The sequence below is a fragment of the Flavobacterium pallidum genome, assembly GCF_003097535.1.
Classification (GTDB): domain Bacteria; phylum Bacteroidota; class Bacteroidia; order Flavobacteriales; family Flavobacteriaceae; genus Flavobacterium; species Flavobacterium pallidum.
Map to the genome: position 1 here is coordinate 2,537,544 of NZ_CP029187.1, position 57,671 is coordinate 2,595,214.

General features: G+C 44.4%; 46 protein-coding genes, 2 tRNA genes and 3 rRNA genes (1 of these 51 only partly in view). 29 read left to right on the forward strand and 22 right to left on the reverse strand.

The genetic code is table 11. From position 1 onward, the window contains the following. Positions 1 to 114 precede the first annotated feature (114 nt). The gene (locus HYN49_RS10405) at positions 115 to 1,134 is read left to right on the forward strand and encodes an LLM class flavin-dependent oxidoreductase (protein WP_108904057.1); all 1,020 of its coding nucleotides are present in this window, start codon (positions 115 to 117) and stop codon (positions 1,132 to 1,134) included. 151 nt (positions 1,135 to 1,285) lie between these two features. Next, positions 1,286 to 2,308: an LLM class flavin-dependent oxidoreductase gene (locus HYN49_RS10410; RefSeq protein ID WP_108904058.1), complete on the forward strand. Its 1,023-nt coding sequence runs from the start codon at positions 1,286 to 1,288 to the stop codon at positions 2,306 to 2,308. Between the two features lie 252 nt (positions 2,309 to 2,560). On the opposite strand, the gene HYN49_RS10415 is transcribed toward HYN49_RS10410, so the two are convergent. The 3 genes from HYN49_RS10415 to mnmE form a co-directional block, all read right to left on the reverse strand. Next, complete coding sequence (locus tag HYN49_RS10415) at positions 2,561 to 5,302, reverse strand: class I SAM-dependent DNA methyltransferase (protein ID WP_108904059.1); 2,742 nt, start codon at positions 5,300 to 5,302, stop codon at positions 2,561 to 2,563. Between the two features lie 155 nt (positions 5,303 to 5,457). Then, a complete protein-coding gene (locus tag HYN49_RS10420; protein ID WP_108904060.1) occupies positions 5,458 to 6,201 on the reverse strand; it encodes a hypothetical protein in 744 nt (247 codons plus the stop codon). A 360-nt stretch (positions 6,202 to 6,561) separates the two neighbouring features. Continuing rightward, positions 6,562 to 7,956, reverse strand: coding sequence for a tRNA uridine-5-carboxymethylaminomethyl(34) synthesis GTPase MnmE (gene mnmE, locus HYN49_RS10425; RefSeq protein WP_108904061.1), 1,395 nt, complete (start codon positions 7,954 to 7,956; stop codon positions 6,562 to 6,564). Positions 7,957 to 8,272: 316 nt separating this feature from the next. On the opposite strand from mnmE, the gene HYN49_RS10435 reads away from it, so the two are divergent. Next, on the forward strand, positions 8,273 to 9,106 hold the full coding sequence (locus tag HYN49_RS10435) for a universal stress protein (RefSeq protein ID WP_108904063.1): 834 nt from the start codon (positions 8,273 to 8,275) through the stop codon (positions 9,104 to 9,106). Positions 9,107 to 9,262: 156 nt separating this feature from the next. Beyond that, the gene (locus HYN49_RS10440; protein ID WP_108904064.1) at positions 9,263 to 10,627 is read left to right on the forward strand and encodes an NAD-dependent succinate-semialdehyde dehydrogenase; all 1,365 of its coding nucleotides are present in this window, start codon (positions 9,263 to 9,265) and stop codon (positions 10,625 to 10,627) included. Between the two features lie 84 nt (positions 10,628 to 10,711). Here HYN49_RS10440 and dnaN read toward each other — a convergent pair whose 3' ends face one another. From dnaN to HYN49_RS10465, 5 genes are all read right to left on the reverse strand, one after another. Beyond that, the gene (dnaN, locus tag HYN49_RS10445; protein WP_108904065.1) at positions 10,712 to 11,830 is read right to left on the reverse strand and encodes a DNA polymerase III subunit beta; all 1,119 of its coding nucleotides are present in this window, start codon (positions 11,828 to 11,830) and stop codon (positions 10,712 to 10,714) included. Positions 11,831 to 12,043: 213 nt separating this feature from the next. Continuing rightward, positions 12,044 to 13,708: a gliding motility-associated ABC transporter substrate-binding protein GldG gene (gldG, locus tag HYN49_RS10450; protein ID WP_108904066.1), complete on the reverse strand. Its 1,665-nt coding sequence runs from the start codon at positions 13,706 to 13,708 to the stop codon at positions 12,044 to 12,046. Next, positions 13,708 to 14,433 (reverse strand): gliding motility-associated ABC transporter permease subunit GldF, encoded by a 726-nt coding sequence (gldF, locus tag HYN49_RS10455; protein WP_108904067.1) that lies wholly within the window; start codon positions 14,431 to 14,433, stop codon positions 13,708 to 13,710. The genes gldG and gldF overlap by 1 nt, the downstream gene beginning before the upstream one ends. A gap of 185 nt (positions 14,434 to 14,618) precedes the next feature. Further along, the gene (locus tag HYN49_RS10460; protein WP_108904068.1) at positions 14,619 to 14,915 is read right to left on the reverse strand and encodes a putative quinol monooxygenase; all 297 of its coding nucleotides are present in this window, start codon (positions 14,913 to 14,915) and stop codon (positions 14,619 to 14,621) included. Then, positions 14,912 to 15,754: an SAM hydrolase/SAM-dependent halogenase family protein gene (locus tag HYN49_RS10465; RefSeq protein ID WP_108904069.1), complete on the reverse strand. Its 843-nt coding sequence runs from the start codon at positions 15,752 to 15,754 to the stop codon at positions 14,912 to 14,914. Before HYN49_RS10465 ends, HYN49_RS10460 begins: the two co-directional genes overlap by 4 nt. A 103-nt stretch (positions 15,755 to 15,857) precedes the next feature. Between HYN49_RS10465 and HYN49_RS10470 the strand changes: the two genes are divergently transcribed. The 4 genes from HYN49_RS10470 to HYN49_RS10485 all read left to right on the forward strand — a co-directional run bounded on the left by HYN49_RS10470 (position 15,858) and on the right by HYN49_RS10485 (position 21,302). Continuing rightward, positions 15,858 to 16,808 (forward strand): PhoH family protein, encoded by a 951-nt coding sequence (locus HYN49_RS10470; protein WP_108905034.1) that lies wholly within the window; start codon positions 15,858 to 15,860, stop codon positions 16,806 to 16,808. 286 nt (positions 16,809 to 17,094) lie between these two features. Next, entirely contained in the window at positions 17,095 to 17,277 is a 183-nt protein-coding gene (locus tag HYN49_RS10475) for a CAL67264 family membrane protein (protein WP_108904070.1), read from the forward strand. Between the two features lie 77 nt (positions 17,278 to 17,354). After that, complete coding sequence (gene ettA / locus HYN49_RS10480) at positions 17,355 to 19,049, forward strand: energy-dependent translational throttle protein EttA (protein ID WP_108904071.1); 1,695 nt, start codon at positions 17,355 to 17,357, stop codon at positions 19,047 to 19,049. A 75-nt stretch (positions 19,050 to 19,124) separates the two neighbouring features. Further along, positions 19,125 to 21,302 carry a tetratricopeptide repeat-containing hybrid sensor histidine kinase/response regulator gene (locus HYN49_RS10485; protein ID WP_146185090.1) on the forward strand — a complete coding sequence of 726 codons (2,178 nt, stop codon included), beginning with the start codon at positions 19,125 to 19,127 and terminating at the stop codon, positions 21,300 to 21,302. Positions 21,303 to 21,358: 56 nt separating this feature from the next. On the opposite strand, the gene HYN49_RS10490 is transcribed toward HYN49_RS10485, so the two are convergent. Continuing rightward, positions 21,359 to 21,910 carry a superoxide dismutase family protein gene (locus tag HYN49_RS10490; protein ID WP_108904073.1) on the reverse strand — a complete coding sequence of 184 codons (552 nt, stop codon included), beginning with the start codon at positions 21,908 to 21,910 and terminating at the stop codon, positions 21,359 to 21,361. A 184-nt stretch (positions 21,911 to 22,094) separates the two neighbouring features. On the opposite strand from HYN49_RS10490, the gene HYN49_RS10495 reads away from it, so the two are divergent. Next, the gene (locus HYN49_RS10495) at positions 22,095 to 23,012 is read left to right on the forward strand and encodes a YihY/virulence factor BrkB family protein (RefSeq protein ID WP_108904074.1); all 918 of its coding nucleotides are present in this window, start codon (positions 22,095 to 22,097) and stop codon (positions 23,010 to 23,012) included. Positions 23,013 to 23,631: 619 nt separating this feature from the next. Beyond that, the gene (locus HYN49_RS10500; RefSeq protein ID WP_108904075.1) at positions 23,632 to 23,790 is read left to right on the forward strand and encodes a lmo0937 family membrane protein; all 159 of its coding nucleotides are present in this window, start codon (positions 23,632 to 23,634) and stop codon (positions 23,788 to 23,790) included. Positions 23,791 to 24,013: 223 nt separating this feature from the next. On the opposite strand, the gene HYN49_RS10505 is transcribed toward HYN49_RS10500, so the two are convergent. The 5 genes from HYN49_RS10505 to HYN49_RS10525 form a co-directional block, all read right to left on the reverse strand. Further along, positions 24,014 to 24,538 carry a hypothetical protein gene (locus HYN49_RS10505; RefSeq protein ID WP_108904076.1) on the reverse strand — a complete coding sequence of 175 codons (525 nt, stop codon included), beginning with the start codon at positions 24,536 to 24,538 and terminating at the stop codon, positions 24,014 to 24,016. A 109-nt stretch (positions 24,539 to 24,647) separates the two neighbouring features. Then, a complete protein-coding gene (locus HYN49_RS10510) occupies positions 24,648 to 26,453 on the reverse strand; it encodes an acyl-CoA dehydrogenase family protein (RefSeq protein ID WP_108904077.1) in 1,806 nt (601 codons plus the stop codon). A 21-nt stretch (positions 26,454 to 26,474) separates the two neighbouring features. Continuing rightward, on the reverse strand, positions 26,475 to 27,656 hold the full coding sequence (locus tag HYN49_RS10515; protein ID WP_108904078.1) for an acetyl-CoA C-acyltransferase: 1,182 nt from the start codon (positions 27,654 to 27,656) through the stop codon (positions 26,475 to 26,477). Positions 27,657 to 27,659: 3 nt separating this feature from the next. Next, on the reverse strand, positions 27,660 to 30,050 hold the full coding sequence (locus tag HYN49_RS10520) for a 3-hydroxyacyl-CoA dehydrogenase/enoyl-CoA hydratase family protein (RefSeq protein ID WP_108904079.1): 2,391 nt from the start codon (positions 30,048 to 30,050) through the stop codon (positions 27,660 to 27,662). Continuing rightward, the gene (locus tag HYN49_RS10525; protein WP_108904080.1) at positions 30,047 to 30,496 is read right to left on the reverse strand and encodes a MarR family winged helix-turn-helix transcriptional regulator; all 450 of its coding nucleotides are present in this window, start codon (positions 30,494 to 30,496) and stop codon (positions 30,047 to 30,049) included. The genes HYN49_RS10520 and HYN49_RS10525 overlap by 4 nt, the downstream gene beginning before the upstream one ends. Positions 30,497 to 30,780: 284 nt before the next feature. Here HYN49_RS10525 and HYN49_RS10530 point away from each other — a divergent pair, with 284 nt between their 5' ends. Then, a complete protein-coding gene (locus HYN49_RS10530) occupies positions 30,781 to 31,062 on the forward strand; it encodes a hypothetical protein (protein WP_146185091.1) in 282 nt (93 codons plus the stop codon). 56 nt (positions 31,063 to 31,118) lie between these two features. After that, the gene (locus HYN49_RS10535) at positions 31,119 to 31,505 is read left to right on the forward strand and encodes an ankyrin repeat domain-containing protein (protein ID WP_108904082.1); all 387 of its coding nucleotides are present in this window, start codon (positions 31,119 to 31,121) and stop codon (positions 31,503 to 31,505) included. A gap of 157 nt (positions 31,506 to 31,662) precedes the next feature. Here HYN49_RS10535 and HYN49_RS10540 read toward each other — a convergent pair whose 3' ends face one another. Continuing rightward, a complete protein-coding gene (locus HYN49_RS10540) occupies positions 31,663 to 32,763 on the reverse strand; it encodes a M42 family metallopeptidase (protein ID WP_108904083.1) in 1,101 nt (366 codons plus the stop codon). An 84-nt stretch (positions 32,764 to 32,847) separates the two neighbouring features. Between HYN49_RS10540 and HYN49_RS10545 the strand changes: the two genes are divergently transcribed. The 10 genes from HYN49_RS10545 to HYN49_RS10600 all read left to right on the forward strand — a co-directional run bounded on the left by HYN49_RS10545 (position 32,848) and on the right by HYN49_RS10600 (position 43,651). Further along, positions 32,848 to 33,528: a DUF4294 domain-containing protein gene (locus tag HYN49_RS10545; RefSeq protein WP_108904084.1), complete on the forward strand. Its 681-nt coding sequence runs from the start codon at positions 32,848 to 32,850 to the stop codon at positions 33,526 to 33,528. 697 nt (positions 33,529 to 34,225) lie between these two features. Then, positions 34,226 to 35,739 (forward strand): 16S ribosomal RNA (locus HYN49_RS10560). Between the two features lie 97 nt (positions 35,740 to 35,836). Then, positions 35,837 to 35,910, forward strand: a tRNA-Ile gene (locus HYN49_RS10565). A gap of 108 nt (positions 35,911 to 36,018) precedes the next feature. Beyond that, positions 36,019 to 36,092: transfer RNA gene (locus HYN49_RS10570), tRNA-Ala, on the forward strand. A 101-nt stretch (positions 36,093 to 36,193) separates the two neighbouring features. After that, positions 36,194 to 39,073, forward strand: a 23S ribosomal RNA gene (locus HYN49_RS10575). A gap of 100 nt (positions 39,074 to 39,173) precedes the next feature. Next, positions 39,174 to 39,283, forward strand: a 5S ribosomal RNA gene (gene rrf, locus HYN49_RS10580). The 16S, 23S and 5S rRNA genes sit together here with 2 tRNA genes alongside, the layout of an rRNA operon. A 118-nt stretch (positions 39,284 to 39,401) precedes the next feature. Beyond that, positions 39,402 to 40,496 carry a protein-glutamine glutaminase family protein gene (locus HYN49_RS10585; RefSeq protein ID WP_146185092.1) on the forward strand — a complete coding sequence of 365 codons (1,095 nt, stop codon included), beginning with the start codon at positions 39,402 to 39,404 and terminating at the stop codon, positions 40,494 to 40,496. A 238-nt stretch (positions 40,497 to 40,734) separates the two neighbouring features. Beyond that, entirely contained in the window at positions 40,735 to 41,289 is a 555-nt protein-coding gene (locus HYN49_RS10590; RefSeq protein WP_108904088.1) for a hypothetical protein, read from the forward strand. Positions 41,290 to 41,460: 171 nt separating this feature from the next. Then, positions 41,461 to 42,984: a hypothetical protein gene (locus tag HYN49_RS10595; RefSeq protein ID WP_108904089.1), complete on the forward strand. Its 1,524-nt coding sequence runs from the start codon at positions 41,461 to 41,463 to the stop codon at positions 42,982 to 42,984. A gap of 37 nt (positions 42,985 to 43,021) precedes the next feature. After that, positions 43,022 to 43,651, forward strand: coding sequence for a hypothetical protein (locus HYN49_RS10600; protein WP_108904090.1), 630 nt, complete (start codon positions 43,022 to 43,024; stop codon positions 43,649 to 43,651). A 59-nt stretch (positions 43,652 to 43,710) separates the two neighbouring features. Here HYN49_RS10600 and HYN49_RS10605 read toward each other — a convergent pair whose 3' ends face one another. After that, positions 43,711 to 45,573, reverse strand: a complete 1,863-nt coding sequence (locus tag HYN49_RS10605) for a hydrolase/aminopeptidase (protein ID WP_108904091.1) — start codon at positions 45,571 to 45,573, stop codon at positions 43,711 to 43,713. Between the two features lie 28 nt (positions 45,574 to 45,601). Continuing rightward, positions 45,602 to 46,231 (reverse strand): endonuclease III domain-containing protein, encoded by a 630-nt coding sequence (locus tag HYN49_RS10610; protein WP_108904092.1) that lies wholly within the window; start codon positions 46,229 to 46,231, stop codon positions 45,602 to 45,604. Between the two features lie 130 nt (positions 46,232 to 46,361). Here HYN49_RS10610 and HYN49_RS10615 point away from each other — a divergent pair, with 130 nt between their 5' ends. After that, positions 46,362 to 48,200, forward strand: a complete 1,839-nt coding sequence (locus HYN49_RS10615; RefSeq protein ID WP_108904093.1) for a T9SS type A sorting domain-containing protein — start codon at positions 46,362 to 46,364, stop codon at positions 48,198 to 48,200. A 145-nt stretch (positions 48,201 to 48,345) separates the two neighbouring features. On the opposite strand, the gene HYN49_RS10620 is transcribed toward HYN49_RS10615, so the two are convergent. The 4 genes from HYN49_RS10620 to HYN49_RS10635 all read right to left on the reverse strand — a co-directional run bounded on the left by HYN49_RS10620 (position 48,346) and on the right by HYN49_RS10635 (position 51,449). Further along, the gene (locus tag HYN49_RS10620) at positions 48,346 to 49,074 is read right to left on the reverse strand and encodes a LytTR family DNA-binding domain-containing protein (RefSeq protein WP_108904094.1); all 729 of its coding nucleotides are present in this window, start codon (positions 49,072 to 49,074) and stop codon (positions 48,346 to 48,348) included. A gap of 72 nt (positions 49,075 to 49,146) precedes the next feature. Beyond that, entirely contained in the window at positions 49,147 to 50,067 is a 921-nt protein-coding gene (locus HYN49_RS10625) for a helix-turn-helix domain-containing protein (protein ID WP_108904095.1), read from the reverse strand. A 24-nt stretch (positions 50,068 to 50,091) separates the two neighbouring features. After that, a complete protein-coding gene (locus HYN49_RS10630) occupies positions 50,092 to 50,535 on the reverse strand; it encodes a VOC family protein (protein ID WP_108904096.1) in 444 nt (147 codons plus the stop codon). 11 nt (positions 50,536 to 50,546) lie between these two features. Then, positions 50,547 to 51,449 (reverse strand): NAD(P)H-binding protein, encoded by a 903-nt coding sequence (locus HYN49_RS10635; protein WP_108904097.1) that lies wholly within the window; start codon positions 51,447 to 51,449, stop codon positions 50,547 to 50,549. Positions 51,450 to 51,577: 128 nt separating this feature from the next. Between HYN49_RS10635 and HYN49_RS10640 the strand changes: the two genes are divergently transcribed. After that, the gene (locus HYN49_RS10640) at positions 51,578 to 53,245 is read left to right on the forward strand and encodes a T9SS-dependent choice-of-anchor J family protein (protein ID WP_108904098.1); all 1,668 of its coding nucleotides are present in this window, start codon (positions 51,578 to 51,580) and stop codon (positions 53,243 to 53,245) included. A gap of 176 nt (positions 53,246 to 53,421) precedes the next feature. Then, entirely contained in the window at positions 53,422 to 53,700 is a 279-nt protein-coding gene (locus tag HYN49_RS10645; RefSeq protein WP_108904099.1) for a hypothetical protein, read from the forward strand. Between the two features lie 145 nt (positions 53,701 to 53,845). On the opposite strand, the gene HYN49_RS15095 is transcribed toward HYN49_RS10645, so the two are convergent. Further along, positions 53,846 to 54,340, reverse strand: coding sequence for a DUF6438 domain-containing protein (locus tag HYN49_RS15095; protein ID WP_146185093.1), 495 nt, complete (start codon positions 54,338 to 54,340; stop codon positions 53,846 to 53,848). Between the two features lie 509 nt (positions 54,341 to 54,849). On the opposite strand from HYN49_RS15095, the gene HYN49_RS10655 reads away from it, so the two are divergent. The 4 genes in view from HYN49_RS10655 to HYN49_RS10670 are tightly spaced (at most 46 nt apart) and all read left to right on the forward strand, a layout consistent with a single transcriptional unit that may run on beyond the window. After that, on the forward strand, positions 54,850 to 55,452 hold the full coding sequence (locus HYN49_RS10655) for a TetR/AcrR family transcriptional regulator (RefSeq protein WP_108904101.1): 603 nt from the start codon (positions 54,850 to 54,852) through the stop codon (positions 55,450 to 55,452). A 46-nt stretch (positions 55,453 to 55,498) separates the two neighbouring features. Next, complete coding sequence (locus HYN49_RS10660) at positions 55,499 to 55,996, forward strand: DinB family protein (RefSeq protein WP_108904102.1); 498 nt, start codon at positions 55,499 to 55,501, stop codon at positions 55,994 to 55,996. A 7-nt stretch (positions 55,997 to 56,003) separates the two neighbouring features. After that, positions 56,004 to 57,182: an acetyl-CoA C-acyltransferase gene (locus tag HYN49_RS10665; protein WP_108904103.1), complete on the forward strand. Its 1,179-nt coding sequence runs from the start codon at positions 56,004 to 56,006 to the stop codon at positions 57,180 to 57,182. A 5-nt stretch (positions 57,183 to 57,187) separates the two neighbouring features. Next, positions 57,188 to 57,671, forward strand: the 5' portion of a protein-coding gene (locus tag HYN49_RS10670; RefSeq protein WP_108904104.1) for a GNAT family N-acetyltransferase. 44 nt of this gene lie beyond the right edge of the window; the window shows 484 of its 528 coding nt (coding positions 1–484); it begins with the start codon at positions 57,188 to 57,190; the stop codon falls past the right edge of the window.

Genomic DNA, 57,671 nt, shown 5'->3' on the forward strand with positions numbered 1-57,671 from the left:
GATGTTCATTCAAATTGAATATCATGACAAAAGGGCTGTTTTTACAACTTAATACAGTCACCATCGCTTTGGCACAATTTTTATAATAACAGCAACACATGCCGAAGATACATTATGGAAACAACAAACAAAAAAATCGCATACTCAATACTCGAACTTGCCATCATAGCAGACGGCATATCCATAGAGCAGACCTTTAAAAACAGCGTAGACCTCGCCCAAAAAGCCGAAGGACTGGGATATACCCGCTTATGGCTTGCCGAGCACCACAATATGCCGCATGTAGCCAGTGTCGCCACCCCGATACTCATCGGTCATATGGCCGCAAATACCAAAACCATCCGTGTGGGCTCAGGCGGCATCATGCTGCCAAACCATGCGCCGCTGATAGTGGCTGAGCAGTTCGGCACGCTGGGCCGATTGTACCCCAACCGCATCGACCTCGGACTTGGCAGGGCGCCCGGCACCGACCAGCTGACAGCCCATGCCATACGGAGTGACAGGATGCTGGCAGTACACAAGTTCCCATCGGAAATTGAGAGCATACAAAAATATTTTTCCGAAGAAAATGAATGGTCAGAAGTACGCGCCATTGTAGCGGAAGGTGTTCCGGTGCCGTTGTACATATTGGGTTCGAGTCTAGACAGCGCGCACCTCGCCGCTAAAATGGGGCTGCCCTATGCGTTCGCGAGTCATTTTGCGACAGGCATGCTGTTGGAAGCGCTACAGATTTACAGGAAGGAATTCCAGCCCTCGGTTTATCTTGACAAGCCATATACCATTGCAGGGGTCAATGTCATCGCAGCCAATACTGATGCCGAAGCCGAAAGGAATTTCACCTCCGTGATCCGGATGTTCCTCGGGATCCTGACAGGCCAGCGCCAACCCCTGCAGCCGCCGATGGAAATGACGGATGAACTGATGATGGTCCAGCACAACCCCGCTGTCCGCGACATGCTCAGGTATTCGTTTGTAGGCAGGAAAGAGGCAGTCGCCAAACAGCTGGATAAATTCCTGCAACAAACCGGCGTAGACGAACTAATGATCGTCACCAACATGCACGATCATAATGACAGGATAAGGTCATACGAAATCTTGTCTGAAATAATGAATGAAAGGAATATCTTGGTATGAGAATTTTAAACGAGTATTCTTCTTTTGTCTTGACCATGCGCAGCCGATTGAGCGGAGCTAAACAAAAGAAACGGAAAGACTAAGAAACAATACGGAAATATTGGATTCAACTTTTTTGGTATAAAGTCCACATTATAATTAATAAAACAACATGAAAAAAATAGGTTTTTTATCTTTCGGGCATTGGGCAAACCACCCTGCATACCAGGCCCGCACAGCAAGCGATACCTTGCTCCAGTCTATCGACCTGGCTGTTGCCGCTGAAGAAATCGGTGTGGACGGTGCTTACTTCCGCGTACACCACTTTGCCCGACAGCTGGCATCGCCTTTCCCGCTGCTGGCAGCCATCGGTGCGAAAACAAATACCATAGAGATCGGCACGGGCGTCATCGACATGCGTTATGAAAACCCGCTGTATATGGTGGAAGATGCCGGAGCTGCCGACCTGATTTCGGGCGGGCGATTGCAACTGGGCATCAGCCGCGGTTCACCGGAACAGGTGATTGATGGCTGGCGTCATTTTGGTTACGAACCAGAACAAGGCGAGACCGATGCCGACATGGGCCGCAAGAAGGCACTCGAATTTTTAGAACGGCTGAAAGGCGAGGGATTTGCACAGCCAAACCCAAACCCGATGTTCCCAAACCCTCCGGGATTGTTGCGCCTCGAGCCGCATGCTGAAGGATTGCGCGAACGCATCTGGTGGGGCGCGGCTTCCAATGCCACGGCCGTTTGGGCGGCACACCAAGGCATGTACTTGCAAAGCTCGACACTGAAGTTTGACGAAAACGGCAAGCCATTCCACATCCAGCAGGCCGAACAGATTAGGCTGTACAAAGAAGCCTGGAAAGAAGCAGGGCACAAGCGTGAACCACGTGTATCCGTAAGCCGTTCGATCTTCGCACTGATGAACGACCAGGACCGCATGTACTTCGGGCAGCAGGCCAAGGATGCCGACAGTTTCGGTTACATCGAAAGCGACAAACGCGCCATCTTCGGGAAAAGCTACGCGGCTGAACCGGACAAGCTCATCGCCGAACTCGCCCAGGACGAAGCCCTGCAGGAAGCGGATACGATATTATTGACGATACCCAATACTTTAGGCGTTGATTATAATGTGCATGTGTTAGATAGTATTTTGAAACATGTGGCGCCGGGGTTGGGGTGGAGGTGATGTAATAATGATTTGTGATATAAACCAGTTGGATTGCTTGGCAATCTGGCTGGTTTTTTTATTAGACAAAATTTATTTTGAGTATTGGTTACTCCTCCGCTGGTGCGAGCGTCCCGCTCGTGCTCAATATAAAAAAAGTGTTCATTATTTTTTAGTTTTTTTGACGGACACGAGCGGGACGCTCGCGCCAGCGGATAAAAAAGATCAGGTTAGTACCCTTTCGGCATGTTTATTTTAACTCTGATATAACACTCATTTTGCCTTCTTTTTAGGTTTGCCCTCCGTGAATATATTGGCGGTATATTTTTCATACAGATCAAACAAAAATTCCAAACGGCTTGCCTCGCTGACAAATGCCTGAGGCCTGTATGCCAAATCAACTGCCTTATCTAACTCATTGTGTGCTTTAACCAATTCGGGCGGCATGGCCAATGGATCGTATAAATCAGCTAATGAACTATCAGGAAACGCCGTCCTGACATCTAAAACTTTTTGGGCTTTATCTTCGATATTTTTGACGTGCTTAGGCGACGGATTTTCCGGCCACGGAAAAGTATTGTACACTACCGAATTTGAGTATCGATAATCGCTTTTCAATCGTCCACCAACAGTTTTAACCCAGTTCATGTGCATTTGTGATGTTATTATACCGTAGTCATACAAATTAGCATCAGGCACTATTAGGCATAAGTTACTTGCTATGACGTGTGACGGCATAAACCCAATGGGGATGTATTTTCGTCTTTCGGATGAAACGCTAGGGATAATGATGTAAGGTCTGTCGTTATGAGAAACGAACGCAAATTGCGAAGGATAGTCGGATAATTCCCTTGTTTCTTTCCGTGTACTTTCTTTACGAAAATCTCTGACTTTATTTAAACGGTCGCTAATAAATTTAGAAAACCGATAGTCGGTAGGACTAGCACCCTTCAACCACAGGCAAAAACGGGGGATATTGTTTATATATTCAACACTTCCAACATACTGCCGAATGAAAGGGCGAATGTTAGGTTCTTTCCTTATAGCTTCCTCTTTTTCATCTTCCGTCATCAATAAAAATCCTCCATCAATTGGCTGATTTCCGAATTTGATTTTGGGAACATTACATATCGGTTTTGATTGTGGTAGTGGAAGTATATCCTTTGCATCTACCAAATATGGATTAATATTTTTAGCCTTTATTTCATGAGGCTCGCCTTTAATATCGTCGTATCCAAATAGACGTTTGTTAGAGGAATCGTAATTTGCAAATCCAACAATAACACAGTACACAGCCGCGTTGCCCTTTGCCTCATTATTCCACTTAAATGTTTGATGTGCGAAATGTATCTTGATGTTATAGATATGTAACATACGTCCCCATAACACACTTGTTTGTTCACCTTGTACGATTGAATTGGTTGATACGAAAGCAGCTTTAATAGTTGTACCCTTGATATACTTAGCTGCCTTTATATACCATCCGGCAACATAGTCTAATATCCCACCGCCCTTTGCATCCCCAAATTCTTTTACTATCTGGTCGCGCTGCCCTTGCTTCATTATTTTAGAACCGATGAACGGGGGATTTCCAATAATATAACTAAGCTGATCTTTGGAAACAACGGTTTCCCAATTCGTTTCCATCGCGTCAGCGTGGACGATCTTTGCCGCTTTCTTTAGTGGAAGACGGACGAAATACTGCCCAAATTCATTGCTTATAAGCATGTTCATTTGGTGATCTATAAGCCACATTGCAACCTCAGCGATACGGGCAGGAAATTCCTCATATTCTATTCCGTGCATCATATCGACATCCAGCCAAATAATATCGCGAACATCTAAAAATCCCTGTCTGGTTTTGTTCGTAGCGCGTAAAATTTCAATTTCCAGTAAGCGTAATTCCCGGTAGGTTATTACTAAAAAGTTCCCACAACCACAGGCGGGATCTAAGAATTTAAGAAGGCTGATTTTTTTGTGAAACTCAGCCAGCTTATTTTTATTTGTTTTGATGCTTTCAAACTCCGCCCACAAGTCATCTAAAAACAACGGCTTAATGAGTTTTAAGATGTTCTTTTCACTGGTATAATGCGCTCCTAAATTTCGACGTTCCTGTGGATTCATTACACTTTGAAACATCGATCCAAAAATGGCGGGGCTTATTTTGCTCCAGTCAATATAACAGCATTCCAGCAAGGCCAAGCGCATTTTAGTGTCAAAGCTTGCCATTGGCAGAATTTCCTCAAACAGTTTCCCATTCACGTAAGGGAAAGCGTTTAGTTGCTCATCTAAATTCTTAAAACGTTTTTCGTAGGGAGTATTCAAAACCTGAAATAACTCTTGCAATTTCGGGGCGAGGTCGCTGCCGTCTTCATTGGTTCGGCCTTCTATATAATCCTGAAATTGCTGCTTCTCGAAAATAGTGGTGTCTTCCGCAAAAAGGCAAAACAATAAGCGGACAAGATATACTTCTAATGGGTGGTCAGTATAACCGATTTCCTTTAGGCGGTCGTGCAACTTACCCATTAATTCCGCCGCTTTTATATTAGCAGGGTCTTGCTCTTTATAAACCTTTAATTGCGCCCCGATGAGATACGCGAAATGTTTTACATTAAGCACAAAGTCTTTAAGAAGAAACTCGGTTTTTCCGCCGTCTTCCAGATTGTATAAATGGAAACGCTCAAAATCCGAAACTAAAACAAATTTAGGCAGTTCATGCTGTTTCAGTCCATGTAGATAGTCTTTAGCTTGCTTATAAGCTTTTTCTAAATCCTTTCCCCGGCTTTTCATTTCGATTAATATCATACCTTTCCAAAGCAGATCGATATAACCGTCTTTTTCATCCAGCTTTTTTACTTTATGTTCAAATGAGGAAACCCGTTTTCGGTTAATCCCAAAAACGTTGAAAAATTCTATCAGAAAAGATTGCGCCTCTGCATCTTCGGAAAAATCATTTTCCCATTCCCTAGAAAATTTTACAGCGCGCTCTTTTATTTCATTCCAGCTTAATGCCATGTTTTGGGTCGTTTTTGGTTACAGATCAAATATAATAACATTAGTCGGCTTACATTTCTACACATCCTATGTTTCCCGAAATCCGCAGGGTTTTGATGTCGGTTCACGCAAAGATAGCACGGATTTTAAGGTGGCAACTCGTACCTTAGATAAATTTAAGCGGGAATCCCCAAAACCCCCAACCCAAAATCCCCAATCCCCACCATTTTTCCATTCACCTCCTGCAAAAACCGCACACACCCAACCCCAATCAACATCCCCTCACCACCAGGCAAGGCATCAACAGTAAAATGCAAAGGCATATCGACAGAATCCTGCGCAATGAGCAGGGGAGGGCACAGCGCAATAGTATGCGTGAGCGTTTCAAAATCAAAGCGCAGCACACCATAAAGGACTTCCATATGCGTGGTGCCAACAGAAAACCGCACCCTGTTTGTAGAAAAATCATCAACCGTATACGCAAACGTATCTGCATCAAAACATCCAGGAGCACCAAGCAACTGCTCAAGGCTGTATTTTGGAGAAAACACAAACCCTCGCAGCAATTTTTTACCCGCAGCCGTTTGCATTCCGATGCCCACTTTTCGCTGCCCCCGTACAGAAATGCCGTCGTGCGTCTTGATTTCCTGCAGCAATTTCATCATCCTGCCGTGCAGCGTAGGATCTTTGTGCACGCCCAGGAAAGGATTCAACGCAATCCTCAGTGCCTTTTTAGCCTTCGAACAATTGCCAAACTCGGTAGCATTCTCGCGCACACGAACCATCTTCGGGCTGTTCTTAATCTTCTTTCCATCGAAACCGCCACCGGCAACACGTACCACCGGCTTGCCTTTCCGGTAATAAAAATTCAGCCCGCCCAAAGTCCCCGACAATTTAATGATGCCCTGTTGTTTTGCCATTATGAAAGGTATTAGTAAAATTCACTGGAATTGTATGATTACCTTTTGGATACAACCATTCAATAAATGGTAAATATAACAAATTTAATGCATTAATAGTACGTTATTATAAAGTATTTACATAGTATTTATAGCGTATATATAGCGTATATATAGTGTATATATAACGTTTAATATATATTATTTGGCTATTACCTAAACAATGTCCAAAAGATATACATCTATTAGCCCTTAAAGTAAACCCTTAAATATACCCAATGCCCTTAATACTTAACAACTATTGCGTTGCCATATTAACACCAGCATCCTTCCCACAAGCCAAACCCTGCCCACTGTTCCAGCCTACTGAGACTCAAAACCTTATTTCCCGATACAAAAATTAGCAAAGATATTCCCCAACAGCTCATCATTGGTAACCTGTCCAGTAATCTCCCCAAAATGGTACAAGGCTTCCCGGATGTCAATAGCCATCAGGTCTGAAGGCAGGTTCATCTGCAGGCCATAATTCACTTTCTGTATTTCTTCCAGAGCTTTCAGCAGCGAATCATAATGGCGGGTGTTTGTTACAATCGTTTCATTATTGCGCAACGCGCCGGTGTTTACGAACGAAAGCAATGTCGCTTTCAGTTCCTCAACACCAATACCTTCTTTTGCTGAAAGGAACAGCATGCCGGGAATTTGAGACTTGATAGCGTCTATTTGGCCATTATCTATCTTGTCCGCCTTATTTCCCACAATCACCAAAGGCTTCAAAGGAAATTGATTCCTTATCTTTTCAATCTCAAGGTTCACTTTTTGCAGTTCATTGTCAAGGATCAATTGTCCATTGTCAATCAAATAAACCACCACCTGCGCCTGTTCCATCTTCTCGAACGTCTTCCGGATCCCGATGCTTTCCACCACATCCTGCGTATCCCGGATCCCCGCCGTATCAATAAACCGAAATCCAATCCCGCCAATGACCAATTCATCTTCAATCGTATCCCTGGTCGTCCCTGCAATGTCCGAAACGATGGCGCGCTCTTCATTCAGCAGCGCATTGAGCAATGTAGACTTGCCCACATTCGGTTCACCTACAATAGCTACAGGAATGCCGTTCTTGATCACATTGCCCGTCGCAAACGAATCGATCAGCCTTTTGAGTACCTTTTCGATCCTGTCGAGCAGCTCGCGGAATTGTGCCCTGTCTGCAAAAGCAACGTCTTCTTCGGCAAAATCAAGCTCAAGCTCAATCAGGGAAGCAAAGTTCAGCAACTCGGTACGCAACTGCGCAATCTCATTCGAGAAGCCGCCGCGCATCTGCTGCATCGCTATCTGGTGTGAAGCCTCATTATCAGAAGCAATCAGGTCAGCCACCGCTTCAGCCTGCGACAAATCCAGTTTGCCGTTCAGGAAGGCACGCAGCGTAAACTCGCCCGCCTGCGCCATACGGCAGCCGTTGCGCAGCAGCAATTGGATGACCTGTTGTTGTATGTATGTTGATCCGTGGCAGGAAATCTCTACGGTATTTTCACCCGTATACGAATTCGGGCCTTTAAAAAGCGATACCAAAACCTCGTCAATCACCTTCGCACCATCCACGATATGCCCTAAATGCAGCGTATGCGTCTTCTGCTTCAGCAAATCTTTATGCTTCACCGGCCGGAATACTTTGTCAGCAATCACAATCGCATCTTGCCCCGAAATACGCACCACCGCAATCGCCCCTGCTCCGGACGGCGTCGCCAATGCTACTATATTATCCTGATAGTTCATTTACTTTTTTTTGCAAAAGTAGTTAAATAACTGGCAGCGTTGCAAAGTCCCGGCACCTCAGGTTTTAAGTTCACCTGAGTTACTGCCCACTGCGACTTCCTGCTGCTCACTTTCTTCGGGCGTGCCCCTGCGGGTCGGGCTGTGCGCTGCAAGTCCTCGTCCCGTTGAAAAAACGGGACTGTGGGCTTTCCGCTGCCATCCCTCACGCGGTCCCGGGTAACCTGAAGCCTGTCCTCAAACCTGTTAAAAATTCCCCAAATCGGGATAGGCATTCACGTGACGTTTCGTAACTTTAAACGAACTAAAAACCAGAGTTATGAAAAAGATACTCTTTCCCACCGATTTTTCAGAGAGTGCAAACAATGCATTCGTCTATGCGCTGAACCTGGCCAATGCGCTCAAGGCAGAAATCATTACGCTCCACGTTTACGAATTCCCGATACTCGACAGCAATTATATTGAAGTGCCGCTCTATCAGGCGGAAGTGTATGAAAGCCTGGAACTTTCTAACTTCGAGAATTACAAAAGCCAGATTCCGGTGCTGCGCCAGATAGCCGGCGCCAACGGCATGGAACACATCCCGATAAGCAACGTGCTGCTGGAAGGTGACTTGGTAAACAATGTGGCCCAACTCGTAAAAGATGAAAATATTGATTATGTGGTCATGGGGACGCATGGAGCATCCGGCTTCAATGCGTTTTTCTTTGGTACTGTTACCGCCGATATCATGACCGGAACGAGTGCTTTTGTAATAGGGATTCCGGAAGAGTCCAAATTTGAAGCCATAAGCAAAATAGGTTTCGCAACGGCTTACAATGAAGAAGATAAAACCGCACTCCGCAAACTCATTCCGCTTGCAGACGCTTTTGATGCCGTTATCGAGTGCCTTCACGTACAAACATCGTCTGAGGAGGTTACAGGCCATTCCGAATGGAAACAGGCATTTGCGAACAACAATATCAATTTCCATACAATCGAAAGCAATACCATTGAAGAATCCATTATTGATTTTACAGAAGTGCACCGCATCCAGTTATTTGCGTTGCTAAACCACAAACACGGATTTTGGGAAAGCCTTTTCCATACCAGCCTGACAAAGAAACTGGCTTTTCATTTGAAGGTGCCTTTGCTGGCTTTGCATGAGAAATAAAAAATGGAACGCAGCGCTTCAAGATCGGACTGTAATACTATAAGATATCAGGGATCTCCATACCGTACTGATTTTAATATACATTCCAATCCTAAAATCCTAAAGCGCAGCGGTCTTATAATCCAAAATCTTTCAATCTTTAAATCCTGATACCACATGCCCATTCAAACCATCAATCCCTACAACAACCAACTCGTAAAATCTTTCGATGCCTTAACTGAAAAGGAACTGGAACAAAAGATTGCCAAAGCACACCAGGCCTACCTTTCCTGGCGGAATGAAAGCATCGAAACCCGCGCTGCTTTACTGCATGAGGTTTCTGCCATCATGCTCCGCAAAAATAAAGAACTCGCAAAACTTATCACGCTCGAAATGGGCAAACTCATCGCACAGAGTGAAAGCGAGATCGAGATGTGCGCTTCAGTATACAAATATTACGCCGACAATGCCGCCGAGTTCCTGAAGGACAAACCATTGGAAACGACAGACGGCAGCGCTTTCATACGCTATACCCCAACAGGGATCATACTTGGTGTAGAGCCGTGGAACTTTCCTTTCAATCAGGTGGGAAGGCTTGCTGCTCCCAACATCGTTGCAGGAAATGTCATGATGGTGAAACATGCCTCAAACGTGCCGCAATGTGCCGCAATGATCGAAACGATATTCAGGGATGCAGGCGCTCCCGAAGGCATTTACACCAATTTATTCCTTCCCGGCGAGAAGATTGCCGCGCTTGCCGCAGATGACCGCATTACAGGAATGTCGCTTACAGGAAGTGAAAAAGCTGGCTCCAGCCTCGCTGAAGCGGCGGGTAAAAACCTGAAGAAATCAGTACTCGAATTGGGTGGCAGTGATGCCTTTATCATCCTTGACGATGCAGATATCGATTTGGCCGTAGCGAAAGCCGTTTTAGGACGCTTTAACAACATGGGGCAATCCTGTACTTCGTCTAAAAGGATTATTGCCGTAGCCTCTGTCGCAGAGGAATTCCTTGAGAAGTTTACATCCAAAATCAGCGGTCTCAAAGTTGGCGACCCGATGGATCCAACAACCAAAATAGGACCGATGGTAAGCGAAGAAGCTGCCCAAAAAATAACCAGGCAGGTGAATGATACTGTAAAAGACGGTGCAAGGATTGTAGTGGGCGGCAAACGCATCGACAGGGAAGGAGCGTTCTATGAGTTTACGATACTGACAGATATCCCTAAAGGCTCTGTAGCCTATAAAGAAGAGCTTTTCGGACCCGTAGCTTCGTTTTATAAAGTAAAGGATATCGAAGAAGCAATATCACTCGCAAATGATACTGGCTTCGGTTTAGGAGGTTCCGTATTCAGTAAAGATACTGATAAAGCCATTGAGGTTGCCAGCCGCATCGACACCGGGATGGTGTTCATCAACCAGAATGTCGCTTCCCGTCCTGATCTGCCTTTCGGTGGAACGAAACGCTCCGGTTACGGTAGGGAACTTTCGCCTTTAGGGATTGAAGAATTCGTCAACAAAAAAGTCATCAGGCTTCCATAAAAAAAACCGCAATGGATTGTTGCGGTTTTCCTCGTATAAAAATTGGTTGGGTTGGTTATATATCTATGGTGCTATAGAAATATCTTAGTTGTTCAGCATGACCGGCATCACGAGCATCGTCACGGTTTCACCTTCTTCAAGGCCGTCCACCGGCGTCAGGATACCTGCACGGTTCGGTAATGACATTTCGAGCATGATCATGTCCGAATGTAAGTTGGTGAGCATTTCTGTCAGGAAACGCGAGTTAAAGCCGATCTGCATGTCATCACCCTGGTAATCACAGGTCAGCCTTTCTTCAGCTTTATTCGAGTAATCGATATCCTCAGCTGAAATATTCAATTCGGCCCCCGCGATCTTCAACCTGATCTGGTGTGTCGTCTTGTTCGAGAAAATCGCCACACGACGCACTGAGTTCAGGAACTGCGAACGGTCGATCATTAATTTATTAGGATTCTCTTTTGGGATCACCGCTTCGTAATTTGGATACTTGCCGTCGATCAGGCGGCACATCAACACGTAATTATCGAAAGAAAACGTGGCATTAGAATCGTTGTATTCAATTTTCACCTCAGCATCAGAAGCGCCTAAGATGCTCTTCAGGATGTTAAGCGGTTTCTTCGGCATGATAAAATCAGCGACCTGTGATGCCTTAACATCAGTACGCGCATATTTCACCAATTTGTGTGCATCTGTGGCAACAAAAGTCAGCCCTTCCGGAGAAAACTGGAAGAACACGCCGGACATTACAGGACGCAGGTCATCGTTACCGGCTGCGAAAATCGTTTTGCTTACGGCAGTTGCCAATACATCGGCAGGAACTAAAGTTACTGAAGGGTCTTCAAGGTTTACCGATTTCGGGAATTCCTCACCAGGAGCATACGCCAGGGCATATTTACCTGAATTGGAACTGATCTCGATCGTATTGTTCTCCTCAACGGTAAATGTCAGTGGCTGTTCAGGGAAAGTCTTTAATATTTCCAATAAAAGTTTTGCAGGAACCGCAACGCTTCCGGTGCTGTCCGAATCAATTTCCAATGTAGCGGACATCGTCGTTTCAAGGTCAGAAGAAGAAACAGTAAGGGCTTTGTTGTCTAATTCAAAAAGAAAATTATCCAGGATAGGCAGCGTATTGCTGCTGTTGATGACACTTCCTAAGACCTGCAGTTGTTTTAAAAGGTAGGAACTCGATACGATGAATTTCATTCGGTGTAATTTTTTTAAAGGAGTGTAAAAATGGAGATAATTTTTACATTCCACAAATATATCTTAAAGTAATAGAATTAGAAAAGTTTTTTATTAACATTTATGGGGAAGTTGGTAAAGTCCGAAAGTCAGTAAAGTCCGAAAGGCTGATATAATAATCCCTATTTTTGACAGCAAATAACTTCCGGACCTCCGGATTTTACTGACTTCTAACTACCTCGCATACCTGCGCTTCCTCAGCCATGAATACAACAGCCCGAAAACCAGCAGCAATAACAACGGAGCGCCTACCGTCAGCATTTGGGTTTTGGTATATTCCTCTTCGACTTTCTTGTCGTCAAGCAATTGCAGTTCGATGTTTTTGTTGCGGATATCGACCAATCCGTTGTCATCAAGCAGGTAGTTCAGGGCATTGATCAGGAAATCCTTGTTGCCGTAACTCTGCTGCGTCCAGGTATCGATGTCGTTGACCAGCGGTTTTTTATTGACGTACTTGTAGTTGATGATGTCGCCATCGGCAATCACGATCATTTTGTTTTGCGTTCCATCATCTATCGGATTGACCGCTTTGAAAGGTTTTACCCGGTTTTTGAATGCCGATGTGAATTTGCCTTCCAATAATGTCCCGATTATCTGTCCGCCCTCTTTATAGGCACTTTCATCCACGCCATCCATAAAATCCATCAGCCCTACGCGGACCGGTACGCCAACAGCTTTTGATTGTGCAGAACTTTTCAGTAATACCGTTTTCTTTATACCATTCTTAAGTGTATCAATCTGGTTTGCAAATTCAAGCTTTACAAGATTTACATTTTTATTAATGGCATGATTTTCTTCTGATTTGATGATGGGCGAATACAGCCAATCCACAGGCATTTCGCCATTTTGCGACTGTACCGTCACCGGCGTAGACAATAAATCCTGGATCAGCCTGCCGTTGATGCGCACTCCATATTTGAAGAACATATCGTCAAGGTTCAGGTCTAACGGAAAGGCAAGCGAAGCCTGCTGCGCGTTCTGCAGACTGTCGAGATCGATCGATGCCTTATCGATGAGCCACATGGTTTTTCCACCTTTTTCAATAAACTGATCGAGGATGTATTTTTCGGAATCGTTAAATGGCTGCGTCGGTTTTGCAATCAATGCCGCATCAAAATGATTCAGGTTTTCCTGAACTTTTAAGGGATTGTTCTGCAACGAATCAAGGTTGAATTCTGCAATAGTATAATATTCCTTCGCAGCAATCAGGAAATCCGACAAGTATTTGTCACCTATTTCGCCATTGCCTTTCAACACGGCGATTTTCTTTTTACTGGTACTGGTCAGCTTGGTCAGCGCATCGGTAAAAGCATATTCTAGCAATTGCACCGATTTATTGATGTTCTGGTCTGAATTGTTTCCAAAGTTATTGACGAGTAAAGGCACACGCACCGACTTTTTCCCCACATTGGCAATCGCCCACGGAAATACCTGTGTCAGCGTCTTTTTCCCCTTCACGGTCTGGTTGATGTTTACCGGCGTAAATCCGAGCCCGATGAGTTCCTGCTTGTACGCATCGGCATTGGCCTCATCTTCCATCGGGTCATTGAACTTAAAGACGATATTGGAATTGTAGGCGCTGAATTCCTCGAGCATCTGCCTGGTTTCGGTTTGCAGCCTTTTGAATTCGGCAGGGAATTCGCCCGCAAGGAATACATCGATATATATAGGATCTTTGATTTGTTTCACCACATTCAGCGTGGTTTTCGACAAAGTATACCTTTTGTCCGAAGTCAGGTCGAAACGCTTAAACCAAAACATTCCGGCGAGATTGATCAATAGCAATGCGATAATAGTAAAACCCAGTTTCTTAAGGCTGTTTTTTGTATGGCTTTTCATTATGCTTTGGAAGATTTAAGTTTGAAGACAGTCAATGACAGGAACAATATGGCAATGCTGACAAAATACACCAGGTCGCGCGTGTCCACGACACCACGTCCCATACTGATAAAATGGTCCTGCATCCCGATTGCGGAAACATAAGTTTCAAAACTGCCGGCATAACCAGCCACACCGTCAAACCCGAAGTAAAAGAGGAAGCACAGGAATACTGAAATGATGAACGCCACAATCTGGTTGTCAGAAAAAGTGGAGGCGAAAATACCAATCGCTGTATAACCTGAAATCAGGAACAACAACCCAAAATAAGACCCAATAGTGCTGCCCATATCAATATGGCTGCTTTCCATGCTGAGTCCCGAAATTGCATATACATATATCAATGTGGGAATGATTGCAATCACAATCAATAGCACAGCAGCAAAAAATTTCCCATTTACAATCTGTCCGATGCTGAGCGGTTTGGTCAGAAGCAATTCCAGAGTACCCTGTTTCTTTTCTTCAGAAAAACTGCGCATCGTGACGGCAGGAATCAGGAAAATCAATATCCATGGTACCAGTGTAAAAAACGGTGCCAGATCAGCAAAACCGGCATTCAGGATGTTAAAATCTCCTTCAAATACCCAAAGGAACAATCCGCTGAGCAACAGGAAAATGGCGATGACTAGGTATCCCATCGGCGAACCGAAAAAGGATTTTATTTCTTTTAGGAGGATGGCCTTCATATTTTTGGAGTTGCTGATTTTCTGATTTTCTGAGCTACTGAGCCCAGCATCCGAAACATCGGCATTATTTATTTTTATTTAATTTTTTATTAATTCTAACTACGTATCTATCAATTCAATAATTTTACTCAGCAACTCAGCAACTCAGCAACTCAGCAACTCAGCAACTCAGCAACTCAGCAACTTCACTGCAAACTTACTAATTTATCCACGCTCCACGCTTCCGGTTTTGCATTGAACAGTTTTTTTGTAAATGCCCATACGTCATAAAACAATTCCGATTGGCGGTAATTTTCCAGATCGTTATCGGAATCCCAATAACTGTAGGTGAAAAAGATACACGGATTGTTGCGGTCCTGGTACAGTTCTAAGAAACGGTTTCCGGGTGCGTTTCGTATTTTTTCCTTCATCAGTTCGAAATTCTCCCGGAAAGCTGGGATGTTTTCCTCGTGGAAAGACATTTTTACAATGCGTACGATCATGGCTGTACATCAAAATTAATGGTTATCATATCACGGTAGCCTAATCCCAATAGGGTTTCAGCGCTGCCAACGGTGTTCGGGTTGCTGCGGAAAATCGCAATCTCAAGAAATCCCGCTTCATTGAAAATGGCGAGTTTCTGGCCCTCATAATCTTTTATCGGGAACTTATCTGAGACGGCAATATTTGAATATTTTGGCCAGATGGTCCTGATGTTGGTGCGTCCGCGTTTGTCGTTCAGGACGATTTCGTAGGAACGGCCTTTCGCGGTTTCAAGAAAAAGCTGCCGGGAGATGTTTGTCACGACATTCCCGAAGTGATCAATGTAAATCACATATCCTTTAATCGAATTGGCGATGGCGACAGGCTTGAGTTCCGTCACCTGTTTTATCGATTTTATTTCCTTCCCGATAACGTTCAGCTGGCCGCCTCGCGCGATGTGTGCTGCCACGGTAACAAATACGTCCAGATCAGTAGCATCGGCAGGCAAACGGTCGTGGATATTGATCTCGACCATTTTCTGCGGAACAATTTTCTGCGTAAGCATACCTAAAATCCCATTATCTGCACAAACAAAATAATGATTGTCCCATTGAATGGCAATATGGCGGTTTTCTTTATTGTATTCGGCATCGACACCAATCAGGTGTACCGTGCCCTCAGGAAAGCTTTTGTAAGCAGCGCCGATGATGTAACTGGCCTGCGCGGTATTGAACGGATCGATATCGTGCGATATGTCAATGAGTTGCGCTTCGGTGAAGTCTTTTAGGATTTTACCCTTCAACGAACCGACAAAATGGTCCTTGAGTCCGTAATCGGTAGTGAGGGTAATTATTGACATAAAATTGTTTATAACTAAAAAGGGAAAGGCTTTAAATTATGCTTAAATTTGAATGCAAAGCTAATAATTATATAGCGAATTTTTTAATTAAATATCCTTGCTTTTGAACGAGAGAATCATAGAATTAGTAGACATTGCCCCGAAAGATTTCTGGGGTGCCCAGGACACCCACCTGGAGACCATTAAAAAATACTACCCCAAACTGAAGATTGTTGCGCGCGGCACCACCATCAAGGCTTTTGGTGAAAAAGAAGTATTGGATGAGTTTGAAAACCGTTTCAACCGCCTGATGCAGCATTTCAGCCGCTACAACCGTATTGATGATAATGTGATCGACCGCGTGATACAGAGCAATACCCAGGAAGAGCAGCGCATGCCGGACAGTGATAAAATCCTTGTGCATGGCATTGGCGGGAAAATCATTAAGGCCATGACCCCAAACCAGCAGTTGCTGGTAGACAATATCAACAAAAATGATATGGTGTTTGCCGTTGGGCCAGCCGGAACCGGTAAAACCTATACCGGCGTTGCCATGGCGGTAAAAGCATTGAAAGAAAAGCAGGTAAAGCGCATCATCCTCACGCGCCCTGCAGTAGAAGCGGGCGAAAATCTTGGTTTCCTGCCCGGAGATATGAAGGAAAAACTGGATCCCTATATGCAGCCATTGTATGATGCATTGCGTGATATGATTCCGCCTCAATCTCTCGAAGATTATATATTGAAAGGCATTATCCAGATTGCGCCGCTGGCATTCATGCGGGGCCGTACATTGGACAATGCATTTGTAATCCTTGATGAAGCGCAAAATACCACACATTCGCAAATGAAGATGTTCCTGACGCGCATGGGAAAAAATGCCAAATTCATGATTACCGGTGACCCCGGACAGGTGGATTTGCCGAGAAGAACCATATCGGGATTGAAGGAAGCGTTATTGGTATTGAAAGATATCGATGGCATTGGCATCATTTACCTGGATGATAAGGATATCGTTCGTCACAGGCTCGTGAAGAAAGTGATTGATGCGTATAAGCAGATTGAAAACCACGATTAACGCAGGCCTCAGTATGCATTTGTAAACAACAATAAAAAGTCCCCTCACAAAGGGGATTTTTTATGTATTTGGATGTTGATTTCAACCTGTTTTCGTTAGGTTTGGGTACGGTTTTGTTCGGGAGTTGTTCGGAGCGCCCCGAACAAACTGCACGATTTCCCGAAGCAAACCCGAACGAAACCCGACCAAAACCCGAAGAAACCTTTTTGCATAGTGGACTGTACTTGAAAAGTATTTAGCGTGAAGACAATATTTTTCCGATATTTGCCCTCTCTAAAAAATAAACATGGGAATGAATAAAAATACCATCCTGGGCTGGGCGACCCTGATTATGATTATCATGGGGATTTTGCTGATTGGGCTTGGTGCCTTCCGTTATGATGAAACGGCCGGCTGGGGATTTGGTGCTGTAGGAGTGGGTTTTCTGGCGAATGCGTGGGTGTTTAGTTCGTTAAAAGGAAGATTGTAAATTATTTTAAATGATGAATTTTAAATGATTCATCACAGCAAGTAACATTCAAAATTAATAATTCAAAATAACTCAAAATGTCAGACGATAAGAAAGTAATCTTTTCAATGCAACGCGTAAGCAAGACTTATTCGAGCAGTGATAAACAGGTTTTAAAAAATATTTACTTAAGTTTTTTCTATGGTGCCAAAATCGGTATCCTGGGTCTAAACGGTTCAGGAAAATCTTCTTTGCTCCGCATCATTGCCGGGGTTGATAAGAACTACCAGGGCGACGTGGTTTTCCAGCCTGGATATACTGTAGGGTATCTCGAGCAGGAGCCACAATTGGATGAAACTAAAACGGTGATTGAAATCGTTCGTGAAGGTGTGGCCGAAACTGTTGCTATCCTTGATGAATTCAATAAGATCAACGACATGTTCGGGCTCCCGGAAGTGTATGAAGATGCCGACAAGATGCAGCAACTGATGGACCGCCAGGCAGATTTACAGGATAAAATCGATGCTTCAGGTGCCTGGGAACTCGATACCAAACTGGAAATTGCGATGGATGCCCTGCGTACTCCCGAAGGCGATTTGCCAATCAAGAACCTTTCAGGAGGGGAACGCCGCCGTGTGGCTTTATGCCGACTGTTGTTGCAACAGCCTGACGTATTGCTGCTCGATGAGCCTACCAACCACCTTGATGCAGAAAGTGTATTATGGCTGGAACAGCACCTTGCGCAATATGCAGGGACCGTTATTGCTGTAACGCACGACCGTTATTTCCTTGACAATGTTGCAGGCTGGATTCTGGAACTGGACAGGGGTGAAGGCATTCCGTGGAAAGGAAATTATTCTTCATGGCTTGACCAAAAATCTACACGCATGGCACAGGAAGAGAAAGTGGCCTCCAAAAGAAGGAAGACGCTTGAGCGCGAACTTGACTGGGTAAGGCAAGGAGCCAAGGGCCGTCAGACGAAACAAAAAGCGCGTCTGCAGAATTACGACAAATTATTGAACGAGGACCAGAAGCAGCTTGACGAGAAGCTTGAGATCTATATCCCGAACGGGCCACGTCTGGGAACCAATGTGATCGATGCCAATGGCGTTGCGAAAGCTTTTGGAGAAAAATTGCTTTATGATAACCTGAATTTTACACTGCCGCAAGCAGGCATCGTCGGGATTATCGGACCGAACGGTGCCGGTAAATCGACTATTTTCCGCATGATTATGGGTGAAGAGACTCCCGATGCAGGTTCATTCAATTTAGGTGATACTGCCAAAATTGCTTACGTGGATCAGTCACATTCCAACATCGACCCCAATAAAACCATCTGGGAAAATTTTGCCGACGGGCAGGAACTCATTATGATGGGTGGCAGGCAGGTAAATTCAAGGGCTTACCTGAGCCGTTTCAACTTTAGCGGCAGTGACCAGAATAAGAAAGTTTCTATGCTTTCCGGAGGAGAAAGAAACAGGCTGCACCTGGCGATGACTTTGAAAGAAGAAGGTAATGTATTGCTTTTGGATGAGCCAACAAACGATTTGGATATCAATACCTTAAGGGCCTTGGAAGAAGGTTTGGAAAACTTCGCAGGTTGCGCGGTAGTCATTTCCCACGACCGTTGGTTCCTGGACAGGATCTGTACGCATATTCTGGCTTTTGAAGGGAATTCCGAAGTGTATTATTTTGAAGGCGGCTTTTCGGATTACGAAGAAAATAAGAAGAAACGCCTTGGCGGAGACCTGACTCCGAAACGAATCAAATACAGGAAATTAATCAGAAATTAATACGATAATATTTTGGGCACATCCCGGCAGTATAGTCGGGATTTGCTTTTATATTTGCATGCTTTGAAACCCAACGTGAAGAAAATATTCCTTATCATATCATTGCTTTTTGTGCAGGCAATCATGGCACAATCTGAAGCTAAGGAAAAAGAAGCGGTTGAAAAAATCATCAACAATGCTGCGCATGCGTTCCGTACAGGGGAATATGAAAAATCACTTGATTTGTCTTCCAAGGCATTGGTGCGGGCGTTTAAACTTGACGACGATTTCCTGATCGCGCACTCCTATAATGCCATCGCAGCGGTATATTATGAGTTTTCGGAATCAAAAAGGGCCATTGAGTTTTACACCAAGGCATTGCATTATGCTGAAAGCCTTGACAATAATCCGCTTAAGGATTTTATCAACAGCAACCTCGGGAACGTCTACTATTACAGCAAGATTGATGTGGGCAAGGGGATTGAATTTTATAAAAAGTCGCTCTATTATGCAGTCAAATCGAATGACAGTTCGCAGATTGCGTATGCAAAACTCAATATTACCAGTGCCTATTTCTATTTGGGGCAGTTCAAAAAAGGCATCGTTTACCTCTATGAAACCAAAAATTTTATAGAGCGCAAGGGCCAGCCTGAATCTAAATTATCATATAACGGACTCTTAGGGCTTTACAACACCCATGAGACCAAAAATACCAAGGCTGCTGAATTGTATTATCGCAAGGCGATCGCTATTGGCGAAAGCAATAACCTGAATACTTTTACGGCAAGTGTTTACGACAATTATGTCGACCATCTTGTAAAATACAAAAGATTCCGCGAAGCAGATTCCGTACGTAGGATTTATAAAAAACTGCATAGTAAACTGTATTCAGAAGCGATGCCGGGTGATCTGGACGATACCGCAATCCAGATAGAACTCGATGAATATAAGAACCAACTGGAAAAAATTGAATCCACGAACGAGCGCCAGCAAAAGAAAATCAGGGATTCCCGTACGATCAGCATCCTTTTTGGTATTTTACTTTTGTTCCTGCTTATAATGGTTTACATGTTATATAAAACCAATGTATTCCGTAAAAAACTCAATGCCGAATTAACGAAGGCTAACGAAGAACTGCAGGCCGCAAAGGAAGTCGCTGAGCAGAATTCCCAACTGAAGACACAATTTATATCCACCGTCAGCCATGAACTTCGCACGCCGCTTTATGGCGTTATCGGGATTACGGATATGATTATTGATGAGCACAAGGAACTGGTCAATAATGAACAATTGAATTCGTTGAAGTTTTCAGCGAATTACCTGCTAGATCTCGTCAACGATATTCTACAGATGAACAAAATGGAGGACAAGCGGACGGTATTGGAAAAAACGGATTTCAGTCTGCACGATGAATTGCTCACCATCCGAAATTCCTTGCAATTCCTGGCAGATAACAACGGAAATGCTTTCAATACCATTATCGATCCTGAAATCCCGAAACGCGTCAACGGTGATGAGCTGAGGCTTTCGCAGATCCTGGTGAACCTGGCCAGCAATGCGCTCAAGTTTACCCGCAACGGCGAAGTGACTATTACCGCAAAACTCAATAAATTCATGAATAACAAATATTTTATTGATTTTACCGTGCAGGATAATGGCATCGGGATTGCAGAAGCTGATCAGGAAAAGATATTCGATAAATTTGTCCAGATTGAAAGGAAAGAAGGCGATTACCAGGGAACAGGACTTGGCCTGGCGATTGTAAAAAGGCTAATAGATTTATTTGACAGCAGCATTTCTATTGATAGTGCTGAAAATACAGGAACCACTTTTGCATTTACAATCGCTTTTGAAAAAGCGCAATACGATAATGATATTAGCACCCCTGATGTTATGGAAATGGTCGGAAAAGAACTTGACATCCTTGTAGTTGAAGATAACAAGATCAACCAGATGGTCACCAAAAAGATTATCGAACGCCACGGGCACCGCTGCAGGCTGGCTGCCAGTGGAAATGAAGCGATTGAAGCTGCGCAAAAGGAATCCTTTGATATCATCCTGATGGACATTAACATGCCGGGTATGAATGGTTATGACACTACGAAAAGCATGCGGGAGCTTGGGATTTATACCCCAGTGATTGCATTAACGGCCTATGACAAGAAAGAAGTCACTGAGCAGGCTGCCAATGCCGGTATCAATGACGTCATTGTAAAACCATTCGAGCCGTCATTATTATTCGAAATGATGTACAGGCAACTGCAGGTAAAGTAAGCAGTCCAGTATGCATTTCCTGCGGAATACTGCATACTGAAACTGTTTACTGCATGCTATTTTATAATCGCGCTGCAAGCCACACGTTTGCCTGCATTTCCAGAAGGCTGAGATGTAAAATCGTCCGGGTCTTCATGAACGATAAGCCCTTTCCCGAGAATGTCTTTTTTAGGATCTCCGCAACCGATACACCATTCATTGGTCGTCATCGTAATGGTACCGTTCCCGAATTCATCCGCAGGAAAATTCCCGATATCGCCTTTGTGGTATGCCGCTGAGCCCCATTTGCCGTGATTCTGGAAAGTCGGATTCCAATGGCCGCCGGCGCTCGAGCCGTCGGCAGCGGTACAATCTGCTTTTTCATGGATGTGTATCGCATGCACGCCTGGCTTTAACCCCGAAATATTAGCGGTAAAGGTCACTTTGCCGTTGCGTTCTGTAAAGGTAGCCGTGCCGGAAACTTTACTGTCACTTTTCGGCATAAGGTCGAGTTTAAGCCTTACGGTTTTTGAACGCGTTCTTGTGGTCGTGCTTTCACTGTCGGTTTTTGATTTGCAGCTGATGATAATAATGACCGCAATGGCTGCTGAAAGAAGTATTTTTTTCATAATTGTGCTTGTTTTCCTTCAAAGGTAGCAAAAACAAGGATTTATGATAATAGATGGCGGCGATAAAAATTTCGTAAATGGAAATCTTGTAACAGTCTGTAAAAATTCCAATAGTGCAGCGCGCTAAATTTGTAAAGAAATTGATTTTTTTGAAAGAAAATCATTAACAATTAAATTCTTGTTTATGAAGCGCAGGGAAATGGCAAAGACCGGCTGGCAGTTATTAAAGGATACCTTTAATGAATTCAATGATGACAATGCGATAAAACTTAGTGCGTCCTTATCCTATTATACCGTGTTTGCCTTACCACCACTGATCATGATCATCCTTGCCATAACTGGTTTTTTCTTCGGTGAAGAAGCGGTTACGGGGGAATTTTTCGGGCAGATAAACGGATTGGTAGGTAATGATGCGGCGTTACAAATCCAGGAAACGATAAAAAATACGCAGCTTTCGGGCAGCACTACATTTGCGACCGTTTTTGGCGTGATTATGCTGGTCATTGGTGCTTCGGGGGTTTTTGCGGAGATACAGAGTTCTATTAATTTCATATGGGGACTGAAAGCAAAACCCAATAAAGGCATTATGAAATTCGTAAAGAACCGGTTGATGTCTTTCTCAATGATTGCCGTAATGGGATTTCTTTTGATGGTCAGTTTGCTGGTGAACACCGCGATGGATATCCTGAATACTAAACTTGCCGTTTATTTCCCTGATGTAACCGTGTATTTATTTTACGTCTTGAATATCGTCATTCTATTCCTTACTACGACGGCCTTGTTTTCCATTATTTTCAGGACTTTGCCCGACGGTACGATTTCCTGGAAAGATACGCTGATCGGCTCCAGTGTAACATCAATCTTCTTTATGATAGGGAAGTTTGCCATAAGCTCGTATCTTGGCAATTCCACCGTTGCCACAGTATATGGTGCAGCCGGATCTGTTATTATCATATTGGTTTGGGTATATTATTCGGCCATTATATTATATTTTGGTGCCGAGTTTACCAAGATTTATGCCAGGGCACACGGACAGAAAATCATTCCGAATGACTATGCGGTAGAAATACAGAAAGAAATATTCGAAATCGAAAGTAAGTAATATTATAACATTCGGGTTTTTAAATGTAACTATTGGAGCCATTAAAAGCCGAATTTTGTCTTATTAAGATGAAAGCACAAAAATATCCGGCAAAAAGTTAGGATATATGGAAAATACATTTTTGTTTTGTAGTTTGAAACTTGGGACCTTGTTAAATAAGATTGGGGAACAATTGTAAATCTTTTACAATTGGATTTTTTTTAACAAATCATGTTTTAATTGTTTTTGGGAAAGAGACCCTTATGAAAGTAAGGGTCTTTTTTATTGTATAAACCCGAGGCTTCTGAATTCCCTATCTGAAAATCCATTAATGCAAAATTTTAAATATGGACAACCGCCTGGCCCTGATGGGAGCGACCCGAGCGCAGCGAACTGGCAAAGCACATCTTTTTTTATGGCTAAGTAAAATTCCCAAATGTACTGCAATCGTACAGCAATAAAAAAGATACAGCAGACAGCAGGAACAGCTTCAAAAAATCAAACTGACATATTTTATAACTTTTCAAAAATATCCTGTAACAGCCCCATGATTAATTATTGGCAACTTTGTAATGTAAGCCGGAAGGAATATCGGAAGGCAGAAAACCAAAGCTTAATAACAAACTAAACACCAGAAATCATGGGAAATTTACTTTACACCGTAGCCGTTATCTTAATCATCATCTGGGCTATCAGTTTCTTCGGGGGATATGCCACGGGCGGAATCATCCACATCTTATTGGTTATTGCAATCATTGCAATATTGCTAAGGGTTATTCAAGGCAAAAGGCCTGTATAAAAATACATTTTGTTTTGTAGTTTGAAACCTGAAAAAGGGATATAAAATTGGGGAACGCTTGCACAACAAGTGGATTTTATATAACGATCATGTTTTAATTGTTTTTGGGAGAAAAGGCTTTCGTATTTACGAGAGCCTTTTTTTTTAACCCCAAAGTCGAAGTCCAAAGGAGATAAACCTTTGAGAGAACGAAACTTTCGACTTTTGACTGTCGACTACGCTGTTACTTCGTTTTCTCTCCAACAAAATAGTCGTTATTCGATTTGAACAGTACGTTGAACGTGGTTAAACTGCCGTAGATCTTTGTGATGTATTGCTGCAATTCAATCTTTTCGATTTCCTCAAGGTTGCTGGCATTAATCTTCTGTTCCATAACCCGCAAGCGGTCGCGCACCATGATAATCTTGTGAAAGAATGCGTCGATAGGGATTTCTTTGGAAGCCAATCCGGCCTGTCCCGGTTCAAGGGTCATTTTGCCGCCTTTCCATTTGTCGCCGATGGCCACATTTTCGCCGATTCCGGACCATTTTTTAAGGATATCGCGCAACGATCGTTCTACATCATAAAGGCTGATGGTATCAACTTCATTTTCCGATGCTTCAATTATTTCAAATGTATCGTTAAGCGCAATGGTTTCGAGTCCGTTATCAATAAAAGTTACCCAATAATCTTTGGAAGATACGTTTGTGATGACGCCTTTTCCAAATTCAGGATGGTTTATCCTGGAGCCAATTCCTAATAATTTCATATTTTAATTTATTTAGAACGAAAATAGGAATGTAATTTGAATCGGCAAAAAAATAAAGCCGCACAATTTTGAGGCTGTACGGCTTTTCCAACTTGATTAAAAACTAATCTTAAAAGCAATAATGGTTCTCGGCGACGAGTTTTGAAGCTATCTGTTCGCGTAAACCGACAATATTGGGCATATTGTTGTATTTCGTAAAGCGTCGCAATCCCATCAGCATCATGCGTTGTTCATCGCCTTCTGCAAAAGAGATGATGCTTTCCTTGCCTTTTTGCGTGACGATATCCACGGATTTGTAGAGGTATAATTTGGCCATGGCGATTTGCTCAGGCATCGCACTTTCACCTGAAATTTTGGCATTTTTTTCTGTGCGTAAAATAGTAGATTCAGCCATGTAGATTTCAATCAGCATGTCGGCAGCGGCCATAAGCAACTGCTGGTGCGCGTCGAGGTCCGGGCCATATTTCTGGACGGCGCCACCGGCAACCATCAGGAATGCTTTCTTAAGTTTGCTAACCATTTCCTTTTCTTCCGAAAACAATTCAGAATAATCCGGCGTGTTGAAATCGGGGATTCCCATCAGTTCTTCCTGGACTTTCATAGCAGGACCAAGCAAGTCTACATGGCCTTTCATCGCTTTCTTGATCAGCATCCCGACAGACAGCATACGGTTGATTTCATTTGTTCCTTCGTAAATGCGGGAAATACGGGCATCGCGCCAGGCACTTTCCATCGGCGTGTCTTCAGAAAATCCCATTCCGCCGAGGATTTGGATGCCTTCATCGGCGCAATTCTGTATGTCTTCTGAAACAGCTACTTTAAGGATAGAACATTCTATTGCGTATTCTTCAACACCTTTTAATTCCGCTTCCTGATGGGAGGCACCGGCAGCTTCACGCGATTTGATACGGTTTTCAATATCTTTTGCAGCACGATATGCAGCACTTTCACCGGCATAACAGCTCGTAGCCATTTCGGCAAGTTTGTATCTTATCGCACCAAAATTCGCAATCGGAGTATTGAATTGTATCCTTTCGTTGGCATAATGGATGGCCCCGGTTGTTACGCGTCGCTGTGCATCGAGGCAGGCGGCAGCCAGTTTGATCCTCCCGACATTTAAGGCATTCATCGCAATCTTGAATCCATTTCCTCTTTCAGAAAGCATATTTTCAACCGGTACTTTGGTTTCATTAAAAAACACCTGGCGGGTTGATGAAGCACGTATTCCGAGTTTGTGTTCTTCCTCATTCATTGAAATCCCGTTTGAAGGATCATTTTCTACAATAAATCCGGTGATGTTCTTATCATCGCCAATTCTCGCAAAAACGATGAAAACACTACAGAAACCGGCATTTGAAATCCACATTTTCTGGCCCGTGATAGCATAGTACTTTCCATCTTCGGACAAAACGGCTTTGGTTTTCCCTGAATTGGCATCAGAGCCTGCGCCGGGTTCCGTAAGGCAATAAGCACCAAACCATTCACCCGAAGCGAGTTTAGGGACATATTTTTGTTTCTGTTCCTCAGTTCCATACAACGTAATCGGCATAGTGCCGATACCGGTATGTGCACCAAAAGCAGTTGAAAACGACCCGGTAGCACCTGAAATATAATCGCATACCAAAACGGTATCGACAAATCCCATACCCATACCACCGTAGGCTTCAGGAACAGCCACACTGAGGAAACCCATTTCGCCAGCTTTCTTCATGCATTCTTCTGTAAACGTATAATCTTTCTTTTCGAAACGGTCTTTGTTGGGCCAGATTTCCTTGTCGACAAACTCCTTTACGGAATCACGCATCATTTTTTGCTCGTCTGAAAAATCTTCGGGAGTAAAGATGTCATCACATTTGGTTTCTTTTACCAAAAATTGCCCACCTCTGGTTACATCCTTTTCTGTTATGTCTGCCATTTTGTTATGTTTTGTATGTTATTATAATAGTTCATAAATGCCTGCGCAACCTTGGCCAGTTCCCACGCACATGGTTACCATGCCGTATTTATTGCCACGGCGTTTCATTTCGTCGAAAAGCTGTACTGAAAGTTTTGCGCCTGTACATCCTAATGGATGGCCTAATGAAATAGCACCACCGTTGACGTTGATAATATCAGGATTTAATTTTAACTCACGGATTACCGCTAAAGATTGTGATGCAAAAGCCTCATTCAGTTCAATCAGCTCAATGTCATTCTGTGACATGCCTGCCTGCTTCAATGCTTTCGGAATAGCTTTTACGGGACCGATTCCCATGATTCTTGGTTCGACTCCGGCTGAAGCAAAATTGACAAGTCGGGCGATAGGAGTGATGTTCAACTCTTTGACCAGTTCTTCACTCATAATCAATACGAAAGCCGCGCCGTCACTCATTTGTGAAGAGTTTCCGGCGGTTACGCTTCCGTCAGCCGCAAACACAGGTTTCAAATTATTCAAGGCTGTGATATTGGTATCGGCACGAGGGCCTTCGTCTTTTGTAACGGTATAGGATTTGGTTTCTTTCTTTCCATTTTCATTCAGGAAAGTCTGTTCAACGGTGATGGGTACAATCTGTTTGTCAAACTTACCTTCCGCCTGCGCTTTCAAGGCTTTCTGATGGGATTCGAATGCAAACACATCCTGGTCTTCACGGGAAATATTGAATTGTCTGGCAACGGCTTCTGCTGTAAGTCCCATACCCCAATAATAATCTTCGTGGCCGTTTTTGGCAACACCATAATCAGGTGTTGGTTTATAGCCGCCCATCGGAATATAACTCATGCTTTCGGCGCCTCCTGCGATGATGCAATCGGCCATTCCGGATTGGATTTTAGCAGTGGCCATTCCAATGGTTTCAAGCCCTGAAGCACAATAACGGTTGACGGTCACACCGGGAACATCGACAATATTTAATCCCATCAGTGAAATCAAACGGGCAACGTTTAATCCCTGTTCTGCTTCCGGCATGGCATTGCCCACCATGACATCGTCAATTCTTTTCTTGTCGAAATCAGGAAGCTCATTCATCATGTACTGAATGGTTTCTGCTGCAAGTTCATCCGGTCTTTTGAAACGGAATACGCCTTTTGGCGCTTTGCCAACTGCTGTGCGGTATGCTTTAACTATATATGCTGTTTTCATGGATTAGTTTCTTAATGGTTTGCCTTTGGTTAACATAAATTGTATACGCTCCAAAGTTTTTCTTTCTGTGCAAAGCGATAAAAAGGCTTCCCTTTCAATATCAAGTAAGTATTGTTCAGATACCAACGTAGGTTCTGACAAGTCACCACCAGCCATGACATACGCCAGTTTATTGGCAATCTTTTTATCATGATCTGAAATGAAGTGCCCAGCAGTCATTTGGTCTGTTCCGACAAGGAACATTCCGAGTGCCTGCTTGCCGAGAACCTTGATGTCTTTGCGTTGTATCGGTTGTGTGTAACCGGCTTCCGCCAAAATTAATGCTTGCTTTTTTGCTTCGAGGATTTGTCTGTCTTTATTCACTACAACAATGTCTTTTCCTTTTTGCAATACGCCTAAATCAAAAGCTTCATGAGCAGATGTAGATACTTTAGCCATAGCCACAGTGAGGAAATATTCCTGTAAGACATTCAGTTCAACATCGTTTTTGCGGAATAAATCTGAAGCCCTTAACGTCATTTCCTTTGAACCACCACCTCCCGGAATCACACCGACACCGAATTCCACCAAACCGATATACGTTTCTGCAGCAGCAACCACCTTATCAGCGTGCATGCTCATTTCACAGCCACCGCCTAGAGTCATTCCGTGTGGTGCTACGATTACAGGAATTGAGGAATAGCGTACGCGCATCATCGTATCCTGGAACATTTTGATGGCCATATTCAGTTCATCATATTCCTGCTCGACCGCCATCATAAATATCATCCCGATATTGGCACCAACGGAGAAATTCGCTGCCTGATTTCCGATAACCAAACCATTGTATTCCTTTTCGGCCAAATCGATCGCTTTGTTGATTCCCTGCAGGACATCCCCGCCAATCGTATTCATCTTGGAACGGAATTCAAGATTCAGGATGCCATCGCCAAGGTGTTCAATGATTGCACCGGAATTGCTCCATACCTTTTTACTGTCACGTATATTGTCTAAAATGATAAAAGCGTCCTGTCCTGGTTTTTTAACCTGTGTTTTGGATTGCAGGTCATAATAATAAGTAGCCCCGTCTTTCACCGTGTAAAAGCTGTTACTTCCTGAAGCTGCCATATCGTCTACCCATTTTGCATAATTAAGGCCTGATGCTTTTATCAGTTCGATACCTTTTTGTACACCGATCGCGTCCCAGATTTCAAACGGCCCGTTTTCCCAACCGAAACCGGCTTTCATGGCATCGTCGATTTTGTAAAGGTCATCTGTGATTTCGGGTACGCGGTTGGATACATAGGCAAACATACCTGCGAAATTTTTCCTGTAGAATTCCCCCGCTTTGTCAGTCCCTTTGATCAGAACCTTAAACCGGTCTATCGGCTTGTCAATGGTTTTGGTTAATTCCAGCGTGGCGAAATTTGCTTTTTTAACAGCGCGGTATTCGAGGGTATTTAAATCCAATGATAAGATATCTTTGTCGACTTTCTTGTAAAAGCCCTGTCCGGTTTTGCTTCCAAACCATTTGTTTTCCATCATTTTACTGATGAAATCCGGCAGTTTGAAAAGTTCGTGCGCTTCATCATCAGGGACACCCTGGTATAAGCCGTTTGCCACGTGGACCAAAGTGTCGAGGCCGACAACATCCACTGTACGGAAAGTTGCCGATTTCGGGCGGCCGATTACCGGGCCGGTTAATTTATCCACTTCTTCAATGGTCAGTCCCATTTCGCTGACCAGATGAAACAAACTCTGAATCCCGAAAATACCGATACGGTTTCCAATAAACGCAGGAGTATCTTTGGCCACGACCGAAGTCTTGCCTAAAAACTGTTCTCCGTAATTGTTTAAGAAGGAAAGCACTTCAGATGAAGTTTGCGGCCCGGGAATGATTTCAAATAGTTTCAGATAACGCGCGGGATTGAAAAAATGTGTGCCACAGAAATGCTTCTGGAAGTCCTCACTCCGGCCTTCACTCATAAAACGTATTGGAATGCCTGATGTATTCGATGTTACCAGAGTTCCGGGCTTCCTGAATTTCTCGATTTGCTCAAAAACCAGTTTCTTGATATCGAGTCTTTCCACCACTACTTCGATGATCCAATCTGCGGAAGCGATGTCCTTCATGTTATCGGCCGTGTTACCGGTCGTGATGCGGCTTGCGAATTTCTGGTGGTAAATAGGGGAGGGCCTGGATTTTAAGGCATTCGCCAAATGTTCATTGACGATACGGTTTCGTACCGCTTTATTTTCCAGTGACAGGCCTTTCCTTGTTTCTGTTTCCGTGAGTTCATTCGGAGCGATGTCAAGAAGTAATACTTCTACGCCGATGTTGGCAAAATGGCAGGCAATACCTGAACCCATAATGCCGGAGCCGACGACTGCGACTTTTTTAATAATTCGTTTCATTCGGGAATATCTTGATTGAAAATGTTTTTATCGAGGATCAGTTCATTGATGGTTTCAGCGACTTCCATAAAATGCTGGAGCTGTTCATCGGAAATCCTTGTTTTGACAGCTTCATTAAATTTAAGGACATTATTTCGGGAAAGTTCTCTTTTCTCTTTTCCGAATTCAGTAAGGTAAATCAATACGCCGCGCCCGTCTTCAGGATTTTTCCTGCGGACAATAAGGCCTTTTTCTTCCATTGATTTCAGCGTACGGGTTAAACTTGTAGCTTCCATACCCATTTTTGGGCCTAATGCGGTGGACGGCGTTCCCTTGTCTCGATCAATACTCAATAAAGCAAAACCGGTTGCCATGGTTGCGCCGTATTTCGAAGCCTCTTCATTATACATGCGTGCCACTGCCTGCCATGTAGCCCTTAAGATATAATCTATTGTTTTTTCTTTCATGAGAACTATCAATTTTGATTTTCTGCCTTTTGCTTTTCTGTCAAATATAATAAAAAATAGTATGCATGCATACTAAAATGATTTTTATTTCAATTTTGATATTTTTTTTCTTCGGATCAGTTGTCACAACATATTAAACACCCATATTTACTGGCCTTACAAACATACACTTACATTTAAAATGTTAAATAAATGTTATAGGAAAATTTTTTTTGTAACAAAAACAGGTTATTATCGTCTATTACAGTAATCAACAATGAATCATCAATCAATAATCAATCATCATGAAAAAATCAATCACAACTCTCGTTGTAGCAATCTTCGCTACAGTTAATGCAGCCAACGCCGCTAATTTGTCCAACACTGATACAAAAATGGTATCATCGGCAGATTCCAGCCTGATCACAACCGAATTGGGCAGCCTTAAAAAATACAACAGGACTATTGACGAAATCATCTCAGCCGATTTAAAAATCACGGAAGCTAAGGTTCCTTCAAAAAAAACTGTTGCAAAAAAGAAATCAAAAAGGGCACAGATCAAATTTAAAAAACAGCTTACCAACTAAAGCTGTCTTTTTTTCTCTCATCAATCATTTAATCAATTAACCTTAATTTCATCATCATGAAAAAATCGATCATTTATTTAGGAATGGCTTTATTGTCATTATCGAACGTGACCATGGCTTCTGAAAGCAAAACAGCCGTAAAATCAGGCTTTGAAACCACAACTTACACTGGTTCCCCGCTTTGCCTTGCTATTGCAAAAGGCGATTTTGAAGTCGTTAAAAAGTTCATCGAATATGGTGCAAGCGTCAATGAAACCTCAAACGGAATGACACCGTTGATGTTTGCGGCACGTTACAACCAGGTGGAAATCTTAAAATTGCTTGTAGAAAAAGGAGCCGATCTTAAAGCTAAGGATGCTAACGGATTCACTGCACTGAAATATGCTGAAAATTCTAATGCTACGGCTGCGGCAGAATATCTGAAAAGTATCGCGAAAAAATAAAAGGTTTTATTATTTTGTTTAGTTAGAAAAAGCACCATCAGTTTTGCAGGGCTGGTTATGGTGCTTTTTCGTTTTTTAAAAGGAATAAACTTACAAGATATATAGGACTTAAGACCGCTGCGCTTTAAGATTATAGGATTGTCACTAATCTTAAAGCTTACAATCCCGACATTTTGAAATACGAAAACGTAGGTTCATTGTCAATTCTCAATAATGATTCGTAAATCAACCTGATGACGTTTTCAACATCTTCACGATGTACCATTTCGACAGTTGTATGCATGTATCGCAAAGGCAAGGAAATCAATGCTGATGCTACACCACCGTTGCTATAGGCAAAAGCATCGGTATCGGTCCCGGTAACCCTCGAGGAAGCCAGCCTTTGAAAAGGAATTTTGTTGTCTTCGGCCGCTGTAATAATCATCTCACGTAAATTGTTTTGAACAGCAGGAGCATAAGTGATCACAGGTCCTTTCCCGATTCTTGTTTCGCCTTCAATCTTTTTATTGATCATTGGCGTGGTAGTGTCATGGCATACATCTGTAACGATGGCCACGTTCGGTTTAATCGTATTGGTGATCATTTCCGCACCGCGTAAACCTACTTCCTCCTGTACTGAATTGGTGATGTACAACCCGAAAGGTATTTCTTTCTTATTTTCATGTAAAAGACGCGCCACCTCGGCAATTATGAAACCGCCCATACGGTTGTCAATCGCGCGGCAAACGAATTTATCGCCGTTCAAAACCATAAACTCATCAGGATAAGTAATCACGCAACCCACATGTACGCCCATTTTCTCCACATCTTCTTTCTTATCACAGCCAATATCTATAAAAAGGTTGTCGATTTTAGGATGTTCTTCCTTGTCGCGATTGCGTGTATGGATGGCCGGCCATCCGAAAATACCTTTTACAATACCGTTTTTGGTGTGGATGTTAACACGCTTTGAAGGCGCAATCTGGTGGTCTGAGCCGCCATTCCTTATGACGTAAATCAGCCCATCATCAGTAATATAATTGACATACCACGAAATCTCATCGGCATGGCCTTCAATAACCACTTTATATTTCGCCTCAGGATTGATGATACCAACGGCGGTTCCATAAGTATCGGTAATGAAAGTGTCGACATATGGCTTCAGGTAATCCATCCACAATTGCTGCCCACCGGATTCATAACCGGTTGGCGAGGCGTTGTTCAGGTATTTTTCAAGGAATTCAAGGGAATTGTCGTTCAGTATGCTTTTGGCGCTCATAAAATATATTTTTCGCTAAAATATAAATTTGATATTAGAGTTTAATAGGTATTAATGCTAATTTTGGAAATTAAAAGTGGTTTTATGAAAGTATGGAGGTTTATTATTACAGCGTTTTTAATCACAGCTACAGCCGTCGCCCAGGAAGAAAAGCCAGACAAGCGTGACGACTACCTGAACCAGCCTGACACCATTTCGGGTCCGACGATCTCGCTGGATGAAGTCGTGATCGATACCAGGAAAAGCAAGCTTGATGCCGAGGCCCGCAGACAATTCGCCATACTCCAGCGCCGTGTATATAAGGTGTATCCTTATGCTAAAAATACTGCGACAAATCTCACCGCCCTCAATGCCGGCATGGCAAAGCTCAAATCTAAAAAGGACCAAAAGAAATATTTCAAGATCGTTGAGGATTATCTCGACAACCAATTCAAGCCACAACTTAAGAAGCTTTCCAGAAAAGACGGTCAGATTCTCGTAAAGCTGATCTACAGGCAAACCGGGAACAGTACCTATGACCTGATCAGGGAATACAAAAGTGGCTGGAAGGCTTTCTGGTCCAATAACACCGCAAGGCTGTTCGATATCAACCTCAAGACCAAATACCAACCTGACGAAGTCGGCGAGGATTACCTGATTGAAACCATCCTCGTGCGTGCCTTCCAAAGCGGCAGGCTGCAACGCCAGGACGCTGCTTTCGCTATCGATTTACCGAAACTTAAAGAATACTGGTCTGATAAAATGAGTGCTTCTACCGGAGAATGATTTTTAGGGCGTGCCGGCGGGTTTAAAGTTTGCAGTCGCAGTCATGGTTTACAGTAACCGCCGTCGGGCTTTCCGCTACAATCTTTTTATACATTCGCTGCGCTTCGGATAAAAAGGATTTCCGCTTCAATCCCTCACGCAGCCCCAGGTCCGCTTCACGGATTTGGTATCCCGGGAAAAACTTTCCCGCCCAACAATCCCGTTCCCAGCGCATTAGCACAATGGATTAAATTTTCTTTAAAAAAAGGTTATAAAAAGTTTGCTAAACTGAAAAAGGGGGTTACTTTTGCACCCGCATTGGCAAAGAAGTTCTCTTGATTTACTGTAAGGCGGTGTTCGAAAAAAGTTTGCAAAAACTTCGGGAATAATTTGCCTGAAAGGAAATAAGTTTTACCTTTGCCATCCCGAATAGGGGGATACAGGTTCATAAAAATATTGGTGTTTGGTTTGAAGAAAATAAACTTTAAAAATTATTTTCAAAAAGGCTTGCACGGTAAAAAAGAAGTTGTACTTTTGCACCCGCTTTGAAACACAAGCGAGAAGAAAAAGATTGACACGTTCATTGATATATTGGATTGACAGCACTTCCGAAGAGATTTGGAAGTAAGCAGAGAGTAAGGAAGATCGATTTGGATTTTCGAAAAAATAAAACGTTAGAATTCGTCTAAAATTAAGTTGAGTAATCAACAAACAAAATACGATGAAGAGTTTGATCCTGGCTCAGGATGAACGCTAGCGGCAGGCTTAACACATGCAAGTCGAGGGGTAGATGTCTTCGGGCATTGAGACCGGCGCACGGGTGCGTAACGCGTATGCAACCTACCTTGAACAGGGGGATAGCCCAGAGAAATTTGGATTAATACCCCATAGTATTATAGAATGGCATCATTTTATTATTAAAGTCACAACGGTTCAAGATGGGCATGCGTCCCATTAGCTAGATGGTAAGGTAACGGCTTACCATGGCAACGATGGGTAGGGGTCCTGAGAGGGAGATCCCCCACACTGGTACTGAGACACGGACCAGACTCCTACGGGAGGCAGCAGTGAGGAATATTGGTCAATGGGCGCAAGCCTGAACCAGCCATGCCGCGTGCAGGATGAAGCATCTATGGTGTGTAAACTGCTTTTATACGGGAAGAAACCCCGCCTCGTGAGGCGGATTGACGGTACCGTAGGAATAAGGATCGGCTAACTCCGTGCCAGCAGCCGCGGTAATACGGAGGATCCAAGCGTTATCCGGAATCATTGGGTTTAAAGGGTCCGTAGGCGGGCCTGTAAGTCAGTGGTGAAAGCCCATCGCTTAACGATGGAACGGCCATTGATACTGCAGGCCTTGAATTATTGGGAAGTAACTAGAATATGTAGTGTAGCGGTGAAATGCTTAGATATTACATGGAATACCAATTGCGAAGGCAGGTTACTATCAATATATTGACGCTGATGGACGAAAGCGTGGGTAGCGAACAGGATTAGATACCCTGGTAGTCCACGCCGTAAACGATGGATACTAGCTGTTGGGCGCAAGTTCAGTGGCTAAGCGAAAGTGATAAGTATCCCACCTGGGGAGTACGGGCGCAAGCCTGAAACTCAAAGGAATTGACGGGGGCCCGCACAAGCGGTGGAGCATGTGGTTTAATTCGATGATACGCGAGGAACCTTACCAAGGCTTAAATGTAGATTGACAGGTTTGGAAACAGACTTTTCTTCGGACAATTTACAAGGTGCTGCATGGTTGTCGTCAGCTCGTGCCGTGAGGTGTCAGGTTAAGTCCTATAACGAGCGCAACCCCTGTTGTTAGTTGCCAGCGAGTCATGTCGGGAACTCTAGCAAGACTGCCAGTGCAAACTGTGAGGAAGGTGGGGATGACGTCAAATCATCACGGCCCTTACGCCTTGGGCTACACACGTGCTACAATGGCCGGTACAGAGAGCAGCCACCACGCGAGTGGGAGCGAATCTATAAAGCCGGTCACAGTTCGGATCGGAGTCTGCAACTCGACTCCGTGAAGCTGGAATCGCTAGTAATCGGATATCAGCCATGATCCGGTGAATACGTTCCCGGGCCTTGTACACACCGCCCGTCAAGCCATGGAAGCTGGGGGTGCCTGAAGTCGGTGACCGCAAGGAGCTGCCTAGGGTAAAACCGGTAACTAGGGCTAAGTCGTAACAAGGTAGCCGTACCGGAAGGTGCGGCTGGAACACCTCCTTTCTAGAGAAAGACGCAATTTGGTTACGTTTAGGGAAGATTTAGAAAGAAATTCATTACTCTCGCTGTTGGTTCAAATACATATCCAAGAAACAAACAGAGTCTCGTAGCTCAGCTGGTTAGAGTACAACACTGATAATGTTGGGGTCCCCAGTTCGAGTCTGGGCGGGACTACTATTTTGTTTTATTGGAAAAGGAAATTCTGGAAGTTGAGATTGTCACGTTTAGTGGGCGCGTTATCAAACTGCAAACTGCGACTGATAACTGCTACTACGGAAAGACGGGGGATTAGCTCAGCTGGCTAGAGCGCCTGCCTTGCACGCAGGAGGTCATCGGTTCGACTCCGATATTCTCCACGATCGATCCATTGGATTGAAAAAGTTCATTGACATATTGGGATAAGAAAATACAAAAAGTAGAAAGAACACGTCTTGTTTTAATTAGCAAGGCAAAAGTACAATAAGCAAAATAAGGGCGTATGGGGGATGCCTAGGCTCTCAGAGGCGAAGAAGGGCGTGATAAGCTGCGAAAAGCTCCGGGGATCGGCACACACGAGTCAATCCGGAGATTCCCGAATGGGGCAACCCAATACATTGAAGATGTATTACTCCGATAGGAGGGCAAACCCGCTGAACTGAAACATCTAAGTAGGCGGAGGAGAAGAAAACAAAAGTGATTCCGTAAGTAGTGGCGAGCGAACGCGGATTAGCCCAAACCAATGTTGTTACGGCAAGATTGGGGTTGTAGGACCACGATATTCCATGCAGAGTGAACCGGAAGGACCTGGAAAGGTCTGCCATAGAGGGTGATAGCCCCGTATGGGTAAGCGATGTAATGGATAGTGGTATCCTGAGTAGGGCGGGGCACGTGAAACCCTGTCTGAATCTGGCGGGACCATCCGCTAAGGCTAAATACTCCTGAGAGACCGATAGTGAACCAGTACCGTGAGGGAAAGGTGAAAAGAACCGTGAATAACGGAGTGAAACAGATCCTGAAACCATACGCCTACAAGCGGTCGGAGCCCTTTCGTGGGGTGACGGCGTGCCTTTTGCATAATGAGCCTACGAGTTAACGTTGCCGGCAAGGATAAGGTATTAAGTACCGGATCCGTAGCGAAAGCGAGTCTGAATAGGGCGCTTTAGTCGGTAGTGTTAGACGCGAAACCGTGTGATCTACCCATGGGCAGGATGAAGCTGTGGTAACACACAGTGGAGGTCCGAACCGGTTGTCGTTGAAAAGACTTCGGATGACCTGTGGGTAGGGGTGAAAGGCCAATCAAACTCGGAAATAGCTCGTACTCCCCGAAATGCATTTAGGTGCAGCGCTGGATATAGTTATATAGAGGTAGAGCTACTGATTGGATGCGGGGGCTTCACCGCCTACCAATTCCTGACAAACTCCGAATGCTATATAATGTTTACCAGCAGTGAGGGCTTGGGTGCTAAGGTCCAAGTCCGAGAGGGAAAGAACCCAGACCATCAGCTAAGGTCCCAAAATCTACACTAAGTTGAAAGAACGAGGTTTGTCTGCCCAGACAGCTAGGATGTTGGCTTGGAAGCAGCCATTCATTTAAAGAGTGCGTAACAGCTCACTAGTCGAGCGGACGAGCATGGATAATAATCGGGCATAAGTGTAGTACCGAAGCTATGGATTTACAGTAATGTAAGTGGTAGGGGAGCATTCCAGCGGGGCTGAAGGTGTGGCGTGAGCCATGCTGGACCTTCTGGAAAAGAAAATGTAGGCATAAGTAACGATAATGCGGGCGAGAAACCCGCACACCGAAAGACTAAGGTTTCCTCAGCTATGCTAATCAGCTGAGGGTTAGTCGGGTCCTAAGGCGTACCCGAAGGGGGAAGTCGATGGCCAACGGGTTAATATTCCCGTACTTGTATTGATTGTGATGGGGTGACGGAGTGATGAAAGCGCCGCGAACTGACGGAATAGTTCGTTGAAGTACCTACCTATAAGAGCCGCAGGCAAATCCACGGCTTTTGGGGAAATACGATAGTACACGGAGTCTTCGGACAAAGTGATAGTGCGCCTAAGGGCTTCCAAGAAAAACCTCTAAACTTCAGATCGATACAACCCGTACCGTAAACCGACACAGGTAGTCGAGGAGAGAATCCTAAGGTGCTCGAGAGATTCATGGCTAAGGAATTAGGCAAAATAGACCCGTAACTTCGGGAGAAGGGTCGCCAGCAGCAATGCTGGCCGCAGTGAAGAGGTCCAGGCGACTGTTTATCAAAAACACAGGGCTCTGCAAAATCGTAAGATGAGGTATAGGGCCTGACACCTGCCCGGTGCTGGAAGGTTAAGAGGAGATGTTATCTTCGGAGAAGCATTGAATTGAAGCCCCAGTAAACGGCGGCCGTAACTATAACGGTCCTAAGGTAGCGAAATTCCTTGTCGGGTAAGTTCCGACCTGCACGAATGGTGTAACGATCTGGACACTGTCTCAGCCATGAGCTCGGTGAAATTGTAGTAACGGTGAAGATGCCGTTTACCCGCAGTGGGACGAAAAGACCCTGTGCACCTTTACTATAGCTTAGTATTGACTTTGGACAAGTGATGTGTAGGATAGGTGGGAGACTTCGATCCAGCGTCGCCAGGCGTTGGTTAGTCATTGTTGAAATACCACCCTTTGCTTGTCTGAAGCCTAACCCCATAATGTGGGGGACAGTGCTTGGTGGGTAGTTTGACTGGGGTGGTCGCCTCCAAAAGAGTAACGGAGGCTTCTAAAGGTTCCCTCAGCACGCTTGGTAACCGTGCGTAGAGTGCAATGGCATAAGGGAGCTTGACTGAGAGACATACAGGTCGATCAGGTACGAAAGTAGAGCATAGTGATCCGGTGGTTCCGCATGGAAGGGCCATCGCTCAAAGGATAAAAGGTACGCCGGGGATAACAGGCTGATCTCCCCCAAGAGCTCATATCGACGGGGGGGTTTGGCACCTCGATGTCGGCTCGTCACATCCTGGGGCTGGAGAAGGTCCCAAGGGTTGGGCTGTTCGCCCATTAAAGTGGCACGCGAGCTGGGTTCAGAACGTCGTGAGACAGTTCGGTCTCTATCTACTGCGGGCGTTAGAAATTTGAGTGGATCTGATTCTAGTACGAGAGGACCGAATTGGACTGACCGCTGGTGTATCTGTTGTTCCGCCAGGAGCATCGCAGAGTAGCTACGTCGGGAAGGGATAAGCGCTGAAAGCATATAAGCGCGAAACCCACCACAAGATGAGATTTCTTTTAAGGGTCCTGGGAGATGACCAGGTCGATAGGCTATAGGTGTAAAGGCAGTAATGTCATAGCCGAGTAGTACTAATAACCCGTAAGCTTATGTACGCGCTTCCGGGCCGCAAGGCCCGGAGCAATCTTTCAAAAGTAACTTTTTTATCCCAGTGTGTTAATAATATAATGTGATCAACCCGATCATGTAACGACTTAAGGTGGTTATTGCGGCGGGGCTCACCTCTTCCCATCCCGAACAGAGAAGTTAAGCCCGCCTGCGCAGATGGTACTGCAATTTTGTGGGAGAGTATGTCGTCGCCTTTCTTTTTAAAATCCTCATCAGTAATGATGGGGATTTTTTGTTTTATACAGTTTAGGAACCACACCGGGAGGGGAATTCTAGTACGTAGAAACACCTGATTTTTATATCGTTCAAACCATCATGATGTTATTTATCTATATTTGGTTTGATAAGAACCAAAACATGATGAACACCATCCTTTCTAAAATCAGCAATTATAAGTTATTGGCAGGCGAAGAGGCCTCAGGAAAGCCTGCTATTTTAAAATTTGACGATCACAATACTGCGGTATTACCAGCCAATCATCCGTATGCCGGCTTGTGGAGGGAAACCATTGCATACCTGTGTGAAAACAACCGCCCGGCTTATGTCATTACCGATGATAATGGCCTGGTAGAAAAAGTATTGATGCCTGTTGGCGGCACCATTTATGCCCTTCACCACAACAGCGAAGGCACAGTGTTTTCATTGTCTGACCGTCCGGAAGTATATAATCTCGAAAGGACCCAACAGGGTTTTGACGGAATGCTTGCTGTCTTAAACAATGCAAAGGAGCATGACACGCGCATTCTCATAACTGTTTCTGATGGTGGGGTTATCGATATATGTCCGCTTGAGGAATCTTACGGTTCGATGCTTTCAGGCGAAAACCCTGAAGGACCTGTCCCTTTTGATATTAAAGTGCTGACACCCATTAGCCTGGAACGCACCAATAGCCTGTTTAAGGAAATGCTCCTTCCCAATTGCACAACAACACATTCCAGCGGTACCAGCTGTATCCCGTTCCGTGTGCCGTCAGGGGGATGCTGGATCCGTGCGCATATCATGTGTTATCTGATGCAGGATTATGACATCGTTCCCGGAAAGATATGGTGCTTTTCAAGAAACAAGACTACCTTGAAAGCCTGGACAGATAATGACTGGAACTGTTGTGTTTCCTGGCAGTTTCACGTAGCGCCGATTGTGAGGGTGCGGCAACCTGACGGCACCGATACGCTGATGGTCATCGACCCATCGTTGTGCAGCAGGCCTGTGTCTCCGGAAAGCTGGCAGCAGTTGATGGACCGAGGCGGCTCAGAATTGCTGTATTCCGGCTGGCAACAATATGACCGTTTCAGTGGCAGGGCCACGCTGGAACAGGCACAGAAAGCGATGAACGAATCCCGCATCCTATTGGATACAACCTGTAAAGACCACGGCATGCCACCGTACCAGAAGTGCGGCAGGAATGCCTGAAATAAAAAATAACAACGGCTATGATTTTTAACAAATAATATTGTGCTATGGGCAAAACCAGATTTTTATGTTCCCACGGTGTGTGCGGTTTTGGCAACAGCATGCAGCCTACGCGTAAAACTACCTGATTTTCAGCTTCCGTAATTTATGGTGCGAAAGTATTGGATACATTTAGCCCGAATTGATGCGCTTACCGTGCTGCCGATCCTCATTGCTGAAATCTTAAAACTGACATACAATGGACCGCACTTTAAAAGTTTATGCAAAAACCGGGCACCTGTTTGCCGAAATTGAATTCTGGTATGAAAAGCACAATGATGCCAGGGGACGTTATACTTCATTCCGCCGACTCTACAGTGATGAAGAAGAAGATGAAAGCAAAAGTGTATATCCGATGGACGAAAGGGATTTTTACCTTCAATACAGGAAATTCAACACCATTGATGACATCAAACAGCACGATATTGATGTGATCAGGAAAGAACTAGGCCGCGACATGACCGATCCACGGGGTTATGATTATGTGTATGATGCTGATATGGTACTCACAAGATATGTAGCGGAAAGCCAACGTGGTTGTGTTGGTATGGTCAACATTTACTATAGCTTTTTGGATAATGTGAAAGAAGTCAAATTCCTGTCGGCAACAAATCCGCGCTATGACATGGATATTTCATCGGACAGCCTCGAAAGCCATATGCAGTGCATGGAGCGTATCGAGGTGTACCGCGATCGTGAAGAGCCGATAGCACTGGTTTGGTATGACCTGAAAAAACTTCCCGTCTGGTATTGATGCTCTCCATAAGCATGAGCCACAAAGATTGTAATCTAAAATCCCGCACCTTAAGAAGGAAGCGGGATCTTTTATTCGCGCAATGATTTTAAAAACAGGTATTTATACGCATTTTGCTCTCATATTTAACATATATTTTTACCAAATCAACCATCACTTAAAACCAATATTATGAAAAAAATTATTTTACGCGCTTCAGCTCTTGCCGTACTCGTACTTGCGCTGATGTGGGCCTGTAAGTCGGGAAACTCCATTGATTCAGATGCTGATTACCTGCCGCAGGATGTATTGCAGTCCTGTACGCTGACACCGGAGCAGTTCGATACCTGGTTCGACAAGGGCAAGGCTACGGAAAACGGCTTCGTAAATGCCGCAAACAGCCTGACTTTCGGGGCCAAGACCAATTGCGATTTTTACAAATGGTCCGAACAGATGTTTTTGTGGATGACCTCACCAGCTGACGATTTCGGCATTGGAAAGCGTGTCATCGAATCCCCGATATTTTATACGGTTTCCCCAGAGGACAGTTTAGGCCACCGTACCTTTATCCAACACAAAAAAGGTTTGCTGCTTAGTGCCGTGAGCGGCCTTGAGAAAAGTATCGGTATCGACAGTGAGGAAGGACAGGCTACCGGCGATGCGCTGATGGCCAAAGACGGTTCGATGGTCTATTACATCACCATGGCGAACGATGTGTATGCGCAATTCCTTACCGCAGTGAAGGACGGAAAAATGTCAGGAAAGACTTTCCCGACGACGCAAAGTGCGCTTGACAGCATTGTCGCTTACGCCAAAAGCAACAACGTAACCTTGCCGGATGCGACGGCACTGGCCATGGAAATCAAGACGTCATGGGTTGATGTCGCCAAACTTAAGGATGCTGACAGTTATATACAGATTGACGCGCTCGTGCCTGTGTATAACAAGACCCCTACCAAATGGACCATCACCGGCCAACGCAAAGCGAGGCTTGCGCTGTTGGGGATGCATGTTGTGGGCAGCGTGGCCGGGCATCCGGAAATGGTGTGGTCCACCTTTGAGCACAAAGCGGTTTCGCCGAACCTGAGTTATCAGTATGTTGATAAGGATAATAAAGTAAGGACCGTAAAAGGCGATACGAAAGGGGATTGGCCGCTCAATTCAAAACCAGAGGATACCGTAAACATCAATATTTCGCACATGAAATTCAAGGGTAATGCCGTGTATGCCACGTTTGAAGGAGCACCTGAAGGAAATACCGTCAGTCCAAGCAACTCTACGAGGACCAAGCCGTGGGGCGTAGCTGATAATGGTGTGCCTAACCCGCGTAATGCCACGCCCGCGATTGCAAACAGCGAGGTAATATCAATCAATAATTCCGTCATGTCGATGCTGGTAGGGAAGGATCTTCGTAAAAACTATATGTTTATTGGTTCTACCTGGACAGAGAAAGGCGCAGCTCCTAATGGCCGCAGTTATGCCGCTACTGATACCGCGCCGGGAGTGGCTGTAGGCTCAAGCCAATTGGCCAATACGACAATGGAAACATACATCCAGAACGGTACGGGTTACAACAAGCAAGGCTCCTGCTTCCTGTGCCACAGCTCGTTCAACAGGAAAGTACCGCAATTGTCACCTGATACGATCAGCCACGTGTTCTCTGACCTGAAGCCGCTTACAGTGATCATCGGCGGAAAAGAAGTGAAGTTAAAGTAATTGTCACAGGATTATTTAAACCATCCGTATAATTGAAGTGGTCGAACTTAATTTTATAAACTATTCGAATGACACGAACAACAGTTCTATTGTGTTTTTTCAGCAAAATGAACTGGCAAACCCTGGTGAATCGCCCATCGCCTGGAAAGTAATTCAGAATAGCATGCGGGGCGACAACCATCCATTTTCATTCACGATGCATTTATTTGTAGATGCTGCAGATTCTTCTGGAAATCGTACACAGCAACAACCTGCTTATTATGGACAGGAGCTTAAAGCGTCGATAGGAACTTCAGGATACCAGATAGTAGCGGTCGGATCACAATTTTTAGTGTATACCGATGATCCAATCCCGATTCCTGCCATTGGTGTGAATAACGCTTCAGAAAATGGCAATATTGCTGTCAATGTTTACAGGGATGGAAATCTGCTTGCTACTGCCACAGGGGTAGCGCCTGTAAAATATGCCACTTTTAAGTTCAGTCCATCGATTTGGATTGGTGTTACAAATTATATGACGGAAGGCGATGTGCTGAATTCATCTGTCATGGCTGGCGTCAGTACGAAACTCAGCCTGCTGGGTATTGCCAAAGCGAACATTATCATGACTGGCGGGGGGCCGGGCACTGATAGTCCGTTTAAATTCACGCTCGAACCATTAGGTTAGGCGTTTATTGATTTGGCAATGCATAAAAAAGAGTCCTTTAGGGGACTCTTTCTTTTTTATTACGCTTTTTCAAGGATGTTTTCTATCGCTTCCACGGTAGTAAGATGGTATCCGGGTTTTGCTTTCCCGAAAATGCTTTTTGCCCAGGCTTTTCCTTCAGGGGTTTTGATCATTTCCTTGTATAATGTCATTAGCGAACCCGTGCGGCTCGTGGCTATCACGAATGCTTCGATATCGGGATAGGCGGTTTTGTATTGGTGCCTGATCAATTGTACGAACCATTGCCTTTTGATGATGAAGTTGCCGCCTTTGGTAAAATTAAACTCTTTGTCGATGGCTTGTATTTCTGCCTGCGTAAGGTCTGCCGGAAGGTAATCGATAAAGTGTTGTTTTTCATTCGTTGATTTAATCCTGGCTGCCAATCCTTTTATTCCGGTTTGCCGCCATGTTTTCTGGATATGGTCGATGGCATTGAAATCTTCTGATACGGGCGTGATGATATTCGAAGGAATGTTTGGTTCATACACCCAGGCTTTGGCATTTATTTTCTGTTCCAAAGTCTTGTCGCCTTTAATCAGGTTTTTATTGAAATAATCCATGAAATCCTCCGTCGTCACCGATTGGAATGCATGGTTATCAAACCAGGACTTTACGAAGGCATCAAACCTTTCACGGCCCACAGCAGCTTCAACAGTTTGCAGGAAGGCATAGCCTTTTTCATACGGGATGTCACTCAGCCCATCATCAGGATTCTTTCCTATCGTGCTTACCTTCAAACGGGTATCGGGATTGTCCTTGCCATATTCCGCCATATTGTCTGACAGGACTTTGCGGCTTAACACGTCCTGCATTCTGGCCTCAGCGATACCGAAAACTTCTTCCCCGATACGGTGCTCTACATAGGTCGTAAATCCTTCATTGAGCCAGATGTCATCCCAGGTGGCATTGGTTACCAGGTTCCCGCTCCAGCTGTGGCCGAGTTCATGTGCCAGAAGGCTCGTCAGCGAACGGTCGCCGGCAAGTACGCCGGGAGTCAGGAACGTCAGGTTCGGGTTTTCCATACCGCCATAAGGGAAACTTGGGGGCAATACCAAAACATCGTATCGGCCCCAGCGGTATTGCCCGTAGAGTTTTTCCGCGGCTTTGACCATATTGCCCAGTTCGGCGAATTCATTTGCCGCTTTTTTTAGCACAGAAGGCTCGGCATACACACCAGTGCGGTCATCAATGGACTGGAACTGCATATCGCCGACGGCAATTGCCATCAGGTAAGACGGAATCGCTTTGGTTTGCCGGAAGGTATATACTCCGGTAGTATTTTTCTGTTGTGGATTTTCGGCACTCATCACCGCCATGAGGTCTTTAGGCACGGTTACTTTTGCATTGTATGTGAATCTTATACCGGGAGAATCCTGGCACGGAATCCAGGTACGCGACCAGATGCTCTCGCCCTGCGAGAACAGGAATGGGTGTTTCTTATCTGCCGTCTGCAGCGGATTGAGCCATTGCAGTGCGATGGCATCTTTCGTGGTGCTGTAATAGATGTTGACTTTCGTAGTATTCGGTTCAATCGTGATATAAAGCGGCTTGCCATGGAATGCCACTTCGTTGCCGAGACGGAATTTCGTTGGTTTGTCCTCATCTCCGAGCGTTACCTTCTGTATTTCCAACGTATTTTCATCAAAAATGATTTCCCTGCCCTTACTGATGTTATCGATTTCCCAGGATGCTTTCCCGGAAATGGTGCGGTTGTCAAAGTTTACATTGATATCAAGGTCGAGGTGTTTCGCGACAGCTTTCGTTGGCTCTGAAAACGAATGGTCGTCGAGGACGGTTTTCAGGGCGGTACTTTCCTTACCGGACTGTTCTTTTTTACAGCAGAGCAAAAGTGCGAGAAAGGGAATGAGGAGTAGTTTTTTCATGTCATGAGGATTTGTGCAAATATAGGGATCAGCCATGCGCTTTGCAATAGTCGCAGACAGCACTTAACAGGCATTCGTCATGTTTCGGATTGGTGGGGCGGCAGGTTTCGCGGCCTAGGAATGAAATCGCCATCCCGACGTCACTCCACATTTCCTGTGGCAGTACCGCCATCATGTCTTTTTCCATTTTGTCACCGGTTTTGGCCTGTGATATGCCAAGCCTTGGTACGACGCGCAGCACGTGCAGGTCGACCATGATACCTTCCGCTTTCGCTTCTGCTTCCCGCATGATGACGTTGGCCGATTTGCGACCGATGCCTTTCAATGCGATCAGTTCGGGCATGGTTGTTGGGATGTTTTTATCATCTTTAAGCGTCTTTGCGATCTCGACCAGCCAGCCGGATTTTGTACTGAAATTGCGCACTTTCCCGATATAAGGTTCGAGATCTTCTGCTTCGGCTTTTGCCAATGACTTGAGGTCCGGATATTTATCGAAAAGGGCAGGGGCGACCTTGTTGATGTGCGCGTCTGAATCCTGCGCGGAAAGGATGACCATGACCATGAGCTGGTACAGGTTTCCGTAATCCAGCGGATGTTTTTTATTTTTGTATTTTGCAATGAGCGGCTTCAGCTCTTGTGCCCAGTCGGTCGTGTTCATGTTTTTTGATTGAAGTTAATAAATTTACGCTTAATAAATAGATTTTAACTTTTGATGTGGATTATACGGAACGGTAGATTCTTTTTTTTATGTAATTTCACCCACTCAAAACATTCAAATAAAACCGTTTATGATTAAAAAAATACTTATTTCATTTTGTTTGCTGCTTGCAGGCGTTACCGTCTTTGGACAAATTAATACTTTTCCTGCATCCGAAAGTTTTGATGCCACCTTTGCAGAAGGGCAGGACGTGGTATTTATCCCGAATTGGACAGGCAACAGGGTGAATTCCACCACGACAGCGACACGTATTTACCGGGAGGAAGCAGACTTTAATTCTGCTCCCGCAGCCATGAGTGTCATTCCTACAGCGGCTTTTACAGGAACCATTACGGTGAGCCTTGATATGACCGGCATCAGTTCATTGAATGTTGGTTTCATGGCCAAATCGATGGTGAATGGAAATGGCAGCAGAAATACTCTTCTAGAAATGGAAGCCTCGATAGACGGCGGGAACACCTGGATCGGCCGGCAGCAGGTACTTTCGGCACCAAATGAAGACCAGGCTGCGTTTACAGTTTATAACTATATTTTGCCTTTAGCTACTGCGAATCAACCGAATGTGCTGTTGCATTTTCTGGTTTCCCGCGGTACAGATGGTTCCGGCACTCCTGCACGATTGGTTATGGACGATGTGGTTTTCAGCGTAAACAATGCTACTGTGCTGGAAACTGATGTAAACGCTTTGACCTTTTCGCAATTGCAGGGCACACCATCAGCAGTACAGTTGATCCATGTAAACGCAGGAAACCTCACCGGTGACATTAACATCAATGCTACTCCAGATTTTGAGATTTCACTCCAGCAGGATACAGGCTTTTCCAATGCAATAACGCTTCCTGATACGGCTGATTTCCTCGGACCAATTCCTGTGTATACAAGGCTGAACGCTGTTACGGCGGGAGCTTATACCGGGACGGTAACCATTTCATCAACAGGTGCCACGTCGCGTGTAGTGGATGTATCGGGCAATACTGTGGCTGTTACTGTAACCAATCCGGTTCCGTTTAGTGTGACCATGGGAATTGAGCCATTTGTGCTGTTGGATTCATGGGACGATGCTGCACCCGCGGGAAGTTTCCCGGATCATATGGCATTCTGGACGCAGGATCAAAATGATCCCGGACTGGATGCTGCCTTTATCGATGACTGGCATTGCCCGTACAACCTCAACAATCGTGCGCGTTTTGTGGGACAGGGTGACAACGGTATATCGTTTGTAAGTGGCGCCAATTCACAATTCACAGGCGTATGTGATGGCTCAGATCCTTCGCAAAACAGCGGGGAAACCATTTCGGCAGGCAAACCCGGCGCTGTGGTTGTGTCTTTAGATACATCGGCTTTAACTACTGGCAACCCCAATCAGGTGAATGACGATATCGTGATCGTGGAATGGACCGGGCGAACAATAGCACAAAACAGCAGGGTCTATGGCATAAGGATGCAATACAGGATTGGCGATGGTAACGGAAACCCTAACATCGGCTGGACAGATTTTGTGAATCCTGAGGAGTACATTGTTGGGGAGACTGGCACTTCGGAACTGAGAACAATCGATTTGCCTGCAGATTGTATTGCACAGCCACTGGTACAATTGCGCTGGCTTTATTATTTTATAAGTGGCACTGGCGCACGTCCGAATTTAGGCGTGGACGATATCCGGGTTTACGTGGTAACGCTTTTGGATACGCCCGAATTGCAGGGCTCCAAACCGTTTGGTTTTTACCCGAACCCTGTGAATGGAAATAAGATTTTCTTTAATGCTGCAACTGATATCACCGTGTCCGATGTTTCAGGAAAAATCATCCTGAAAACCGAAAACGCTTCTGAACTGTATGTTGGCGATCTGAATCCGGGTTTGTATTTTATCAGCAATAATGAAGGGAAAGTTTTGAAGATGATTAGATAATCACTTAACATTAATGATAAGCCGGGGTAGATTTTGCCCCGGTTTTTTTATGCCGTCCCTTCTTCAAACCATTTTTTGAAAACGGGAGCTTTGAGTCGGCTCATCGGAAGTTCACCCGGCAGAGGATTTTCGGCTAAATTGGAAATCAGCAGTTTATTGTCTTCAATGCGCTTAAATGATACGATTGCGCGGCGTGCAAAATGAATTTCCGGTTCACGCGGAAAAAATACCGGCCGGGGAGTTTCTGTTCAAGATTGTCTAAAGAGCTGTCTACTATAAATGTAGTGAAATTGGCGTGGATGATAAACGTTGCGCCATTTTCAACATAGAAACCGAGGATTTCCTTGAGTAGGATCTTGATGTTCTTGTCGCCGATTTTAATTGTGATGCCTTCGGTTTTCAATTTCCTTTCATCCCGCAGTTTCTCTTCCGATGCTTTCCAGGTTTGGTAATAATGAAACCCGATGTAAATGAAATTGACCAGAACAATCCATACGAAAAGAATGATGATATCGTGGATGAATGAACTTCCGTTTGCATCAGTATAATGTTTCCCGGTAATGAGCCAGCCGCCGTCGGGGATGATCAGGCATACGGCCACCGTAGCAAGGAATGTAAAAAGCAACTGTTTTGCCAGCGCGCTTTTAGAAAAATATAAGCCTGAATATTGTTTTTCAATTCGCTTGATAATCCATCGTATCGGAACCAGGCACACATATCCCTGGATTAAATTCATCGTAAAAGCGACAAAAAACCATTTGTCCAGGACCATTTCTGAAAAAGTCATAAAATAATCGATGACCTTAATCACCGGAATCAATACGAGGAATAACCTGACGTCCTTTTGGCTGAAAAAATCCCTGATGGATTCCATATTCGCGTCAAAAATAGTGAAAACGCAAACAGTTAATATTAAATGTTAAAATAAAATACCCGGTTTTGGCAATCAATTGAATGCACTGCGAAACTGCAAAGGCGATACACCGCTTTTATTTTTAAAAAGTTTGCTGAAACTCTGCGAATGCTCAAAACCAAGCCCGAACGCAATTTCGCTCACACTCAGGTTGGTGGTAGAGAGTTTTTCTTTCGCTTTTTCAATAAGTTTTTCATGGATGTGCTGCTGCGCGTTCTGCCCGGTTTGCGATTTGAGCAGGCTGCTTAGGTAACTGGAAGAAATGTGAAGGGAATCGGCAATGGATTGTACCGATGGTAGTCCTTTTACGTCCAAATCATCCTGTTCAAAATAATCATGGAGCAGGTTTTCAAAACTTTCAAGTACCTTATGATTGCTAATCTTCCGGGTTATAAACTGGCGTTGGTAATACCTTTCGGAATAATTCAGCAACGTTTCGATTTGCGATACAATGATGTCCTGGCTGAATTTATCGAGGTTGGCCTGGTACTCATGTGCAATATTTTGCACGATCGCGTTCAATGTATCTTCCTCTTTTTCTGAAAGGAACAAAGCCTCATGGGTCGAGTACCCGAAAAACTCATACTGCTTAATTTTTTTAGCCAAAGCCGTATTCCAGAGGAAATCAGGATGGACCAACAGCATCCACCCGGACCGTTTCTCAATACTGTCATTGTTCGGTGCCACGCCGAAAACCTGATTTGGCGCCACGAAAAACATTACGCCTTCATCAAAATCGTATTGTTGCTGCCCATACCTTAGTTTGGCCCCAACGCCTCTTTTGACGGAAATATTGAAAAAACTGAAATTCCAGTTCCTGATGTCGCTTTCCATAACGCACGCAATGGTGCTGTAATCGATGACACTGATCAGCGGATGAGATGGCGGCGGCAAACCCTTCATCCGATGGAACTCGGCTATGGATTCTACACGATATGGCTTGGTATTTGACATCTGTGCAAATTTACTTTTAATCTGTTATAAAATGAGGTCCTCACAGAATTCAATTCTGTTACCTTCCGGATCGGCAATAAAAGCAACCTTTTTCCCGATTGCCGGCACAGGAAAACAGCGAACGATTTCAATGCCACTGGCGGTAAGTGCCTGTATGGTGTGCTCCAGATTCCCGACATTGAAACAAATGTGGTCATAACCTGTTTTTATAGGTTCTGCATCAGGTATCTGCTGCGTACCGAGGATTTCAATAATCACATCATTGTCATTGGCCGGGGCGATAAATGCAAGCTGCATGTCGCCTGCAGTCCACTCCCGGATAAGACGGAAGCTGAGTTTTTCCTGATACCAGGCGATCAGTCCTTTATAATCGGCAGTCCTGATGGCGATGTGCCCCACTTTTATATCGCTGAAAGGGCCCTCTGTATTTTTATTCGGAAAAGTAAGTGGTGTCGATTGAGTTTCCATTGTTCTTCTTATTAAGTTTTTTGGTAAATTTCGGCAAATTCTTTTGCAAAATCGGCCAACTTTACGGTTGCCAATAAAGGCGGTTTTTTATAATAATCTTCATAAAGCAGGCCGCTTCTTTGTGCTGCCTGCATCGCGACGAAACCGGTAGCAGTTTGTTTATTCATTCCCGCGGCCAGCATTCCGTTGAGCATTTCCTCGTCTGTGAGCTGTATCCATTGCAGGTCGGGGTTTCCGATAGCTCCACCAAGAGCTGCCGCAATTTCATTTGGCGAGACTTCATCACTTGCAATATATCGTACTGTCCTGCCTTCGAATGGTTGCTGCATTTCTTCTGCTATGGCTGTGGCAATGTCATAAGGTGAAACCCATGGTTCTTTTTTGTCACCTCCGAAATTTTGGAAAATGGCATTTTTCGACTTTATATTTTGTATGGAGCGATAAAGGTTAGAGAAGAATCCGACTGGCCTTAAGAATTTTATTGAAACTCCGGAAGGCAATTCGTTTAATATCTTTTCGGCTTCGTAATGAAAGACCAATATGCCGTTACCGGTGTTGGTGTGCGCCCCGATGCTGCTCAGGTGGACCACCTTGCTTATGGCTGATTTTGTGACGGCAGCCTTGTAATTCCGGGCAATGACTTTGTGAGCTTCGATGATGTCAAGATTTTGGTCAAAAAAAGCTTCTCGACCGAAGGCTTCCATTAAATAAGCCGCATCATGTCCGTTGAAGGTTTCTTCAAGGAAATCCTGATCCATGATGGAGCCGATGGCTGCTTTTGCACCCAACTCCTCAATGTCCTTTTGCCTTTCAGCACGACTGCTGATGACGGTCACCTGATGTCCTGACTGTACGAGTTGTTTTGTAAGTGGCTTACCGATATTCCCTAAGGAACCTGTAATTATAATTTTCATATATTGATTTTTAATGATACAAAATTGGATAAAAATCAAAACAGTAATGTAGCCGGATTATGGATAGTTGTAGCCAAATGCCATGATGCTGTTTTATTTAGTATGTTTGCCCAAGCAATCCCTATACAATGCAAAAACATATTACATTCATCCTTATATTTTTCATATCAGGATTCAGCACCAGTGTTTTACGGGCACAATCTTCGATACTTGAGCAGACGTTGCTTACCACGGAAAGTTTCAATACGTTTACCGCCGTAAGTGTAACGGGTTTGCAAACCTGGAATTTCAGTCCGCAATATGGCGCTGTGTGCAGCGGTTATGTTTCGGGGCAAAACTTTGAGAATGAAGATTGGCTGATCAGTCCGGTAATGGACTTATCACAAATGGACAATGTCAAACTCACTTTTGACCACACCCGTGGAAGCGCCGCTGTAATGAATATCGGTGTTGCTGAAGGCAGGTTTAAGGCTTTTGCAACGGATAATTACACCGGCGACACATCAACGACAACATGGACTGAACTTGAAGGGCTTAATCAAAATCTTAATGCCGCCTGGCAATTTATTCCTTCCGGGGAACTGACCATCCCGGATGCGGCTAAATCAGCAAATTCAAGAATTGCATTCCGTTACATAAGCTCGACAAGCCCTGGTGCTACATGGGAAATCAAGAATGTAAAAGTGATCGGGGAACCACAGTCAGGTACAGGTGCGGCTATTTTTAAGATTACGAACTGGAATTCGGAATGGCTGGGCTGCAGTACATTCGGGCCTACAGATGAGGCGTTGCAGATCAATAATGTAGCTTCGGCTATGCTTTCCATGAATTCAGATATCTATTGCCTCCAGGAAATAACGAACAGTCCTTCAAATCCGTCCATTGATATTTTGGTTTCACTTATGGGCCCGGATTTATGGGAAGGAAAAATTGTACCTTCACTAACCGATGACTGTGACCAGAGGCAAGCCATTATTTATAAAAAATCAAGGATACAATTTGTTGGTGCCACATTACTGAACAATGGGCTTGCGGCACAGGGCAATTCCTATTATTATAACTGGGCAAGTGGGCGGTATCCTACTTTGTACAATATAAATTTTGTTGCAGGCAGTGATTTGATTCCTGTATCTATCGTAAATGTGCATGCAAAATCGGAAGACGGTAATGCCCTGAGCTATACCCGAAGGCTGGGCGGCTCAGAAGGAATGAAAGCAATTCTTGATGGTGCTAATTACAATGCAAGAAAGCTTATAATCATTGGGGATTTCAATGATTATCTTATCGGGACATCGAGTACTGCGTGTAGTTGTACCGATTCTCCCTTTAAGAATTTTATGGATGATACAGCCAATTACAGCGGCATTACAAAAGACCTGATCAATCAGGGCCACCCGATTATTGAAAACACCATTATTTCGAATGAGTTGATTTCGAATTATGTTTCCGGAAGCGCTGCAAAGGAAGTGGCCGTAACGCAGAACATCAGTAGTTATTTCAGTACAACTTCTGACCATTATCCGATCAGCGCCATGTTCCAGTTTTCAGCATTGGGTGTCACTGAGGTTGAAGATATTAAGAAATCCTTCCTTAAAATTTATCCCAATCCCGCAACAACTGTATTGGGTTTTGAAGTTGGCAGCGCTGATGCTAATACCGTAAACATGTACGATATGACGGGCCGGCAAATGCAGGTGCAAAAGATAAATGCAAACACGCTTGATGTGCATACTTTGCCATCGGGAATTTATATTTTGAAAGTAGGGGATAAGCTTGGGAAATTTGTGAAAGGGTAAAAGATTGGGCGGTTTGATGCAAAAAAGTATTGGAACCCACATCTCAAAGCTTTGTATTGGCTCCTTCCGGTTTTCGTAACCGAATAATATCTTAAATGTATTCCTGCATTATGAATGCACCAGATAAGGAGAAACTGACCGTATATCTATAAATTCGTAGTCAAATAAATGGATGTATGAAAAAAATGTCAGTCCTGTTTTTGATTTTTACAAGTAGTTTCAGCGCCCAAGATGCAAAACGAATAGCGCAGGAAAAAATTATTGATCAATTTGCTGTCCACTGCGCCCAGGAAAGTAACGATATCTCAAATATGAAAAACTGGCAGGACTGCCTGGACATGGGACTAAAACAGGACAGCACTATTGCGTATCTTGGCAACAGAAAGCGATGCCCTATTTTAAGGCGCGTAAATATCAATTGGGATGAAATACCTGGAGGAAGCTGTGAAATATGATGACGAGAATTATCTTCCGTACAGGGCTTTTATCAAATGTTTTTTTCGAAGGAATATAGCGAATCGATAAAGGATTTTGAGAATTGTAAGATAAAATTTGGCAATGGTTAAATCAATGCTAATCGTGCGATTTTCCTGTTTATGGTTATTTGATGGAATCGTTTATAAAAATAAATCTTTTCGTGGTGGCTTTTAAATTTTCCGAATTGCTGATTTCATAAAGGATGGCAATTAATCTTTCCCCTTCCTGTGGCGGGAACATGGTTTCGAAATATTTCCTTTTCCCATTATAATATGCAATTACCGTTTTTAAAGGGGCATCACAACAGTTTGTGCCTTTAAAACTGACCGTGTCGGTTTTGGCTAGTTCCGCCAACAGTTGGTTGAAAATATTTTGGTTTACTGTACCTTCAAGGTATTCTGTCATATCAATGGTGGTCGCATCTCCCCCCACCTTACTGCGACTTGCCCTGGTTCGGGATAGTAGTATAGATTTGTCTTTTTTGAGCTGAAAGCTGATCACAGGACAATTACCGAAACACCTCGAACTGTTGAATTCAATTTTATCGAAGTCTACCGGTTTCTGTGATTTGCAACTTATTAATAAGGTGATGAGGATTATAGCTAGCAGTGCTTTCATATTGGTTGATGATTATTGTTAGAGAAGACTATTGAATTAAACCTTCGTGCATTACGAAGTTATCGAAAAACAGCTCCTCTTACAACAGAAATAGCAAATAGCCTCACTTTACTGCTGTGTACAGCTTAAGTATTTCAGGTTACTTTATATAATTGGGGCGGACACATTCAGCAGCGCGCTGCGATTTCCCACGCGTTTCATGCTATCCGGAACAGATAATACCCAATGTATCCTGAGATTTTTGAATTGCCCACTTATAGCAGATATGCGAGCGTATGCGGTTAATTTTATTTCGTGAATGTTGGGTTTTTCTGTGAGCAATTAGACGCTGTGAGGTTAATTATAATAATAAGCTTTTTGATATGCATCTATTTACAAAGCAGGATGTATACCCAGGCGGAAACTTTAGTAGCTGCGCAATTGGAAGTAACGTTACCAATGTAAAAAAAAGATTTAAAATTTTGTGTAAATAAAACGTACGGTATATTTATTTTCATAAATTTGCTGTTATGGGAACCCCGCTATCAAAATCAGAGCGCACAAAACAGTTTATTGTAGAACGAACCGCGGCGGTGTTCAATGAGAAAGGTTATGCCGGTACTACAATCACTGATCTGACCAACGCAACAGGGTTGACTAAAGGTGCCATTTATGGCAATTTTGAAAACAAGGATGAAGTGGCCCTCGCTGCTTTTGATTATAATTTTAACAAGGTAACGGACTATATTAAGGTCAGGATACTGGGCACCGATAATGCTATTGAACGGCTGTTAGTTTATCCTCAAGTGTATCGTGATTTTCTTGTAATCCCTTTACTTAAAACGGGTTGCCCGATTTTAAACACTGCTACTGAAGCTGACGACACGCATCCCAAACTCAGGGTTGCGGTGCTCAACGCGCTGGCCTATTGGAAGACAGCGGTAGAGAACCAGGTGAAAAGGGGAATTGAACGCGGCGAGATTATACCTGACACCAATCCTTCTGAATTTGCTGTGATATTAATGTCGCTAATTGAAGGTGCCATAATGCAGGCAAAGGTTACAGGCCGGCCGACGGAACTCAGGCAGGCGATGCGCTTTTTAGAGCAACTTATTCATGCAGTGAAAGTATAATTTTTTTAAACAATAATATACCGTACGGTATAATTTGTAAATTAAGATGGAAATAAAATCAATAGCGAAATTCATAAAGTATTATATGCAGTCCCGTGCCATCACGAACGCTGTCATCTGCGTTATCCCACCGGATAAGATGGACTGGTCGTACCAGCCGGGCAAGTTCACGATTGCAGATCTGATCCGGCATATAGCGGCCATTGAACGAGAGGTCTTTATGGAAGTGATCCAGGGTAACAAGCCTGCCTACAAAGGTTGCCGAAAGGAAGGGGCAGCTGATTATGAGGAAGTGATGAGCTACTTTAAACAACTGCACAAAGAGTCAATCGAAATTTTAAGCGGCATCAGAGACGAAAACCTCGAAAATGAGGTCACTACACTGGACGGTAAAACAACCACGATGGGGAATTTCCTGAGGGCACTGATCGTACACGAGGTACACCACCGCGCAGTCCTGTGCCTGTATCTGAATCTGCTGGGTGTGAGTACACCCCCGGTAATAGGACTCATGGAGGAACAGGTAATTGAAGTAAGCAAATAGCAACATCATGAAAGAAGTATTTATCGTAGCATCAAAACGAACCCCAATCGGGGGATTATTGGGGGAATTGTCAGGCTTCACGGCACCACAGTTAGGGGCATTGGCCATTCAGGGCGCGTATGAAAGCGTTGCGCTGCATCCCGGATTAATTGACAGTGTGTACCTGGGCAATGTGCTTAGTGCCGGTATTGGCCAATCCCCTGCAAGGCAGGCGGCAGTGTTCTCTAAAATCCCTTATGACAAGGATGCCACAACCATAAACAAGGTTTGCGCATCAGGTATGAAAGCTACAATGTTGGGAGCACAGCAAATCGGGACAGGCATTAATGAGATCGTCGTGAGCGGTGGTATGGAAAGCATGAGCAAAGTGCCGCATTATGCTTTCGTACGAAATGGAACGAAATTAGGTGACATCCGCCTGACTGATGGCATGACCAAGGATGGCCTGTGGGATGTGTACAATGACTTCCATATGGGAAGCGCAGCAGAGCTGGGGGTGAAAAAATACGGACTGACACGCAATGCGTTAGATGATTTTGCATTGCATTCTTATGAAAAAGCACACCAAGCGACGGCGCAGGGCAAATTTAAGAATGAAATAGTTCCGGTGCAGGTGCCTACAAAGAGCGGCACTATTGTCATGGATTGGGATGAGGATATCGATAAACTGATTCCTGGAAAAGTTTCGCAGCTCAGACCCGTTTTTGAAAAAGACGGTGCGCTTACCGCCGCAAATTCAAGTAATCTTAATGACGGCGCGGCTGCCCTGATCCTGGCCTCGGAAGCGGCCGTCAGGGAACACAACCTGAAACCACTGGCAAGGATTGTGTCATTTGCCGATGGGGCGCAGGCACCCGAGTGGTTTACCACGGCACCTGCCGTTGCGATAGAAAAGGCATTGAAACTGGCTGCACTTGATATATCCGACATAGATTATTTTGAAATCAATGAGGCTTATGCTTCTGTCGTACTTTCCAACCAGCGAATTTTAGGCTTCGATTCAGACAGGGTAAATGTATATGGCGGCGCTGTAGCGTTAGGACACCCCATTGGTGCTAGCGGTGCCAGGATCATCGTAACGCTGCTCAGCGTGCTGCAGCAGGAGAATGGCAGGTACGGTGTCGCGGGTATATGCAACGGCGGCGGCGGCGCATCGGCAATCATTGTTGAAAATCTAAACCATTAAAATGAATGGCACCTCATAATATAATCATCCGGTTTGCAGAGAAACAAGATTTATCCTCGTATATCGGCTTGCGCAAATTCAGTCTCAGGGAATCACCCTTCGCTTTTTCAGACAGTTGGGAAGATGAGGTATCGAAGACGCCCGAAAGCTATGAGTCCGAGATCGTCGCGGTTCCTTCAGAGCATTTTACGCTGGTGGCGTTTACCCCTGAAAACGAATGTATAGGTTTTATAAGCTGCACACGGGACAAACGTAAAAAGGCGAGGCACCGCGCACTATTGCACTCGCTGTATGTGTTGCCCGGTTATCGGGGAAACAGTATTGGGAAACGGCTGATTGGGGAATCCCGGAAGATCATCAGCGCTGTTCCTGACGTCGAACAATTACAATTATGGGTACTGCTCTCGGGAGAGGATTCAGCGATAGGGTTCTATGAAAAAGCAGGTTTTGAAGAAATGGGCGGTGTTTTTAAGGACGACCTGAAAATCA

Coding starts and splice junctions, on each gene's coding strand:
- HYN49_RS10405 (WP_108904057.1), top strand. CDS start 115: ATGGAAACAACAAACAAAAAAATCGCATACTCAATACTCGAACTTGCC.
- HYN49_RS10410 (WP_108904058.1), top strand. CDS start 1,286: ATGAAAAAAATAGGTTTTTTATCTTTCGGGCATTGGGCAAACCACCCT.
- HYN49_RS10415 (WP_108904059.1), bottom strand. CDS start 5,302: ATGGCATTAAGCTGGAATGAAATAAAAGAGCGCGCTGTAAAATTTTCT.
- HYN49_RS10420 (WP_108904060.1), bottom strand. CDS start 6,201: ATGGCAAAACAACAGGGCATCATTAAATTGTCGGGGACTTTGGGCGGG.
- mnmE (WP_108904061.1), bottom strand. CDS start 7,956: ATGAACTATCAGGATAATATAGTAGCATTGGCGACGCCGTCCGGAGCA.
- HYN49_RS10435 (WP_108904063.1), top strand. CDS start 8,273: ATGAAAAAGATACTCTTTCCCACCGATTTTTCAGAGAGTGCAAACAAT.
- HYN49_RS10440 (WP_108904064.1), top strand. CDS start 9,263: ATGCCCATTCAAACCATCAATCCCTACAACAACCAACTCGTAAAATCT.
- dnaN (WP_108904065.1), bottom strand. CDS start 11,830: ATGAAATTCATCGTATCGAGTTCCTACCTTTTAAAACAACTGCAGGTC.
- gldG (WP_108904066.1), bottom strand. CDS start 13,708: ATGAAAAGCCATACAAAAAACAGCCTTAAGAAACTGGGTTTTACTATT.
- gldF (WP_108904067.1), bottom strand. CDS start 14,433: ATGAAGGCCATCCTCCTAAAAGAAATAAAATCCTTTTTCGGTTCGCCG.
- HYN49_RS10460 (WP_108904068.1), bottom strand. CDS start 14,915: ATGATCGTACGCATTGTAAAAATGTCTTTCCACGAGGAAAACATCCCA.
- HYN49_RS10465 (WP_108904069.1), bottom strand. CDS start 15,754: ATGTCAATAATTACCCTCACTACCGATTACGGACTCAAGGACCATTTT.
- HYN49_RS10475 (WP_108904070.1), top strand. CDS start 17,095: ATGGGAATGAATAAAAATACCATCCTGGGCTGGGCGACCCTGATTATG.
- ettA (WP_108904071.1), top strand. CDS start 17,355: ATGTCAGACGATAAGAAAGTAATCTTTTCAATGCAACGCGTAAGCAAG.
- HYN49_RS10490 (WP_108904073.1), bottom strand. CDS start 21,910: ATGAAAAAAATACTTCTTTCAGCAGCCATTGCGGTCATTATTATCATC.
- HYN49_RS10495 (WP_108904074.1), top strand. CDS start 22,095: ATGAAGCGCAGGGAAATGGCAAAGACCGGCTGGCAGTTATTAAAGGAT.
- HYN49_RS10500 (WP_108904075.1), top strand. CDS start 23,632: ATGGGAAATTTACTTTACACCGTAGCCGTTATCTTAATCATCATCTGG.
- HYN49_RS10505 (WP_108904076.1), bottom strand. CDS start 24,538: ATGAAATTATTAGGAATTGGCTCCAGGATAAACCATCCTGAATTTGGA.
- HYN49_RS10510 (WP_108904077.1), bottom strand. CDS start 26,453: ATGGCAGACATAACAGAAAAGGATGTAACCAGAGGTGGGCAATTTTTG.
- HYN49_RS10515 (WP_108904078.1), bottom strand. CDS start 27,656: ATGAAAACAGCATATATAGTTAAAGCATACCGCACAGCAGTTGGCAAA.
- HYN49_RS10520 (WP_108904079.1), bottom strand. CDS start 30,050: ATGAAACGAATTATTAAAAAAGTCGCAGTCGTCGGCTCCGGCATTATG.
- HYN49_RS10525 (WP_108904080.1), bottom strand. CDS start 30,496: ATGAAAGAAAAAACAATAGATTATATCTTAAGGGCTACATGGCAGGCA.
- HYN49_RS10530 (WP_146185091.1), top strand. CDS start 30,781: ATGAAAAAATCAATCACAACTCTCGTTGTAGCAATCTTCGCTACAGTT.
- HYN49_RS10535 (WP_108904082.1), top strand. CDS start 31,119: ATGAAAAAATCGATCATTTATTTAGGAATGGCTTTATTGTCATTATCG.
- HYN49_RS10540 (WP_108904083.1), bottom strand. CDS start 32,763: ATGAGCGCCAAAAGCATACTGAACGACAATTCCCTTGAATTCCTTGAA.
- HYN49_RS10545 (WP_108904084.1), top strand. CDS start 32,848: ATGAAAGTATGGAGGTTTATTATTACAGCGTTTTTAATCACAGCTACA.
- HYN49_RS10585 (WP_146185092.1), top strand. CDS start 39,402: ATGATGTTATTTATCTATATTTGGTTTGATAAGAACCAAAACATGATG.
- HYN49_RS10590 (WP_108904088.1), top strand. CDS start 40,735: ATGGACCGCACTTTAAAAGTTTATGCAAAAACCGGGCACCTGTTTGCC.
- HYN49_RS10595 (WP_108904089.1), top strand. CDS start 41,461: ATGAAAAAAATTATTTTACGCGCTTCAGCTCTTGCCGTACTCGTACTT.
- HYN49_RS10605 (WP_108904091.1), bottom strand. CDS start 45,573: ATGAAAAAACTACTCCTCATTCCCTTTCTCGCACTTTTGCTCTGCTGT.
- HYN49_RS10610 (WP_108904092.1), bottom strand. CDS start 46,231: ATGAACACGACCGACTGGGCACAAGAGCTGAAGCCGCTCATTGCAAAA.
- HYN49_RS10615 (WP_108904093.1), top strand. CDS start 46,362: ATGATTAAAAAAATACTTATTTCATTTTGTTTGCTGCTTGCAGGCGTT.
- HYN49_RS10620 (WP_108904094.1), bottom strand. CDS start 49,074: ATGGAATCCATCAGGGATTTTTTCAGCCAAAAGGACGTCAGGTTATTC.
- HYN49_RS10625 (WP_108904095.1), bottom strand. CDS start 50,067: ATGTCAAATACCAAGCCATATCGTGTAGAATCCATAGCCGAGTTCCAT.
- HYN49_RS10630 (WP_108904096.1), bottom strand. CDS start 50,535: ATGGAAACTCAATCGACACCACTTACTTTTCCGAATAAAAATACAGAG.
- HYN49_RS10635 (WP_108904097.1), bottom strand. CDS start 51,449: ATGAAAATTATAATTACAGGTTCCTTAGGGAATATCGGTAAGCCACTT.
- HYN49_RS10640 (WP_108904098.1), top strand. CDS start 51,578: ATGCAAAAACATATTACATTCATCCTTATATTTTTCATATCAGGATTC.
- HYN49_RS10645 (WP_108904099.1), top strand. CDS start 53,422: ATGAAAAAAATGTCAGTCCTGTTTTTGATTTTTACAAGTAGTTTCAGC.
- HYN49_RS15095 (WP_146185093.1), bottom strand. CDS start 54,340: ATGAAAGCACTGCTAGCTATAATCCTCATCACCTTATTAATAAGTTGC.
- HYN49_RS10655 (WP_108904101.1), top strand. CDS start 54,850: ATGGGAACCCCGCTATCAAAATCAGAGCGCACAAAACAGTTTATTGTA.
- HYN49_RS10660 (WP_108904102.1), top strand. CDS start 55,499: ATGGAAATAAAATCAATAGCGAAATTCATAAAGTATTATATGCAGTCC.
- HYN49_RS10665 (WP_108904103.1), top strand. CDS start 56,004: ATGAAAGAAGTATTTATCGTAGCATCAAAACGAACCCCAATCGGGGGA.